Origin of the sequence: Streptomyces sp. M-16 (assembly GCF_052114405.1) — a bacterium.
Taxonomy (GTDB): domain Bacteria; phylum Actinomycetota; class Actinomycetes; order Streptomycetales; family Streptomycetaceae; genus Streptomyces.
Genome location: NZ_JBFRER010000030.1, coordinates 1 through 55,604, shown reverse-complemented (window position 1 = coordinate 55,604; position 55,604 = coordinate 1). Strand labels below are relative to the sequence as shown.

The window sequence follows — 55,604 nt, the reverse complement described above, 5'->3', positions numbered from 1 at the left end:
GCTGGTCGTCGTCCGCCTGTGACCGCACGCCGGCCGACAAGGCCGCTCCGGCCGGGGGCCGACGCGGGTCGACGCGGGTCGACGCGGGTCGGCGGGGGACCGTCGCCCGGCCGGAGACGCCCGCGGGCTCAGGCCGGAAGCTGCTCGACGACGCTGGTGCCGCTTCCCTCCCGGGACTCCCACGTCCAGGTCTCCTCCAGGCGCAGGCGGCCGTCGGCGAGGGCCCTCACGAGCGAGACGCAGTGTCCGGACGCGGTCGTGCCGTCGAGCCGGAGCTGGACGTAGCGGAAGTCGACGGTGTCACCGGTCCGGGTACCGACGAGGTGCCCCCTGACGACGTCCCCGCCGCGGTACTCGGCCCAGACGTGGCCGTCCCGCTCGTGGTACTCGAAACGGGTCTGCCGGCCGACCTGGCCGGGTGCCTGATCGGCCACCGGGACGAAGACGAGACCGTCGAGCGAGCGCGCCATGGGTGGCTCCTGGGGACAGAGGTGGAAGGGGGCCGGGTCAGGACCGCGGCTCTCCACACCGCGGCTCCCCGCTACGCGGACACGGCGCCGACGCACGCACGAGGCGGTCCTCCACGACAGTACCCCGGCCGTCGGCGCCCCCGTCCGAAGGGGGTCCCCCGCAACAGCCGGTGCCATCCAGGGCGGTTGGCCGGGCATCGTGCGGCACCCGGCCCTAGGAACCGTCCCCCGGAGCGGCCCCGGACCGCGGGCAGGCGCGGCAGACGCGGCCGCTGCGGCGCACCGCGGACGGCCGCCGGTGGCTGATGTGGCCCGCGGCGCAGCGGATGAGGTGAGGGGTGTGGACGCCGAGCCAGAGGGGTTCGAGGAGGACCGCGCCGACGGCCGTCAGACGTTCCACGAAGGCGGCCGACGCGGCGGCGGGGTCCTTGCGCGCGCAGGTCCGGCACAGGCCCTGCCCCTGCTGGACGTTCGACGGGCGCGGGGCGCACACATGGCCGGCCGCGCAGCGGACCCGGTGCGGGGTGGCGTTGCCGAGCCAGACGGGTTCGAGGAGCTGCGCGCCGGCGTCGTCGAGGCGGGTGTGGAACGCCGCCTCCGCGCGTAACGAATGAGCGGGACGGCGAGGCTGAGGCTGGTACACGGGCTCCCCCGGGATGGCGCACGACCGGCGAGTGGATACGGACACCGCCCATTTCACCTGAATCCGCACACGGAACGCCACCGCCGCCCGTCGAAACCGGCATCCATCGCGGGATCCGGACCGGCCGCCCCCTCGCGAGTGGCGTCACCGCCCGCCGTGCCGGTACCGCGCCGAACGGGAGAATCAGTCAACCGATGCCGAATGACGAGGAGTTGGCCGTGACCGGATCCCAGGAGTTCTTCGCCGCCTACGACGCACTGCTCGCTCGTTGGCCCGCGGGCACCACCGAGATCGACGTTCCCACCCCGTACGGCACCACCCGCGTCCACGCCTACGGCCCCGCCGACGCCACCCCCCTCCTCCTGCTCCACGGCGGCGGCTCCACCGGTGCGGTCTGGTTCGCCAACGCCCGTGCCCTCGGGGCGCGTCATCGGGTACTCGCCGTCGACATCCTCGGAGACGCCGGCCGCAGCACGCGCCGGGGGCGCCCGCTGCGCACCACCGCCGACCTCATGGACTGGCTGGACGCGCTGCTCAACGGCCTCGGCGCATCCCGAGTGCACCTGCTGGGCCATTCCTACGGCGGCTGGATCGCCCTGACGTACGCCCTGCACGCCGCCCGGCGGGTCGACCGGCTGGTGCTCCTCGACCCCACCCAGTGCTTCGCCGGCTACCGCCCCTCCTTCCTGCTGCGGTCCCTGCCGGTCCTGGTCCGCCCGACCGCGGCCCGCGCCCTCGCCTTCCTGGACCGCGAGACGGCGGGCACGGACACCGATCCGGAGTGGAAGCGGCTCTACGCGCTGGCGGCATCGAGGTTCCCGGACCGCGGGCTGGTCGTCGGCCGCCGCCCGGACCCCGCCGCGCTGGGCGCCCCGGTCCTGGTCCTCCTCGCGGGCCGCAGCGGCGCCCACGACGCGGCGAAGGCCGCGGCCCGTGCCCGCAGGGCCGTACCGCACGCCCGCATCGAGACCCTCGCCGACCTGACCCACTTCGCGCTGCCCACCGCCGCGCCCGCGGAGATCGACCGCCGGGTCGCCGACTTCCTGGCCGCCGGTGAGGAGGCCGTCGCCGCACCGGACGAGGCCTGAAGAAGATCTTCCAGGGCGGTCCCGGCGCGGCCGTCGGGGTTCCCAGCGGGTGCGCGGTTCGCCCGAGTGGGGGAAGCTGGGCATGGCCTCAGGGCCGACAGCAGTCCGGACGGGCGAGGGAGGCCTCGTGGACGCTTCAGGAGACGAACGGCTCATCCGCACGCCCCGGAGCGGGCTGCGGACGGTCACGGTGCTGTGGGCGGCCGCCGCCCTGGCCGTCGCGGCCGTGCCGGCCGCCGCGCGGCCGGCGGCCGCACCGGATGAGGACCCCGTCGTGGTCGTCGACTGCTTCCAGAAGGCCCAGGTGCGGCCCGACGACTTCGTGCTGGCCTGCGGTGACGGCAACAACCGCCTCGTCCGGCTGCACTGGGACAGCTGGGGCCGGCGGACCGCGACGGCCACCGGAACCGACCTGGTGAACGAATGCCGCCCCAACTGCGCGGAGGGCCGTTTCCTCGGCTACCCGGTGAGGGTGACCCTGAGCGAGCCCGACCAGTGGCCCACCGCCCCCGACCTGCGACGCTTCACCAAGATCCGGCTCATCTACCCGGACACCGCGCCGGCGCCGGTCGCGAAGGACGTGACGTACAAGCTCGTGTACTGATGCCGCTCGTGTGCTGATCCCGTGCGAACCCGGCGGCCCCCCACCACCACGGAGCCCCGGGACACCATCCCGGGGCTCCGTGCACTTCGCTGACCGCCCCGTTCAACGAGCGTCCGGGGGCGGGGTCACGCCCGGATCCGGACGAGCGGTCCTCGGCGGGTGGCGGGCCCCGCCCGCGTGGCCGGCGGGGCCGGGATCCGCTTACGGTGGCAGGGTGGCCGTTCCCCTCCGGCGCGGCCGACCACCCGCCGAGGACCGGTCCACGCGCCGCGGCTCCGGGCCGACCCGGGACCCCGCCGCCACGGCGCTCCCCGTCCCGGAGAAGGGAAGGGCGCCACCATGTCCGCTGCCACCGAGCCGGTCCCGTGCCGGCCCCCGGCCGCCGCCCGCACGCGCCCGCCGCGCCGTACGCCGGTACGGGTCGCCGTGATCGGGGCGGTCGCCGCGCTGTGCGCGACCACGATGGGCGGCGGCGCCCACGCCATCGTCAACGGCCACGACGCCGCCGGGCCCTACCCGTTCATGGTGTCCATCCCGATGACCTACGTCTACGGCGCCCAGCGGATCGAGGGGGTGTGCGGCGGCTCGCTGATCGCACGCGACTGGGTGGTCACCGCCGCCCACTGCGCCGAGGAAACGCCGACCTCCCACCCGGCCGGCACGGTCAGGGTCGGCAGCGAGCGCCGCCACTCGGGCGGCACGGTCCGCACCATCGTCGAGAAGGTCGTCCACCCCGGCTACGACGGGCGGGAAGGCCGCTCACACGACGACATCGCCCTGCTGCGGCTGGACCGTCCGGTCCCGCAGCAGCCGATCGAGATCGCCGCACGCGCGCCCCGGGTGGGCGCCGACACCCGCATCCTCGGCTTCGGAGCCCTGGCCGACGTGCAGACCGCCGAGGACTGGGTGCTGTCCGAGCGGCTGCAGGAGCTGGACACCCGCAGCGCCGCCCCGACCGTGTGCCTCGGGCTGAAAGCCGCCGGCGAGCTGTGCACGACCAGTCGGGAGCCCGGGGCGATGGCCTGCTACGGAGACTCCGGCGGACCGCAGATCCAGCGGACCGGCGGCCGTTGGAGGCTCGTCGGCGCCACCTCCGGCGACGGCGACCACGCCGTGGACCCCAAGTGCGGCGACGGTCCCGGCATATGGACCTCGGTCCCCGCCTACCGGGGCTGGCTCGACGCGACGATGGACCGCGGACCGGCGGTGCGCGAGGGAACCGGCGGGCCGCCCGGTGCGTTCTGAAGGGCGTACGGGGGCCGCAAGAGCCGTAGGGGAGAGCGCATCGTGGGTACCACAGGAGCCCGTCCGACCCGTCGTGCCGTGCTGAGCGCCACAGCGGGAGCGGTGTTGGCGGGGATCCCCCTGGGCGGGTCCGCGGCCTTCGCGGCGCCGCCGGGGAAGGGGGACGTCCTGCGGGAGCTGCGCGCCCTCGAACGGGAACACTCCGCCCGCCTGGGGGTGTACGCCAAGGACACGGCCACCGGCCGGACCGTGCTCCACCGCGCGGAGGAGCGTTTTCCGATGTGCTCGGTCTTCAAGACCCTCGCCGTCGCCGCGGTGCTGCGCGACCTCGACCGCGACGGGGAGTTCCTGGCCACGCGCCTCTTCTACACCGAACAGGAAGTGAAGGATTCCGGATTCGGTCCCGTCACCGGCCTGCCCGAGAACCTGGCGGCCGGCATGACCGTCGAGCGGCTGTGCGCCGCGGCGATCTGCCAGAGCGACAACGCCGCGGCGAACCTGCTGCTGCGGGAGCTGGGCGGCCCCGAGGCGGTCACCCGTTTCTGCCGGTCGGTGGGGGACCGGACCACCCGGCTGGACCGCTGGGAGCCCGATCTGAACTCCGCCGAGCCCGGCCGGCTGACCGACACCACCACCGCGCGCGCCATCGGGCGGACCTACGAAGCACTGGTGCTCGGCGACGCGCTCGCCGCGCGGGACCGTGAGCGGCTCACCGGATGGCTCCTGGCGAACACCACAAGCACCGAGCGCTTCCGCAAGGGCCTGCCCGCCGACTGGACCCTGGGCGACAAGACCGGCGGCGGCGCGTACGGCACGAACAACGACGCCGGCGTCGCCTGGCCCCCGAACCGCCCGCCCGTGGTGATGACCGTCCTGACGACCCACGACCGGCCGGACGCCGCGGCCGACCACCCGCTCGTGGCCAAGACGGCGGCGCTCCTGGCGGCGGCGCTCGGCTGACGGCCGCCCGCTTCGGAGGGCCGTGCGGAACCGATTCTTCGGTCGCTCGTTGAGGTGGTGGGTGCACCCACCACCTCGGGTCCTCCGTTCCCCGGGGCGGGCCACCCGCCTTCGGGCCCCCTCAGGCCGCCGCGGGCCCCCTCGCCCCTCAGGCCCGCAGGCCGGCCAGCCGGGTGCGGAAGGCCTCCGTGTCGGACAGGAACCACAGCTGGGTGCCGCGGTTGCTCTCCCGGACGAAGTCCCGCAGGGAGTCGCTGGCGTCGATGTGGTGCGCGATGTCACCGATGACCGCCAGTCCCATCCGGTAGTTCGCGAACTTCTGGACGACGGTGCCCGCCAGGCGGGTGCGCAGCCGGAAGAAGTCCTCCGGCAGGCACTCGGCCGGCAGTACGACCCACTCCGCGCCCCGGTACATCCCCTCGCCGATCAGGTCGGTCGCATCGCGTTCGTCGCGGACGGGAGTCCCGTCGCCCGAGCGGAAGAGGACGGAGGTGCCGGCGAGTTCCTCGATCGTGTCAGCCATGGGAGGCGTCCCTTTCGTCGTGGTGCGGTCCGGCGGACGCCGGATCATTCCAGGTCCTCGATCACCGAGTCGATGAGCCGCAGGAGTTCGGCCGTGGTGTCCAGGCCGCCCAAGACGATGATCTTGAGGGTGGCGCGTTCCCTGTCGTGGACGCTCTCCACGCGCAGCCGGTCGTCGCCGTGGCGGCCCGCGACGGCGGCCATCAGCAGATTGGTCAGGCGGTCGACGGAACCGGGGGCGATCGCGTCGATCTGGACGATGCCCGACACCTCGGTGTGCCGCGCGGGGCGGGCGGGCGAGGGGGCGGGAAGGCCGGTGAAGGCCTCCAGGTCCTCGTGGGTGACCCGGTACTGCCGGCCGACGAGGGCCGCCTTCAGCCGGCCGTCCCGGACGTACCCCCGGACGGTCCGTACGTGCAGCCCCAGCAGGTCCGCCACCTGTTCCACCGAGTAGTAGAGCTGCTGCCGCGCCACACCGTCCACCCCGTCGCCACACCGCTCCCCGCCCCGCGTCCATACGCGTCGAGGACCCTTAACTTCCCTCAAAGTACATGAGTGAGGGAAGTTTACGTAACTACGGGGGAGGGGCCAGCACGGTCACGCAGTCCTGCCAGGCAGGCGGGCTCAGCAGTGGCCGCAGTCGGGTGAACATGGACAGGAGGTCGGCTCCCCACCTCGCGCGGAAGTCGCCGTCGACGCGCGCGATGTCCACCTCGTTGGCGGCGGTCAGTTCCACGAAGTCCCTGCGCCGGCGCGGGGTGGGGACGAACCGGGCGCCGGTGAACCGGTCGCGGAAGGGCGAGCCGGCGTCGGCCAGGGTGGGGTAGGACGCGTCGCGGTCGCAGCTCGCGTAGAAGTAGACGATCGATTCGGCTTCGGCGCCGATCACCTCCGCCAGCCGGGAGCGCTGCCCGAGCGGCAGGGGCGCGGTGGCGAAGCCGTCGGTTCCGTAGAAGGCGTGGCACAGTCCGGCGAGCTGGAGGGCGGGGCGGGCGTCCCAGCGTTCGAGCTGCTCCCGTACCCGTCGCAGGTGTGCGCCGAGGGTGCCGCCGGGATGGTCGGCGGTGGAGGCGCCGAGTTCCTCCAGGAGGCGTAAGGCGGCGGATGCGCGGTCGGCCGATCGTGGCATCTGGATCGTTCCTTCCCGGGTCGGGGGAGGTCGGGTCGGCACCCGGCAGTGTCCTGAGCGGTGGTCCGGACCGATGCTCAGGCCCCTGCCGGGTTGCCGCCCTGGGCCCGGGAAAGATCATGGCAAGGGCCAATATCCAAGTCAATCCTAGGGTTTGGTTCCAGTCACCCAAGGGATAGCTTGGGGGCGTGACTCTTGACGATCTCCGTTTCTTCTCCGCGGTGTGCAAGGCGGGTTCGCTCAGCGCCGTGGCCCGCGACATGGACTGCACCCAATCGGCCGTCAGTCAGCACGTGAAACGACTCGAACGCGAGCTCGGCCTCAGCCTCCTGGAGCGCCACTCCCGCGGCGTGGTCCCCACCCAGGCCGGACACCTCCTGTGGATGGCGGTCGACGAAGGCCTCGGCAGCATCGACCGCGCCCTGCGCGACATCGACGACCTCGTACGCGGAGACGGCGGATCCGTGCGGATCACCACCGGTGCCACGACGGTCCGTCACTTCATGTCCGCCGCCGTCGTCGACTTCCGGCGCCGGTTCCCGCAGGTCAGCCTGGAGTTCGAGACGGAGAACTCCAGCCGGGGCTGCTGCGGTGCGGTGGCCGCGGGCCGGGTCGACCTCGCCTGGATCACGATGGGCGAGCCGGTGCGCGGCATCGAACAGCGCCCCGTCGTCGAACTGCCCTGGGTCCTGGCCGTCAGCGCCGAACACCCCCTGGCCACGAACCCGTCCATCGCCCCCGCCGACCTGGAGGGCATCCGCATCGTCGGACTGCCCGAGAACTCGACCTCCCGCTCCCACCTCGACCACTGGCTCAGGGAATCGGGCATCCACGCCGTCTTCGACACCAGCGTCGCCGACTGGGACACCGCGATCCTGCTGGCGGAGCTGGGACTGGGCTGCGCCCTGGTGCCCGCCCTCCCCGGCTGGCTCGGCCGCGGTCACGCGGGCCTGCGCCTGGTCCCGCTCCCCGCCTTCCCGCCCCTGGGCGCCGGCTGGGCCGTCCGCCGCTGGGACGCCCTCTCCCCCCTGGCCCGCACCTTCGCCGACACCGTCGCCCGCCACTGCGCGCGACGGCCCGCGGCCGCCCCGGGGAGCCAGGGGGCGGCCCGGGGGTGACGGCCGCGCCGTCAGCCGGTGTACCTGGTGCCCTCGAAGGAGTACGGCAGGTGCGACTGCGCCGCGATGGACACCTCACCGGATCCGCCCGCCGGGACCTTCAGTACGGTGAGCCCCATGATGCGCTGGGTGTACGAGGCCCAGGGGATGCCCGTCGTGCCGGCCCAGCCGCTGCTGCTGAACGTCGTCGAACGTCCCGGGCCCATCTCCGTGGACAGCTTGCTGACGGTCGTGCAGGCGACGAGCGCACCGCCGTCGGTGGTCCGCCAGACCGGGCCGTGCGGGGCACGGACGGTCTCGGCCCCGGCTTCGAGCCCGGCCGGGTTGCCGAGGCGCTTGCGCTCGGCCTTGAGACCGTCGGCGAAGGACTCGCGCAGGGAGACGACCTCCTTGCTCCACTTCACGCCGCCCGCGCCCGCGTCGGTGTGCAGGTAGTCGCCGTAGCGCCCGCAGACGTCCGACGGGTTCGCGGCGAGCCCCGTGGGGTCCCCGCCGGTGGCGGCCCGGCCGTCGGGGCCGACGGCGATCTGCGGCAGGTCCTTCGCGTCATCGGCGCGCGCGAGGAAGCTCTCGTGCCAGGGGGAGCCCGTCCGCTGCTGGTGGAACAGGGACCAGCGCAGCACCGTCTCGTTCTCGGCGGCACCCACGGTGTGGCCGGAGAGCTCCTGGGTGCCGAGGATCCAGCGGTCGCTCCCGTCGTCCCGGCCGGTGGTCCACGTGTGCACCGCCGGGTCGGTCTCCGGGGTGTTGGTGGGCCCGGGCTGCCGGTCGGTCCCGTACTTGCGGGAGGTCTCCACGACGGCGAGCTGCTGCTCCAGCAGCGGGCCCTCGGTGATCCCCTTCCAGTACTCGGCGTCGAAGCCGTCCGCCTCGACCTTCGCGCCGATGTCCTTGACGACCTGGCGCGCCTCGTCCGCGGTGAGCGGCGGGGCCTTGACCGGGGCTGCGGACGGGCTGCCCGCCGGCGACGGCGCCGCGGACACGGCCGGGCCGGCGGCCGGCCGCGCGGCGTTCGCGCCACACCCGGCCGTGGCGCCGAGGGTCAGCAGAACGGCCAGGGCCGTGGGTACGGAACGTCTCATGGAATCCCCCCGGGGAACGTGGACAGGCCCCTGATCATGCACTATGCCCCCGACAGCCCCGTCAGGGAGTGCCGCGCCGCCCCGGACGCATGCCGTGGCCGCCCGCGCTCCGTAAGCTCGGGCACGCGCGGGCCCGGACGAGGGCCCGTGGACGCACCCGACGGGGCGACGGCGCGGCCCGTCCCGCCCGGGTCCAGGAGAGGACGTGGAGCACTTCATGACCACACCACGGGACTTGCTGATCGTCACCATGGACAGGGCGTCCGGACCGCCCGCCGGACAGGGCGACCTGTCGCTCGCGCTCGCGGGCGCCGAGCTGGTCGACCTCCTCGCCGCAGGGGTCGCCGCCCTCGACGGCGACCGCATCGTGCCGGGCGGGGGAGCGGCCCCGGACGACCGCCTGCTGGCGGAGGCGGCCGCCGCTCTCGTCCGGGAGGTGCCCTACGAATCGGTGGCCGACTGGCTGTGGCGCAGGGGCCGCGAGCTGTCCGGTGCCTACCGGTCCGCGCTGGAGGCGGACGGGCTGCTCGCCCGGGAACAGCGTCGCGGCATGTCCTTCCGGGCCGGCCCGCTGGTGCCCGCCGATTCGCCCGCCCGCCGCCGGGCCGCGGACCGCTGGGCCTCGGAGGACCCCGTCCTCGTCCTGCTCGCGGAGGCCGTGGGAGTCCCGGGCCACCGGCACGCGGACGCGCCGGACGTCCCGGACGTCGCCGACGACTCGGTGGCCACGGTGCTGGCCGCCGTCAACGACGCGGTGGTCGAACTGGGCGCCGTACGGCAGCGGAGGGCCATCGAGGAGGCGGCCTTCGACAACATCTGGCGAGGGGGCGGCGGCTGACGGGAGGTTCACGCCCGCGCATTGTGACTACCATGGGATTCCAGGCAGACACACTGTGTAATGGAGGCGTAATGCTGGGTCTGGTTCCCGGCGCCAAGCCCGATCAGGGCGTGCACGCCCTGGGACTCGGCGAGATCACTTCGAATCCGTGGGTCTTCAAGTGCATGGGCCGCGTCTACAGCGCGGCCCGCTCCGGCGGCGCCGTCGTCATGTGGGACGTCACCGACATCACCCGCCCGTTCCCCGTCGGCAGGGCCGAACCCGGCTCCGAGGACCTGTGGAGCGTCCACACGCCACGGGGCCTGCTCGCGGGCCGTACCGACGGCACCCTCTACGCGATCGCGGCGCTCAGGGAGGCCTCGCTCCCGGCCGGCGGCCCCCCGCCGGGCCCGTTCGGACCCTAGTCCCACCGGACCGGCACCCGGGCCGGGCCGACCTCGCGGAGGGGGCGGCCCGGCCCGGGCGCCGATCCGGTCCGGGGTGCCGGTCCGGGCCCAGGGGCCTGCTATAATCCAGGAGTTGGCCTTCGGCGGCGCACCCAATGCGCACGCTCGGAGGCTTTTTTCATGCCTTCTGACCACTCAAACTCTGCCTCTGCCTCTGCCTCTGCGTCCGCGTCCGCCGCCTCCTTCTCCGCCGACGGCGGCCCCGCACCCGCCCCCSCCCCCACCGGATACCGGGCCCTGCTCCGGTCCCGCGAATTCGCCGGTCTCTACGCCGGATTCACCCTGACGGCCGCCGCCGCCACCCTGTCGGGCTTCGCCCTCGGCACGCTGGTCGACCGGCAGACCGGTTCGCCCTTCCTCACCGCCGTCACCATGTACGGCGCGACCTTCGCCACGGTGCTCGGAGCGGTGACCCTGATGTCGGTCGCGGACGGCCGCCGCCCCCGCCGCACCCTCGTAGCACTCCAGTGCCTCACGCTGGCCGGAGTGGCCGCGCAGGCGGTTCCGGGGCTCCCGCTGACCGTCAGGTTCGCCCTGCTCCTGCTGCTCGGGTTCTTCCAGTCCCTGGGGACCGGTACCCGCATGGGGCTGCTCGCCGAGGTCGTGCCGGCTTCCGCGTACGTACTGGCACGCTCCCTGATCAACATCACCTCGGGCGGCACGGCGATCCTCGGCTACGCCGTCGGAGCGCTGTTGCTCCGGTACATCAGCCCGCGTGGGCTCGTCGGCGTCGCCGCGGCCCTGGCCGCACTGTCCCTGGTGGTGGTCGCGACGACCGTCCGGGAACGCTCCATCCGGCTGACCCACCGCCCCGGACTGCGTCAGACCTGGACGACGAACACCGCGCTCTTCTCCCACCCGGGCCGACGGGCGCTGCTGCTGAACCTGTGGGTGCCCAACGGGCTGATCGTCGGCTGCGAGGCGCTGTTCATCTCCTACGCGCCCCGGGACGCCGGTACCCTCCTGGCCGCCGGGTCGGCCGGCATGCTCCTCGGGGACCTGGCCGTCGGGCGCCTGCTCACGGCCGAGCGGCGCCGGCGCCACGCCTTCGCACTGCGGCTGCTGCTCGCGGTCCCGTACCTGCTGTTCGCCTTCTCCCCGCCCCTCGTGGTCGTCACGGCGGCCGTGTTCGTGGCCGCAGTGGGGTTCGCCGCCACCCTGCCCCTCCAGGAGGCACTCCTCGAACTGACCCCCGAGGCGGTCCGCGGACAGGTCCAGGGCGTCGAGTCCGCCGGCCGGATGACCTGTCAGGGCCTCGGCGCCGCGATCGCCGGTGGCGCCGCCCAGTACCTCGCACCCGGCGCCACGATCGCCGTCGTCGCCCTGCTCTCCGCCACCGTCACCCTGGCCTCCCGGCCCTACGTGGCCCGGGCCCGCGCCGACGCCGACGTACGGGCCGACGGGGCGCGGGCAGGGAGCGGGAGCTGACGGTCAGTCGACCTGGAGCTCGCCCATCCGGCTCCAGCCGGTGGCGCCCTCGATGGTGGTGCTGACGATGTCGGGCGTACGGGCGACCAGCGGACGCATCGCCTCCAGGGCGGCACGGAAGTGATCGGAGGTCACGTGCGCCTCCGCCGCGTCGTCCTGGAAGGCCTCGACCAGTACGTAGGTGTCCGGCTCCTCCAGGCTGCGTGACCACTCGAACCACAGGTTGCCCGGCTCGGCCCGGGTGGCGCGGGTGAACTCCGCGACCTTCTCGGGCCACTGGTCGACGTATTCGGGCTTGACGGCGAATTTCACCACAATGAAGATCATTCCGCCATTGTAGGCACGACGCCGCCCGGCGCTCCTCTTTGGGCCCGGGGTGACGGTGTGCTACATTGATCTTGTTCTTGCGGCCGCGGAAGCGGCGGTGGGACTCGCGTTGGTGGTCCAAGGAAAGACACCCCACTTCCCGTGGGGGGATGCAGGTGCAAGGCCTGCCCAGCGCTCGATCAAGGCCCCGTCCTCCTCACGGAGGGCGGGGCCTTTCCCGTCCCGGGGAGGGCGCGGGACCGCCTGGCGTCGCGCCGGTCACCACACCGGCCGGGATCCACGGTGCGTGCGTGAACCCCCGGCCGTGTGCGGTGCCCGGAGTGGAGGTCAGGCCTCGGCGGCCACGGCCTCCGGCTCCGGAGCCGCGACGGGCTCCGCGACGGTCTCCGCGACGGTCTCCGCGGCGGGGGCCGCCGGTTCGGGAGCGGCGGGCCGGGGTGCGGTGTACATCACCGAGCCCTGCTTGTGCTCCTTCTCGATGGAGCCCTTCTTGGCGAGCGCTTCGAGGGCGTTGCGCACCACCTGGGTGGAGGTCGGCCGGCCGGGGTGGGCCTCGGCCAGCGCGGAGGCGACCTCGCTGACCAGGCGGGGCTCCGCCGCTCCGGCCAGGAGGCTCAGGACCAGCTCGCGCAGCGGCGGTTCCGTGGTCTTGCGGGCCTTCGGCTCGGAGGCCTTCGGGGCCGCCGCGGGCTTCGGGGCGGCCGACTTGCGGGCGGTGGCCTTCGCCTTCGTCGCGGCCTTCGTGTCGGCCTTCGTGTCGGCCTTCGTGTCGGTCTTGGCCTTGGCCTTCGCCTCGGCCGGCGCGGCGGCGGAGGCCTTCTTGGCCGGTGTGGCCGTCCTGGCGCGCGCGGTCGTCCCCGTGGCCTTCCTCGCCTGCCGGGGCTTGGGCACACCGCCGGAGGCCGGGCCCGCCGTGGACCCCGTCGGCGTGGCGGGCGCGACGGACGTCGCCGGTGCGTCCTGGGCGTCGGCGGCGGGGGCCGCCTGCTCCTTCTCCGCTTCGGAGGGCAGGGTGCCCTGGATGCCGAGGAGCCAGTTCTCGTCGGCCTTCAACTGCGCCAGGCGCACGTCGAGTTCCGCGATCTGGACGGAGACGTACTCCTGCTCCTTGCGGTTGGTCTCCAGATCGGCGGCGAACCGCTGCGCGTACACGTTGTGGATGGGTGTGGTGTCCGACTCGTTCGCCATTGCGGCTCACTCTCCTCATACCTCACGGTGTTGCTGCCGGATGCTACCCGCCAACACGCGGGCGCAACTGCCCTTCCGTGAAGATCCGCCGCACTCTTGCGTTCCGGAGAAAGCCGATGTCGCGCCGCCCTCCCGCCGTCGTTCCACCCGTATGCCGCCGCCACCGCGTGTGCGCGGCGCGGCGCGGAGGCACGTACGGGCAACGGGCCTAACCTTGTGGCATGGCTGACATGTTCGACCACGCCCCACAGGTGTGGACCGCAGCGCGGCTGCGCGCGGCACTCGCAGACCTGCCCGACGAGACGCCCATCCACATCGGTGTGGCCGACGGACCGGGAGACTTCGAAGGGTACGGAGAGTACGTCCTGGTTGACGCCGAACCGGTCGAGGTGGACACCGGCGACGACCCGAGCGGTGAGCAGGTGCAGTTCACCCTTTTCGCCGACGCCCGAGCCGGTGCGTACCACCTCGACGTCGACTGACCGGGCGTCCGCCGGGTCCGGATCGGTGCGGTACAGTTGATCTAGAGCTCGCCGCTGCGGAACGCGGTGGTGGGACAGGCGTTGGTGGTCCAAGGAAAGACACCCCACTTCCCGTGGGGGGATGCAGGTGCAAGGCCTGCCCAGCGCTCGATCAAGCAAGGCCCCGGCCTCCTCAGGGAGGCCGGGGTTCTGTGTTTTCCGGGATCAGTGGTGGTGGCGGAACGCTGCGGTGAGCCGGTCGACGTCCTCGTCGGTGGTGTGCATGTGCGGACTGATCCGCAGGGCGTCACCGCGTGCGGCGGTGTGGATGCCCCGCGCCTCCAGGTACTCCATGAGGCGCGGCCGTACGCCCGCGGGCAGGTGGACGCCGAGCATGTGGGGGCCGCGCGGCTCGGGTACCGTCCAGCCCGCGGCCAGGGCGGCCTCGCCGATGCGGGCGGTGTGCCGGGCGAGGACCCGGGCGACCCCGGACGGCGTCCATTCGTTCATCTGCTCCAGCGCGGCCACGGCCATGGGCGCGAGCTCGAACTCGGTGCGCTGTCCCACGTCGAAGCGGCGGGCGCCGTCCTGGTAGTCGTCGCGGTAGTCGACGAGCCGGCTGAAGTCGCGCGCGTCCCGGCGCACGATCCAGTTCTCCTCCAGCGGCCGGCCGCCGTGGTGGGCGGCGTCCACGTAGAGGTAGCCCAGTCCGAACGGCCCGAGCAGCCACTTGTAACCCACCGCGAAGAGGAAGTCGGGGCGGACCTCACGTACGTCGAGGGGCACGGCGCCGGCGGACTGGCTGGCGTCGACCACGAGTGCAGCCCCGGCCGCGCGGGCCGCGCGGGAGACCGCCACCAGGTCGAGCGAGGCGCCGTCCGTCCAGTGGACCTGCGGTACCGACACCACGGCGGTCCGCTCCCCGATCGCTTCCAGTACGGCCTCGGTCCATCCCTGCCCCGGCCCGCGGGACACGGTGCGCAGTTCCGCCCCGCGCTCGGCCGCGCAGCGGCGCCAGGTGTAGATGCCCGACGGGTACTCGCCGTCCAGAACGACCACCTGCCGGCCGGGCTCCACGGCCACGTTGGCGGCCGCGGTGGCGCATCCGTAGCTGGTGGCAGGGATGAGGGCGATGTCCCCGGGGGCGGCGCCGATGAGGGAGGCGAACAGGGTCCGGCGGCGCTCGGCGCCGTCGAACCAGTCGTCCGTCCGGATTTCCCAGGGCCTGGCGCGCCACGCCAGAGCGGCCCGGCCCGCTTCCAGGGACGCCTTCAGGGTGGGGGCGATGCTGGCGGTGTTGAAGTACGACACCTCCTGCGGGACGTCGAAGAGCTCCCGCCCGTGCGTGCCGTTCCCGTGGGTCACCACGATGTCCGCACCCTCCTCCTGCGCCCGCCCGGTACGGGCCGCCGACCGTCCGCGCCCACCTTAAGCGGGGCCGGCGCCGGGCGCGGGGTGGCGTTGGCGGGGCCGGCGCGGCGGAGGCCGCTGGGGCGGTGACCGGGCGGGCCCAACCAGGCACCCGGCCACGCCGGCCGGAGAGCGAGGGCCCGGGGAGTGATGGAGGTCCCCGGACCCTCGTGCCGCTGATGCCGCGGAGGACGCGGGTGTGTATCTGCGACGTAGAGAGAAACGATTCCCCCCGGTCCGGGTTACGGCCGCGCGCGGGTGAGCCGCGTCTCACCGGGGCGCCTGCGCTTGTCTATGCAACGAGTTGCATAGAAAGATCGGGGCATGGCGCTCGAACACGCGATACTCGTCTCCCTGCTGGAGAAGCCGGGTTCCGGCTATGAGCTGGCCCGGCGGTTCGAACGTTCCATCGGCTACTTCTGGACGGCCACCCACCAGCAGATCTACCGCGTGCTCAAGCGGATGGAGGGCGACGGCCTGCTCGCCGTCCGCGAGGTGGCCCAACAGGGCCGGCCGGACAAGAAGGAGTACTCCGTCGCCGCGCCCGGCAGCGCCGCCCTCTCCCGTTGGCTCCACGAACCGATCGAACCCGAAAGCATGCGCCACGACCTCGCCGTGAAGATCCGCGGCGCGGCCTTCGACGACCCGGCCGCGCTGATCCGCGAGGTCGAGCGGCACCACGCCGTGCACAGCGGCCGGCTCGCGCACTACCTCGCGGGAGAGCGGCGCGACTTCACCGGGCCCGACGCGCCGGCACCGCTCGACCAGGGCCGGGAGCTCCAGCACGTCGTGCTGCGCGGAGGCATCGCGTACGAACGGATGACCATCGCCTGGCTCGACGACGTCCTCGCCACCCTGCACCGGCTCGACGGCGCGCTCCCGCCCGTCTGAACCGCACCGCACGCCCCGACCCACTGCTCCGTACCGCGCGTTCCGCACGGCCCGTTCCGCACCGAACGTCGCGCACCGCTCGTTCCGCACCCCTCGTCCCGCAACCTCAGGAAGGCGAACCTCCATGGCCGACGCCCTGCTGTTCAACCCGCACACGTACGACCCGGCGCACTTCGACCCCGAGACGCGCCGGCTGCTGCGTGCCACCGTCGACTGGTTCGAGGCCCGCGGCAAGCGCCGGCTGATCGAGGACTACCGCACCCGCGCCTGGCTCGGGGACTTCCTCGCGTTCGCCGCCAAGGAGAACCTGTTCGCCACCTTCCTCACCCCGGCCTCCGAGGCCGGGCAGGAGGGCCAGCGCTGGGACACCGCCCGGATCGCCGCCCTCAACGAGGTCTTCGGCTTCTACGGTCTCGACTACTGGTACGCCTGGCAGGTCACCATCCTCGGCCTCGGCCCGGTCTGGCAGAGCGACAACGCCGCCGCCCGCACCCGCGCGGCAGAACTCCTCTCCCAGGGGGAGGTGTTCGCCTTCGGCCTGTCCGAGAAGACCCACGGCGCCGACATCTACTCCACGGACATGCTGCTGGAGCCCGACGGCGACGGCGGTTTCCGCGCCACCGGCTCCAAGTACTACATCGGCAACGGGAACGCCGCCGGACTCGTCTCCGTCTTCGGCCGTCGCACCGACGTCGAAGGTCCGGACGGGTACGTCTTCTTCGCCGCCGACAGCCGCCACCCGGCGTACCACCTGGTGAAGAACGTCGTGGACTCCTCCAAGTACGTGAGCGAGTTCCGCCTCGACGGCTACCCCGTGGCCGCCGCCGACGTCCTGCACACCGGACGTGCCGCCTTCGACGCGGCCCTGAACACCGTCAACGTCGGCAAGTTCAACCTCTGCACCGCGTCCATCGGCATCTGCGAGCACGCCATGTACGAGGCCGTCACCCACGCGCACAACCGCGTCCTCTACGGCCGCCCGGTCACCGCGTTCCCGCACGTGCGCCGGGAGCTGGCCGACGCCTACGTCCGCCTCGTCGGCATGAAGCTCTTCAGCGACCGGGCCGTCGACTACTTCCGCTCGGCCGGCCCCGAGGACCGTCGTTACCTGCTCTTCAACCCGATGACGAAGATGAAGGTGACCACGGAGGGCGAGAAGGTCATCGACCTCATGTGGGACGTCATCGCCGCCAAGGGCTTCGAGAAGGACACCTACTTCGCCCAGGCGGCCGTCGAGATCCGCGGGCTGCCCAAGCTCGAAGGCACCGTCCACGTCAACCTCGCGCTGATCCTCAAGTTCATGCGCAACCACCTCCTGGAGCCGGTCGAGTACGCCCCCGTACCGACCCGCCACGACGCGGCCGACGACGCCTTCCTCTTCCGGCAGGGCCCCGCCCGAGGCCTGGGGTCCGTGCGCTTCCACGACTGGCGCACCGCCTACGACGCGTACGCCGCCGTGCCGAACGTCGCCCGCTTCCGCGAGCAGGCCGACGCCCTGTGCGAGTTCGTCGCCACCGCCGCCCCGGACGAGGAGCAGAGCCGCGACCTCGACCTCCTGCTCGCCGTCGGCCAGCTGTTCGCGCTCGTGGTCCACGGCCAGCTCATCCTGGAGCAGGCCCGCCTGACCGGTCTCGACGAGGACGTGCTGGACGAGCTGTTCGCGGTCCTGGTGCGCGACTTCTCCGCGCACGCGGTGGAACTGCACGGCAAGGACTCCGCCACCGAGCAGCAGCAGGGCTGGGCACTCGGTGCGGTGCGGCGCCCGGTCGTCGACGAGGCCCGCTCGGCCCGGGTGTGGGAGCGCGTCGAGGCCCTGTCGGGGACGTACGAGATGGCTCCGTAAGCCGTCACCCGTCACCCGTCACCCGTCACGGGTCGAGGGCCGCTCGCAGCAGTGGGCGGCCCTTGTCGTGCGGTGCTCGTGGCCGCGGTCGCCGCCGCGGCGTCGGCGTAGCGGCCGGCCAGACGGGCGCAGGCCGACACGAGCTCGGGCGGCCCGACGACCTCGAAGTCGGCGTCGAACCTGCCGACGGCGGCGGCCAGGGCCGGCCACGACCAGGAGCCCAGGACGAGCCGGCAGCGGTCCGGGCCGAGTTCCTCGACGACGGCGTCTCCGGCGTGACGGGCGACGGCCGCTGCCGGGAGGCCGACGATCACCTCGCCGCGGCAGGGCCAGGCGCCGGAGCCGTCGGCGCCGCGGAACCGGTCGGCCACGAAGGCCGCCACGTCGCCCCCGGGTACGTCGCGCGGTGTGAAGCGCGGCCCCGTGGGGGTGCGCGGCGTGATCCTGTCGGCGCGGAAGGTACGCCAGTCCGCGCGGTCGAGGTCCCAGGCCACGAGGTACCAGCGCCCCGCCCAGGTGACGAGGTGATGGGGCTCCACCCGGCGCGTCGCGCCCGCCGCGCCGCCGTCGGGCGCGGTCGGCGCGTACGCGGGCGCGTAGTCGAAGCGCAGTGCTTCGCGGGCGTGCACGGCGGCGCCCAGCGCCACGAGGACCCCGCTGTCGACCGGCACCCGCCACCGGAGCGCGGGCGCCTCCACGGCGCTGACCGGGAGGGTGTCGATGCGGTGACGCAGCCGCGCCGGCATCGCCTGCCGTACGGTGTTCAGCGCCCGCGCCGCGGCGTCCTCGATGCCGGCACCCGTGGTCGCGGCGATCCGGAGGGCGACGGCGAGTGCGACGGCCTGCTCGTCGTCGAACAGCAGCGGGGGCAGTTCCGTACCGGCGTCGAGCCGGTACCCGCCGTCGGGCCCCTTGAAGGCCACGATGGGGTAACCGAGCTCGCGCAGCCGGTCCACGTCACGGCGCACGGTGCGCGCGCTGACGTCCAGTCGCTCGGCCAGCAGCGCCCCCGGCCAGTCCCGGCGCGCCTGGAGGAGGGAGAGCAGCGACAGCAGTCGGGCTGAGGTCTTCGGCATGCGACTCATGGTGCCCGCAGAAGAGGTCACCTCCCGTCCGCTTCCCCTGCCACGCCCGCCGCGGACGGCGTGCGCGCCCGGTGTGCGGCCTCGCCGGACGGTCAGGGCCGACACGGTCGCCATCCCGCCGACCCGCCGTCGGGTCCGCGTGCCACAACGGCCCCCCGGCGCTCCCGCCCGCCGGGCGCTGACTCCCGGTTCGGGCCGTGTCGTCGAGGGGTAGGGAGGCGGGCATGCGACGTTTCGAGGGGTACGGCGTCCTGGTCACGGGTGCGGGGCGCGGCATCGGTGCGGCCGTCGCCCGACGGCTGGCCGGCGAGGGTGCGCGGGTGCTGGTCACCGACCTGGACGGGGAACGGGCCGAAAAGGCGGCGGCCGGCATCCGGGAGTGCGGGGGCGCCGCCGAGTCGATGGGCTGCGACGTGGCCGACCGCACCGCGGTCGAGGCGGCCGTCGCCCACGCGGTCCGCCACTTCGGCACGCTCGACGTGCTGGTCAACAACGCCCACTCCTGCCACCCGGACACCCCCCTCTTCGAGGACGGGACCGACGAGACGTGGGCACGGGACCTCGACATCACCCTCACCGGCGCCTACCGCTGCGCCCGCGCCGCCCTCCCGCACCTCGCGGCGGCCCCCGGCCGCCGGGGCGCGATCGTCAGCGTCGGCTCGGTCAACGGCGAGCAGGACTTCGGCAACCACGCCTACAGCGCGGCCAAGGCGGGCCTCGCCGGACTGACCCGTACGCTCGCCGGCCACGCGGCGCCCCGGGGGGTCCGCGTGAACCTGGTCGCCCCCGGTACGGTCCACACCGACGGCTGGGCGGGGCGCGAGGCCGGGCTGGAGGCCGCCGCCGGGCACTACCCGCTGGGCAGGGTCGGCCTGCCCGACGACATCGCGGCGGCCGTGGCCTTCCTGGCGTCCCGCGACGCCGCCTGGATCACCGGTGTGACCCTCCCCGTGGACGGGGGCATCCTCATCAGCCAGTCCGGTCTGCGGAGCGCCCTGCGCGGGGAGTGACCGCCCGGGTCAGGCCGTACCCCCGAGCCGGTCGCGCTGGATGCGGTGCGCCAGCGCACGCCGTACGGAGGCCGGCCCCGGGGCGGCCGCGGGGGGCCCGGCAGGGACGTCGAGGCCGCGGCTGATCTCGTCGTACGCCTCCCGGCAGCCGTCGGGCAGCTCGGTCCGGCGCAGCCGCAGGTCCTCCTCGACCAGCCGCCGCAGCTCGTCCACCGTGCGCGGGGTGAAGCGCTTGCGGCCGCGGGCGAACGCGTCGACGTGACGGGTGCAGCGGGCGGCGGAGCCGAGGGTCTCGGAGATCTCCTCGGCCAGGCCCCACAGGCGTCCTTCGAGCCAGGGTGCGTCGTGCTGGCGGAGGGAGAGTTCCATCGGGGTCGGCGTGGGGTCCTCCGCCCTGTACTTCACCACCTGCTTGGAAACGGCCGGCTGGCTCATGTCCGTGAGCCGGGCGATCCGTTCCTGCGTCCAGCCCAGCCCCACCAGCACCTTGATCATCTCGGAGCGGAGCCTGCGCATCTCCTCGCCCGCCCGGATGACCTCGTTCATGTCGGCGAGGATCCGCCCCGCCTGTTCCTCGCTCAGTGCCCCGCAGTGGTCCGTCGCGCCCGGTGTGCCTGTCATGGCTCGGTTATACACCGGGGGAGACCGTGGCCATAACCGGGTTTTACACCTCGGTTGTACAACTGGGTTGTACAACCCGGTTGTGGATGGCAGGATCCACGTCATGCCCACTTACCCCGCACCTGACGCAACCCTGCTCGCCTACCGCACGGTCGGAGACGGCGACCCCCTGCTCTGCCTCCCCGGCGGCCCCGCGGACTCCCGCTACCTCGGCGACCTCGGCGGTCTGGCCCGGCACCGTCGGCTGATCCTGCCGGACCTGCGCGGCACCGGCCGGTCCGCGGTCCCCGAAGACACCGCCTCCTACCGGTGCGACCGGCTGGTCGACGACGTGGAGGCCCTGCGCGCCCACCTCGGGCTCGCCCGGACCGATCTGCTGGCCCACTCCGGCGGGGCGAACCTCGCGGCGCGCTACGTGGCCCGGTACCCGGAGCGGACCGGCAGGCTCGCCCTCATCGGCCCCGGCGCCCGAGCCGTCGGCATCGACGTCAGCGGTGCGGAGCGGCGCGAGCTCGCACTGCTGCGGAAGGACGAGCCGTGGTTCCCCGGGGCCTTCGCCGCGCTGGAGGCGGTCTCCAGGGGCGCCGGCGGAGCGGCCGACCGGGCGGCCCTCGCGCCCTTCTTCTGTGGCCGGTGGGACGCCGCGGCGCGCGAGCACCACGAGGCCGGGCAGCCGCGCAACCCGGACGCGGTCGCCCACTTCGCCGCCGACGGCGCGTTCGACCCCGAGGCCACCAGGGCGGCGCTCGGCACCTTCACGGCCCCGGTCCTGCTGCTCGCCGGGGAGTTCGACCTGAACAGCCCGCCCGCGATGGTCGCCGGATTCGCGGAGCTCTTCCCCGACGCCACGCTCGTCGTCCAGCCCGGAGCGGGCCATTACCCGTGGATCGACGACCCCGGCCGCTTCGTGGCGACCGTGGCGGCGTTCCTCGACGCGGGTGCGGCGGATACCGGCCATGCCGACCGGTCCGGTACCCAGGGGAATCCGCCCGGAACCAGTCGGCACCCCCTTCCCCCGGAGGCGCCGACCACCCGCACCGACGGCCGGTCCGGACCGGCTTCGTAAGGATCCGGCGAGGGTTTTCCGTAGAGCAGAGGGGGGCTTGGTTCCTGTCCGGTTGTCATGCATAGGATCAGTGGCCTGCCAACGGGGAGAATCGATATGCCAGACGAATCCGGCCAGTTGTGGAGTGGTGGGAACGCGAGCGGCGCGGACCGGCGGGTGGGCACGCGGCTCAACGGGGCGCCGGGCCCGATGGGGCCGTTCGCCCCGGGCGGCTCACCGGACTTCGCCTCGACGCCCGCGGAGAAGAAGGCCGCCGCCAACACCATCGAGACCGAGCTCCAGCCGAACACCAAGAAGGCCACCGAGCACGCCGACGACGCGACCGGCGCCGCCGGCAAGGGCTTCGACGGCTGGGAGACCGCCGTCGGCCTGAAGACGGTGGCCGACACGTGGGACCAGCAGGTGAAGACCCTCATGGGCCGGCTGGCGGGGGAGAAGACCGCGCTGCGCGGCGCCAACGGTCTCATCACCGGCAACGACACGGGAGTGGGCGACCAGCTCCGCACGGCGGCCTCGAACTCCAAGCTCAACGGCCTGTAGGGGGAGCCGCGGTGCTGAACTACTACGAGGTCATGACCACGGACCTGGGCCTGCTCACGACGGCCGCCGGCAAGTGGGACTCGATGGCGGGCGAGCTGAAGAAGGTCGAGACCCGCTACGGCGAATCCGTCCAGAAGATCACCACGGGGCCGAACTGGTCCGGCGTCAGCGCCGGGACCGCCCACTCCAGCTTCACGGCGACCCGCTACGAGTACGCCGCCGCGCAGACGCAGGCCAAGGCCATCGCCAGCCTGCTCCGCGACGCCCACGAGGGCTTCACCGACCTCAAGAAGAAGCTGGAGAGCGCCCGCGACGACGCGGTGGCCGCCGGCATGACCGTCTCCGAACAGGGACGCGTCGCCTTCRACTACGCCAGGCTCACCCCCGCCGAACGCAGCGCCTACCACCACGACCCCGACGGCCAGAAGACCATCTCCGACGCCGTCGGCACGTGGCAGAAGCACCTCGACGACCGGGTGCAGGCCGTGTCCGAGCTCGACCAGCACGTCAGGGCGGCGCTGAGCGCCGCCGTCGTCGACAGCAACCGGGACGGCTTCGGCAAGGGCGCCGACGAAACGTTCAACGGGTTCAACGCCCACCCCGAGGGCGACCTGTCCAAGGCCCCGAAGTCCCTGCCGGCGGACACCGCGCCGCCGGACGAGCACGACCCCACCACGGTCACCGGGCCCGCCGCCGGTTTCTCCATCAGCGGCACCAAGTACGGCAAGGAGGGCTCGGTCAAGGCCTACGCCGACCTCTTCCACGCCACGGCCAAGGGCTCCGTGACCGACGGACGCTGGACGCTCTCCGGCGTGGACGACATGTACGCTGGGGCCCGCGCCAGCGCCAACTGGGGCTTCACCGACCAGGGCGTCTCCGGAAAGGTCGAGGCGTCGGCGGGCATCAGGTCACTGGTCGAGGGCCGCGTCCAGTACGGACAGGTCGGCGGCTACGGGCGCGTCGAGGGATTCGCCGGCGCCGAGGCCTCGGCCACCGCGAAGGTGACCAAGACCGACGTCGGAGTCGGCGCGAAGGCCTTCGCCGGAGCGAAGGTATCCGGCGCCACCGGTGTGGAAGCGGGCGGCATAGGCGTCGGCGTGACCGGCGAGGGCTGGGCCGGCGCGGGCGCGGAAGCCTCCTGGGGCCTGCGCAAGGACAAGGAGACCGGCGCCTGGAAGCTCGGCGGCAAGGCCGGGATCGCCCCCGGCCTCGGTGGCGCCGTCGGCCTCGAAATCACCGTGGACCCGGGCAAGGTGACCAAGGCCGCCGGAGACGTGGCCGACTTCGTGGGTGACACCGCCGGCGACGTCAAGGACACCGTCACCGGCTGGTTCGACTGATGTACTCCCCCCTGGAAGGAGGGCCCGAGATGCCCACCACCCTGCCGGTACCGATCGAGTTCCACCTGCCCGACGGCTGGCTCCCGGCCCACCGGGAAGCGTTCGACCCCGGCGTGGCCTTCGCCGCGGTGCACCCGCGGCCTGACGCCGGCTTCGCCGCCAACATCACCATCGACGGCGGTTTCCCGCCCGAGGGCGCGACCCTCGTCGACCTCGCCGACGATTCGGTGCAGCGGCTGCGCGAGGTCGCCGAGTCCGTCCAGGTGGTCCAGCGCCGACAGGCCGGGTCCGCGGATTCCCCCGCCCTCACCCAGCGGCTGACCTTCTCCGCCGTCGCCGGGGACGTCCGGCGCGACCTGGTCCAGTCCCAGGTGTTCCTGGCCCTCGTCGACACCGCGGACCCCAGCCGTCGCGCCGTGCTCCGGCTCGCCCTGACCGCCACCGCGGCCCAGCACGACGCCGTCGTCGACGACTTCCGGTCGTTCGTGCGCAGCGTCCGCCCCGACACGGGCGAAGGGGCCTGACCGTGGGCCGTCTCTGGGACAGGTACCTGGGCACCATGCGGCCGGACGCCGGCGCCCCGGCGGCGCCGGCCACGGAACTGCGCGCAGCGCTGCTCGCGTTGACCGGCACGGGCGTGCCGTTCGCCGTGCGCGAGACACCCGGAGAAGGGGCGCACCTCGTGGCGGAGTGGCGGGTCATGGAGCCCCCCACCGGTTCCGGCCTGACCCGGCGGCAGGTGGAGCGGACCTTCAAGATCTGGATGCGGCTGCTCCCCAAGGAGCGCGAGGTACGGGCCATGGACGAGCAGTGGGCGGTGACCCGGGCCGGGAACCCGCCCGGACGGACCGTGCAGCGCGAACACGGCCGCGGCCCCATCCGCCTCGTGCAGAAGGAGTGGACCTTCGAGAAGGGGCCCGACGGCCGCCGGCAGAAGGTCGAGACGTTCCGCCTCGACACCCGGGACATGAAGCACCCCCTGCGCGACACCGTCCTCGCGGCCGGCTGGACCTGGCGCGGAACGCGCAAGCTCTGACGGCCGCCCCGCCAGCGACGGCCGCCCCGGTGCGGACGCCGACCGTACGGCCCCACCCGCGCGGTGGGGCCGTACGGCGTACATCGCGACGGCGGTCCCGGGCCGGCGCCGCCCGGACGTGACGATCCGGAAGGTGGACGCGGCCGCCCGTCCGGAGGGGGCGGCCAGGGCGGCCGGGGGCGACTACCATCGCGGGCATGGCGGACCCCGAGCAGAGCGGCCGAGCGCAGGACGCACCCTCCCCGCCTTCCGCACCCTTCGCACCCTCCGCGCCCTGGCGCGTCGGCGTCGTCGAGTACCGGCAGGCGACCGGCCTCCCACCGTACGAGCGCCACCGCGCGGGGAAGGCCCGGCCGCTCGCCTCGCGCGACGGCCTGCGCATCCACGGCACGGTCGGCCGGGTCACCTGCGTCGACGGCTCGGGCCTCACCCGTTGGACCCACCGCTGCGCCGGCCTGCCCAACGCCGCCCATGTCAGCGGGGACCGGGTCCTGGTCACCACGGACTCCCTTGACTACACCCCCTGGGGCCACCTCGGCCCCGCCCTCCTCCTCGACCTGGCGGACGGYACCCGGATCGCCGAACTGCGCGGCAAGCGCGGCGCCGCCCTCGGCGGCGGCCGCTTCCTGCTCGGCCTGGAGGGGTACGACGCCTTCGACACCCGGCAGTACGACCGCGACGCCGCCCTCGTCGACTCCTGGCGCAGCTACGGCCATTACGTCATCGGCACCGGCATCCGCGTCGTCGAGACCGACCGGAGCCTTCCGACCGGCAGCCGTGTCGTCCGCCTGCTGCCCGGCGGCGTCATCGAACGCGGCCCCCGCCTGACCGGACCGTCGGCCGCGCGGCCCGTGGTCCTGGAGGACGGCACCATCCTCGTCCTCGACGCGGGGGTGCTGCGCGCCGTGGACCGCCGGCTCGGTGCCACCGTGCTCGCGGAGCTCCTGCCCGCCACCGCCGACGAGGACCCCCGCCGGACGGTGTCCCTGCGCCGCGAGGGCGGGAACGTCACCGCGGTCATCGCCGAGCCGCGGCCCGGTCACTCGAACCGGTATACGGTCCACACCTGGACGATCGCCCTCCACCCGCCCCACGGCTGAGGCGGCCCGCGCGGAGACCCACGGCGGCGCGACCCGCCAACGGCGGGCCGGGAGGCCGTCGACCCCGGCGCGGCCCGGTGGGGGTGGTGGCGAACCGGTACAGGCCGTCCAGGCGCAGTTGGTCGAGGTGGACGGTCCCCGCGAACAGGCAGTCGGTGAGGTCGACGTCCGTCAGGACGAGGTGGGCCGCGTCGACGCCGCGCAGCGATGCGGCCCGCACCCGCGGATCCGTCAGTCCCGGCTCGGCGAGCGGCCGGCCGTCCTCGGTGAAGGGCGTGGCGTGGCCGCAGACGCTCACGGGGTGCTCCAGCACCGCGTCCCCCAGATCCACGGTGGCGTGCCGCAGCCGCAGCGCCGCCGTCGAGGCCCACCGGGTCCTGCGGCAGCGCACGGTGGCCGCCGCCGCCTCAAGGGTCATGGCAGACCGCCGTACTCTGCGACGCCGCCCCGCCCCGCCCGGTTGCGGCATGCCGGGCCGTCGAAGTCGGTTGACATGGAGTGCACTCCAACACCTAGCGTCCTGACCAGACGAACTCGATCTCAGGAGGCATCACCATGACCGACCTTCCCACCCGGCACCTGGGCGAACTGGCCGTCTCCGCCCAAGGGCTGGGCTGCATGGGCATGAGCCACGGCTACGGCACGTCGGACGACACCCAGTCGATCGCCACCCTGCACCGTGCCCTCGATCTCGGGGTGACCCTCCTGGACACCGCCGACTTCTACGGCGCCGGGCACAACGAGGAGTTGATCGGCCGGGCCGTGGCGGGACGCCGCGACGAGGTGGTGCTGGCCACCAAGTTCGGCTTCGCCAACCGCCTGGGCGAGCCCGTCCTCGTCCGCGGTGACGCCGCCTACGTCCGGCAGGCGTGCGAGGCGTCGCTGCGCCGCCTCGGGGTCGACCACATCGACCTCTACTACCAGCACCGGGTCGACCCGCAGGTGCCGATCGAGGAGACGGTCGGTGCGATGGCCGAGCTCGTCCGGGAGGGCAAGGTCCGCCACCTCGGACTGTCCGAGGCCGGCGTGCAGACCATCCGGCGGGCCCACGCGGTGCACCCGATCGCCGCGCTGCAGAGCGAGTGGTCGCTGTGGACCCGCGACCTGGAGGCGGAGATCGCGCCGGTCTGCCGCGAACTCGGCATCGGCCTGGTCCCGTTCTCCCCGCTCGGGCGCGGCTTCCTGACCGGGCAGTACCAGTCGGTCGAAGGGCTGTCCGAGAACGATATCCGGCGCACGCAGCCGCGCTTCGCCGACGGCAACCTCGAACGCAACCTCGCGATCGTCGCGAAGCTGAACGAGCTCGCCGCGGCCAAGGGGGTCACCACCGGCCAGCTCGCCCTGGCCTGGGTGCAGGGCCGGGGCGCCGACGTGGTGCCGATCCCGGGGACCCGGCGGCAGCGCTACCTGGAGGAGAACCTCGCCGCACTGGCCGTGGAACTGTCTCCCGAGGACCTGGAGGCCATCGAGGCCGCGGCGTCGCCGGACCGGATCGCGGGTACCCGCTACGACGCGACCAGCCTCACCTTCGTCAACCACTGAGCCCCACGCCGCCGACCGGCCCGTGCGGCCCCGGGCCGCCACGCCGGTCGGCCGTGTCCACGCGAACGTGTGAGTTCGAAGGCGTCCGGCTCCCGAGGGGCCGCCCCACAGGCCAGACTCGTCGTTGCCGACCACCCCCTTCCGGCGGATCGAACCACGGTGTCCCGGAGGGCCGTTGCTCCTGAAGGGAGCCATGCGTGAGCGAGATCCCCGCGACCGGGACAGGTACGCAGGACCTCTGGCCCGTCATCCAGCGGCTCGCCGCGTCCTTCGCGCGCCGCGACGACGAGCGGGGGGTGTCCGCGGAAGAACAATGGACCCTCCAAGTCCTGAAGATCGGCGAGGAGTTCGGGGAGGCGGCGCAGGCCGTGATCGGAGCCCGCGGCACCAACCCGAGGAAGGGGTACAGCCACGGCTGGCCGGATGTCCAGGCCGAGGTCGCGGACACCGCCATCACCGCCCTGGTCGCGCTCGCCCGGATGCGGCCGGAGGACGCGGCCGCATACCTCGCGCGTCAACTCGCCTCGAAGTCGGCCAAGTTCCTGCCCGGCCCGCAGCAGCCGCCGCTCGACGACCGGCCGGAGCCGGAAACGCACCGGTGACCGGCAGCCCGCCCGGTTCCCGCCCCGGAGGAGCCATCTCCGTGCCGAGCCTGCTCGGAGTCTTCGCCCACCCCGACGACGAGTCCCTCCTCGCGGGCGGCGTGCTCACCCGCCACGCCGCCGCGGGCGCGCGTACGGCCGTCGTCACCGCGACCTGGGCGCCGGACAGCCACCGTGCTCCCGAACTCGCCGAGGCCCTGCGCATCCTCGGCGCCCGTGGGCCGAGGATGCTGGGGTACGCCGACGCGCGCGTGCCCGGGTCGGCTCCAGGCCGGGCGCGGTTGCTCGACGCGCCGCTGGACGAGGTGGTGGCGCGGCTCGTGCGCCATGTGCGCGGGGTCCGGCCCGATGTCGTCGTCACCCATGACGGATACGGCCAGCTGACCGGCCACCCCGACCACGTCCACACCCACCGGGCGACCCTGCTGGCCGTGCACGCCGCCGGCCTGGAGCACCTCCACCCCGAGGCGGGTGAGCCCTGGCGGCCCAGCGCCGTCTACCTGGCCACGCACCCCCACTCGGGCGTCGGCGAGCTCGGCGCACTCCTGCGGAGCGCGGGGAAGACCGTACGCAGCGTCCCCGACGAGCACGTCACGGCGACGGTCGACGTACGTCCCTGGCTGGACCGGAAGTGGGCCGCCATCGCCGCGCACCGGAGCGAAGCGGAGCGTGAACGCCCGCTGCCGGGAATCCTCTCCCGCCTCCCCGCCGAAACCCGGGACCGGATCCTCGCCACGGAGTGGTACACCCGCCTCGCCGTCCGCCCCGCGCCGGGCGACGACGACGCCCTGACCGCGTGACCGCTGACGGCCGGACAGCCGTCAACCCTCCTTCGGGACAAGCGGCGGGCTACGCTGTGCGCATGCCGCCCCGCCCCCGGACGCGCCCCGCCGAGGAGCTGCTCCACACCGTCGAGGACCTTCACGTGCTGCGCTTCCCCCGGCAGGAGGAGCGGGCGGGGGAGCGATGGGGCGGACCCGGGTACCACCTGGTCGTGCTGGTGGAGAGCCAGGACTTCTGGGAGGACCGCGACACCGGGCTCGTCGAGGAGGCCGCGGCGGGGGTGGAGGCCGATCGCGCCGCCCTGGCCGAGCTCCTCACCCGACGCTGGGGCGCACCGGCCACGGTCGACCTCGGCGCCCGTCCGGGCTCCGACGGTACCGGTACCGGTACGCAGACCGATCCCGGTCCCGGCCCCGATCCCGATTTCGACGCCGAGGAACCGGAGCCGATCGGGTTCCTCTCCGGGGTGACCTCCACCCTGCAGGTGTGGCTGCCGGGCGGGTCCGACCGCTGGGTCGGCCTGGCCGTCGGCCAGGCCGATGCCGAGTGGCCGCTGCAGTTGCTCGCCGCGTTCGGAGAGTCGTCCGCACTGCCGGGATGACCCACCCCGTGACCGGCCACCGGCCGGGGCCGTTGTCAGACCCGTGGTGCAGGATCAAGGACATGAAGAGCCTTTACGCCGATGAGGCGCTGTCCAGCATGTCCGGCCGCGACGAGTACGAAGCCGCTCTCGGCCGCCTGCGCGATGCGTCGCGGGCGTACTACGGCGACGGTGACAGCCCCGTCGACGACGCCACCTACGACCGGCTCCGCCTCGCCGTGCTGTCCTGGGAGCAGGCGCACCCCGACGAGGTCGCCCCGGATTCCCCGACCGGTCTGGTCGGGGACGGCGCCGCCCCGGCCGGCGACGTCGCGCACACCACCCGGCTGCTCAGCCTCGACAACGTCTTCGACCCGGCCGGCCTCACGGCCTGGGGCGCCTCCCTCCAGCGCCGCCTCGGCCACGAGCCCGCCGGCGGGTTCACCGTCGAGCCGAAGATGGACGGCGCGGCCGTCGCCGCCCGCTACCGCGCCGGCCGGCTGGAACGGATCGTCACCCGGGGCAACGGCACCCACGGCGAGGACGTCAGCCACGTCATCGGTACCATCGACGGCCTGCCCGAGCAGCTGCCCGTACCGCTCACCTTCGAGGTGCGGGGCGAAGTCCTCTTCACCCAGCAGCAGTTCGAGACCGCGAACGAGGTCCGCGCCGCGCACGGCGCGCAGGTCTTCGCGAACCCGCGCAACGGCACGGCCGGCACCCTGCGCGCCAAGGACCGCCCGTACCGGCTCGCGATGACCTTCTGGGCGTACGGGGCGGTCGAGCTGGACGGCGTCGCCTTCGCACCCGCCGGCGCCACGCACGCCGAGGTCCTGGCCGCCGTCGCCGAGGCCGGGGTGCAGACCACCGCCGCCACGCCCGCCGGGCTGCACGTCGTCGCCACCCTCACCGAGGCGCAGCGGAAGGTCGACGAGATCGCCGCGCTGCGTCCCGTCCTCCCGTTCGGCATCGACGGGGTCGTGATCAAGGCGAACGACGCGGCCGAGCAGGCCGCGGCCGGGCTCGGCAGCCGGTTCCCGCACTGGGCGACGGCCTTCAAGCTCCCGGCCGTCGAGCGGCAGACCGTACTGAAGGACGTGGTCTGGGACGTGGGCCGCACCGGCGTGCTCGCCCCGACGGCCATCCTCGAACCGGTGGACATCGACGGATCCACCGTCACCCGCGCCACCCTGCACAACCCGGCCGACATCCGCCGCCGCGACCTCCACCTCGGGGACACCGTGACGGTCTACAAGGCCGGCGACATCATTCCCCGCGTCCAGGCCCCGGTGACCGGCCTCCGTCCCGCCGGGGCGCGCGAGGTGCCGCTGCCCTCGGCATGCCCGAACTGCGCCGGCGAGATCAACAAGGACCAGGAGCGGTGGCGCTGCGCCAAGGGCACCGCCTGCGCACTGCCCGCCCTGATCGAGTACGCCGCCGGACGCGACATGCTCGACATAGACGGCCTCGGCAAGACGTACGTCAAGGCCCTGATCGACTCCGGTGACGTCGGCGACGTCGCCGATCTCTTCACCCTCACCGAGGAGCAGCTCACCGTCGCCTCCGGCAGCGCCAAGCGCGGGGCCAGGCTCGCCGAGCAGATCGAGGCCGCCAAGTCCCGGCCGCTCAGCCGCGTCTTCTGCGCCCTGGGCGTGCTCGGCACAGGGCGGAGCATGTCCCGCCGCATCGCCGCGCACTTCGAGACCATGGACGCGATCCGGGCGGCCGACGCCGCCGCCCTCCAGGAAGTCGAGGGCATCGGCGGGGAGAAGGCCCCGGTCATCGTCGAGCAGGTCGCCCTGCTGGCGCCCGTCATCGACAAGCTGGCCGAAGCCGGCGTGAACATGAAGGAGCCGCGGGAACCGCGCCCCGTCACGGAGGGCCCCTTGGCCGGGCGCACCGTCGTCGTGACCGGCAAGATGAGCGGCCCGCTGGAGACACTGGGACGCTCGGAGATGAACGCCCTGATCGAGAGGGCCGGCGGCAAGGCCGGCAGCAGCGTCAACTCCAAGACCGCCTACCTGGTCTGCGCCCCGTCCCCGAGCGGGAAGCCGAGCTCGAAGGCGGTCAAGGCCGGGGAACTGGGCGTCACCGTCCTCACCCCGGAGGCCTTCGCCGAGCTCGTCGCGGCCCACCTGGCCTGACCCGCTGACCCGCTGACCCGCTGACCCGCTGACCCGCTGACCCGCTGACCCGCTGACCCGCTGACCCGCTGACCCGCTGACACGCGCCGTGCGGGCCGCCCCCGGCCGTGGACCCGGACGGGGGAACGGGCGCCGCCGGGCGCGTACCGCGCGGTGTCACGGCGGCGCGCCGCGACGGGTGCGGTGAGGATCGGGGCATGGGCTTCGTACTGCCGGTCCTCTTCGCGCTGTTCGCGGCGTTCAGCAACGCCCTCGCGACGGTCCTCCAGCGGAGGGCCTCGCTCACGGTGCCGCAGAGCGACGGCTTCCGCTTCGGGCTCGTCCTCGATCTGCTGCGCCGCCCCGTGTGGATCGGCGGGATCCTCGCGGTGATCGCGGCCGGCGTGGGCCAGGCCGCGGCGCTGGCGACGGGCGCGCTGTCCCTCGTACAGCCGCTGTTCGTGCTGGAGCTGCCGCTCGCCCTGCTGATCGCCTCGCTGCTGGGCGCAGCCGGCTGCCGGGGGCGCTGTGGCTCGCCGTGGCCGCGGTGGTGGCGGGCCTGGGGACCGTACGGGTGGCCGCCTCGCCGACGGGCAACCGCACGCACGTTCCGCTCGACCGGTGGGCGATGGCACTGCCGGCGTGCACCGCGGCGCGGACGTCCCGGCTCGATGGCGACACCCCCGTCCGGTTGCGGCCGGGCCTGCGCCGGCGGGTGTCCCTACCCGCGGGCACGTGGAACTGGCCTTCCACGACAAGACCCTCCGGCTGCCCCTGGCCATCGCGCGCACCATGCTCAGGAATCCGCCGCTGCTGGTCCACGCGGGCCCGCGCGCCCCGGGGCGGCGCCCCGGCGCGCAATTCCGGGAGGCCGGCGGAAGTGGCGAGTAAACGCGGGCTCCGCTGACGGGAAAGGGTCTCGCACACCACCGCGTTCGCCCTACATGCTGAATGAGGCGCCGGGTGGGCGATGGTCTGCTTTCGCCCGGTCCGCCGCGTACCGCTGCTCGTCCCCATCATTTCCGGGGCCACGCCCCGGTCATCATTTTCGAAAGGGGCTTTCATCACCATGCGCCGCATCACCGCACTGGCCGCCGCCGGATTCTCCCTCGCCGTCGTCCTGGGGTCCGCCCCCCTGGCCACGGCCAGCGAGAACGCACCCGCCGCCTACACCTGCAACTCCGGGAACTTCTGTATCTACAGTGGCTGGAACGGCGGCGGGGAGCGCTGCGAGTTCTCCGAAGCCCAGAAGGCGAACACGGCCGACAACTGCGGCTTCATCCAGCGCGGACTCAATGTTCTTTCCGTGTGGAACGGAAAGAACAACCGGGTCCAGTACTACACGCAGACGAATTACAACGCACGGGTCGGATCGACCCCCGGTGGCGCGGGCGGCAACCTGATGGGCAACTACCAGATCCGGTCCTTCAAAAAGCAGTGACCATCCGCCGGCGGAGGGGAATCCGGCCTTTCGTGCCGACGGTCCTCGACGGCTCGCCGCGCGGGCGGGATGGCGCGGCCCTACGGTGGTGATGTCGTCCCGCTCCCGGCGGCAGGAGGCCGCGCCGTGAAGCCGATCCCCGCTGGGCTGCGCCGCGCCTGTGTGGCCGTTGCCGCCGCGTGCGTGCTCATCGCCCCGGTCGCTACGGGCTCCGCGTACGGGGCGCCCGCCCCGACCCGCGCGACCCCTTCCCCGCCGGCGGACACCAGCTTTCCGAAGCTGACCCCGGCCGTCGCGGCGAAGCTCGACGCCGCCATCCTCGCTACCCTGCGCGAAACCAAGGTTCCGGGCGTGATCGTCGGCCTGTGGGCGCCGGGCAAGGGCAGCTACGTGAAGGCCTTCGGCGTGGCCGACAAGGCGACGTCCGCCCCGATGACGCCCGACCTCCTGGTCCGCATCGGCAGCGAGACCAAGACGTTCACGGTCACCGCCCTGCTGCAGCTCGTCGACCGGAAGAAGGTCGCCCTGGACGACCCCATCGGGCGGTACGTTGCAGGAGTGCCGAACGGTGACCGCATCACCCTGCGCCAGCTCGCGGGCATGCGCAGCGGGCTCTTCAACTACAGCGAGGACCCCGCCTTCGACAAGGCGTTCGCCGCGGACCCCGACCACCCCTTCACCCCGCGGGAGTTGCTCGGGTACTCCTTCAAGCACCCGGTGCAGTTCGCCCCGGACGCCAGGTTCGAGTACTCCAACACCAACCTGATCCTGCTCGGCCTGGTGGTGGAGAAGATCACAGGCCGCCCGATCGGCGACGTCATCGCCCAGGACGTTCTGAAGCCCGCGGGGCTGCACCACACCCTCTTCCCGGCCGGCGCTGAGTTCCCGAGGCCGCACGCACGCGGCTACACGAACCAGACCGCCAGCGGGAAGATCGAGGACTCCACCGACTGGAACCCCTCCTGGGCCTGGTCGGCCGGAGCGATGATCTCCGACCTCCAGGACCTGCGCAGCTGGGCGAAGACCGTCGCCACGGGCACCCTGCTGACGCCCGCCACCCAGGCCGAACGCCTCAAGACCCGGCCCGTCGGCATTCCCGGCGCCGGCTACGGCCTGGGCATCTTCGACGTCCAGGGCTGGATCGGCCACAACGGGTCGATCCCCGGGTACGAGACGCTGACCGTCTACCTGCCGCAGGAGAAGGCGACGATGGTCGTGCTGATGAACACCGACGTCACGGTCGGCGGCCAGGAACCCAGCACCCTCTTCGGCGAGGCGATCACGAGCGTCGTCACCCCCGGGCACGTCTACCCGGGTCACAAGCCGTCCGTGTCCACGGGCCGCTGACCGCCCGGTGCGCGGGGACCGGATCCGTGCATTATGCTGATCTTGTTCTCGCGGCCGTGGAAACACGGTGGTGGGACCGGCGTTGGTGGTCCAAGGAAAGACACCCCACTTCCCGTGGGGGAATGCAGGTGCAAGGCCTGCCCAGCGCTCGACCGAAAGGCCCCGGCCTCCTCAGGGAGGCCGGGGCCTTCGTTGCGTTCGCCGAGAGGGCGGCGCGGGTCAGCGGGCCGCGCCGAAGTCCTGCGTCCAGTACTGGCCCGGCTGCGAGAGGCCGACCCCGATCTCCTTGTAGGAGCAGTCGAGGATGTTCCGCTTGTGGCCCGGGCTGTTCATCCAGCCCTCCATGACCTTCGCGGCCGTGGGGTAGCCGTAGGCGACGTTCTCGCCGTACGTCCTCCACACGTATCCGGCATCGGTGATGCGCCGGCCCGGATCGGAGCCGTCGGAGCCGGTGTGGGACATGGTGGCGTGGGCGGCCATGTCGGCACTGTGGTCCTGCGCGGCCTTGGTGAGCTTGTCGTTGACGGTGACCGCCGGACACCCGACCGCCGCGCGCTCCTTGTTGACGAGCGCGACGACCTCGGCCACGGGGCCGGAGGGCGCTGCGGAGGCCTGGGGAGCCGCGGGCGCCGCCGTCGCGGCCGGCGGCTGTGCGGGCTGCGGTGCCTGCGGTGCCTGCGGCTGCTCGGCGGTCGGCGCGCTCTGGTCCGCGGGCTCCACCGGCGGCTCGGAGGCCGGCTCGGCGACGGGCTCGGCGGGGGCCGCGGGGGCGGCCGCCTCGACCGGGGCTTCCACGGGCGGCTGCGAAGCCGGGCCCCCGAAGGCGGCTGCGTCGCCCCAGGGCCGGCCGTCGTGCCTGGCGGCGCCGGCCGGCGCGGGCCCGGAGCCCTGCGGGCCCAGGCACGCCATGGCGGCAGAGGGGACACCCACGAGGGCCAGGGCCCCGAGGGTGACGATTATTTTCCGATGGTGCGTCTTCTTACGGTGCTTCCGCATGCCTGACCTCACTCGGTGATCGCGAAGCTTCCGGCGCCGGACCGCGAGGACGCCGGAGGAGCCGCCATTCTTAGAAACCCGGCAGCGGCCTGGCAAGCCGTGGCCCCCGCACCGCCGGGGGACGCAAGGGTGCGGCTTGAATCGTCCGGAAGATCGTGCATGTCCTTGCCGCAGCCGGCCGGGCACGCATCTGACGCGGCACTAGGACACCTCGCCACCAGCCGCGTTGCCCCGAACAAGACGGGAGGCTCTGATTCCGTTTCCGGCAGAGGCCGGAATGTCCACGTGAAATAGGTACAAAAGCCGAAATGTCGGCGAGGGTGCGGCCGCTGCCGGGCCACCCGGGCCGCCGAGTGGGACGTGACGCATGTCACGCGTTCGCACGGGAACCGGAACGCCCTGCGCCCGGTGGCCCGGCGCCCCCGTGCCACCGGCCACAGGGGCCACCGGTGACGCCGGGCCCGTCAGACGCTGAGCCGTTCCACCAGCCTCCGCATGGTCGCGAAGGCGGGCTTGGGGGTGTAGTCGTCGGTGGTGAGGCCGTACCGGTGGACGAGGCCCGGGCCGGCGCCGTCGGCGTCGCGGAGCGCGAAGTGCGTGTACCCGCTGGGGCCGAGTTCCCCCGCGCGCGCCGAGGCGAGCAGGAGGGGCCCGGCATGTCCGTGGCAGGCACCGAGGTCGACGTCCTGATCGTCGGGGGCGGGCCGTTCGGGCTGACCGCGCGGGCGCTGACGGAGCGCCGGGGCGTGCCCACCCTGCTGGTCGAGCAACGGCGGGCCCTGTCGCCGTTCCCCGCTCCCGGCCGGTCAACGCGCGCTCGATGGAGATCCGCCGTCAGCTCGGCCTCCCCGATGGCACCGCCCCTGACGGCCCGTACGCACCCGACCCGTCAGCCCCGGCGGAACCAGCGGCGGACACCGGACGGGCCGGGGCCGGTCGCGGGCGGGCTCTGCGCGGGGATCGGGGAGGGCACCGCCGCCGCGAAGGGCGGGAGCGTCTTGAAGCCGTCGTGCAGGGTCACCGTCTCGGTGATGCGGTGCAGCGCGGCCCGTACCAGGGTGAGCGGGTGGTCGGGGAACTCGGCGTCCCACTCCTCGTGGTCACCCACGTGGTACGGCAGTCCTCCCTCGACGCCGGGCCCGTACGGATGCGGGGCGAAGTACCGCTCCGAACCCGTACGGGCCAGGACGACGGCCTCCCGGACCCCGGTCGTCGCACCCTCCCCGGCCTGGATCTTCACCGTGGCGCTGCACGTGGCCCGCGGCACCGTCCACGAGCCGAGGAACACCTGCCCGTGGCCGTTCGGCCGCCGGACCTTGACGAGCTGACGGACGGCCGGGACGGAGTCCACCTCGCCCACCACGGCCTCGATCAGGCCCGCGCCGGCCGCGGCGACGGACCGGGCGAGACCGTGGCGGAGCCGGCCGGGGTCGTCGAGCGGGGCGGGCAGGTCCGGGACGAGGCCGAAGAAGTGGACCGACAGGACGAGGCCCCGCGCGTCGGTCCACACCCCCGGCTCCCGCTCGGTGAATCCGGTGAGGTCGAGGTGGGTGATCGGTGTCATGCCCCCCATGATCGCCGAGTGCACCCCGTGCGCTCCTCCGCCGGGGTGGTTCCCGGCGCTCCGCTGGGCGTGGTGCGGCAGGTTCCGCGGGGTGCGGGCGGCGCCCGGTACGAAGCTGTGCGCTGCTTCCCGTACGACGCGCGAGGACCGGAGGTCCGTACCCCCATGACCCACGCACACCCCAGACCGGCGCAGCCGCGCCGCAGACCCGGCGGGAGGGCCGGGTTGCCGGCCGCGCTCGGCCTGGCACTCGTACTCCTGCTGCCCGGCACCGCGCTGGCCGCCCCGGGAGACCTTGACCCCACCTTCGGCCCCGACGGCCGGGTGACGACCGTCTTCCCCGGGTTCGCGGAAGGCCACGACGTCGCACGGCAGGCCGACGGCAAGCTGGTCGTGGCGGGCCTGAGCCAGGACGGCTTCGCGCTCGCCCGCTACAACACCAACGGCACCCTCGACACCACCTTCGACGGTGACGGACGGGTGACCAGCGACTTCGGCGGTGGCGCGCACGTGGCCAACGCGGTGGCGGTGCAGCCCTCGGACGGGAAGATCGTCGTGGCGGGCACCACCGAGGTGCCCGGGGACGGAGGCGGCTGCTGCTTCTTCTCCGTGGCCCGCTACAACACCGACGGCAGCCTGGACGGCGGATTCGGCACCGGCGGCCTCGTACGGGTCGATGAGTTCGGCGGGTCCGCGGACGGCGCGGACGTGGCGGTACAGCCCGACGGCAGGATCATCGCCGCGGGCAAGGGCGGCGGTGGCGGCTTCGCGCTGGTCCGCCTGACCACCGACGGAAGCCTCGACCCGAGCCTCGGCGGGGACGGGGCGGTGGTCGCGGGCTTCACCCCGGCCTCGCCCCAGGACGCCGGGGGCACCGCCCGCGGCATGGCCCTCCAGCCGGACGGCAAGGTCCTCCTGGTCGGCTACGTGGGCAACACCGCCTTCGACATCGGCGTCGCCCGCTACAACGTCAACGGCACCCTCGACACCACCTTCAGCGGCGACGGCATGGTCACCGCGGACTTCGGCGGCACCGAGTTCGGCAACGCCGTGGCGGTCCAGCCGGACGGGAAGGTCGTCGCCGCGGGTGACGGCGGCGCGGGCATCGCCCTGCTGCGCTACAACGCCGACGGCAGCGCCGACACCGGTTTCGGGACCGGCGGACGCCGCTCCGTCGGCTTCCCCGGCGACGGCGGGGGCGCTTCCGCCCTGGCGCTCCAGCCGAACGGCAAGATCGTCATCGCGGGGCAGGCCGACGACCCCAACAGCTCCGAGGCCAACGACTTCAGCTTGGCCCGCTTCAACACCAACGGCACCGTGGACACCGGCTTCGGCGGCGACGGCTTCGTGGTCACCGGCTTCGGGGACTTCGACGCGGCGCGCGGGTTGCTCGTACAGCCGGACGGGAAGATCGTCGCAGCGGGCTACACGGGCGGCTCCGCCTTCGCCCTCGCCCGGTACGAGGGCGGCGACGGCGCATCCCCGCCGCCGCCGAGCGCCGACCTGTCGGTGACGAGGACCGGAACGACCACCGTCAGCATCGGAGACCGTGCCTCGTACACGGTGCGGGTCTCCAACTCGGTGTCCTCCACCGCCACCGCGACCGGCGTCAGCCTGTCCGACACGCTCGCCGGGGCCGGTGTGACCCTCACCTCGGCCACCACCACCCAGGGCACCTGCACGACCACGGCGACCGCGGCCACCTGCGCCCTCGGCAGCCTGGCCCCGGGCGCGAGCGCGACGGTCACGGTCACGGCCGAACCGCGGGCCACCGGCACGCTCACCGGCACGGCCAGGGTCACCGCCACCCAGCCGGACCCGGCCGCCTCCGACAACACGGCCACCTCCACCACCTCGGTGAACAACGCACACGGCTGCACGGTCATCGGCACCAGCGGGGCCGACACCCTGAACGGCGGCTACTTCAACGACGTGATCTGCGCGCTCGGCGGCAACGACACCGTGCGCGCGAGCTACGGGAACGACACCGTCTACGGCGGCTTCGGCGACGACACCCTCGACGGCGGCTTCGGCGACGACACCCTCGACGGCGGCCCCGGCAACGACACCCTGACCGGCTACTACGGCAACGACCGCCTCACCACCACCGACGGCGTCGCGGGCAACGACACCGCCAATGGCGGCAGCGGCACCGACACCTGCACCACCGACTCCGGAGACATCCGCATCAGCTGCCCCTGACCCGGGGCACCATCCCCCGTCGTGCCGTCGCCGCCCCCGCGGCGACGGCACGCGCGCGTCCCGTCCGGTCCCGTCCGGTCCCGTCCCGGTCAGCCGGCCGGGACCGTCACCGTCGGGGTGTTCCACCCGGAGACCCGCAGTCGCGGCGCGGCTCCGCGCAGGTCGCCCGTCCGGTAGGTGGCCGTCAGCGTCGCCGACTCACCCGGCCACAGGCTGATCTGGTTGTCGCTCCACCGCACGGGCAGGACGGGCGCGCCACCGGCGCCCACCAGATGGACGTCGGTGAGCAGGGCCGGTGTGTTCCCCGTGCCCGCGTGGCGCACGGTCACCGTCGTCGTGGACGTCCCGGACCCGTCGTCACGCGTCGTCGAGGCCGTCGAGGAGACGGCCGTCCGCGCCATGGTGCTCAGACCCGTCAGATCGGCGTAGGAGGTGGTGGGCGTGTGGTACCAGTCGGTTTCCGCGTAGTCGAGCACGTCCGCCTCGGTGGACAGCCAGTAGACGTTGCGGCTCACCTTCCGCCCGGCGCGGTCGGTGAGCAGCAGCCGTGCCAGGTAGGTGGTGGACAGGCCCGGGACCGAGGCGGGGACGGTGAGCGCGGTCGTGCTCGCGCCGTAGCCCGCGACGTCGAGCCCGGTCACCGTCCGGTCGTACGCCGGCTCGCCGTCCGTGCCGAACAGCGTGACCCGCGCCGTCAGCCCGGAGGCCCCGGACGTCCGGTTGTTGACGACGGTCACCGCGCGGTCGTCGTAGCCGTACTGGACGTGCAGCGGCTCGTTCGCCTTCTTCGCCCCGAAGTAGGCGCCGCCCTGGTCGAGGTAGCGGTCCACCAACTGCCAGTGCAGCGAGGTCCAGCCGCTGTCGAACATCCAGTAGACGACGCCGGTGGACGGCTCGGAGGCGTCCTTGGCGTTGCGGGCGTACGCCTCGAACTGCGCGCGCACGTTCTCGTACTGCGCCAGCTGCGCCTTGCGCACGTAGTCCTCCAGGCCGCTGGGGGGACCGTAGCGGTTCGACAGCGCCTCGTCGTACAGCCCGAGCGTCGAGAAGGTCGCCGAGGGGGAGCGGTGGTACTGGGCGGCGGACGGATCCTTCCAGAGGGTTTCCAGCTCGGCCGGCGACATCATGCGGCGCAGCGTGTCGAGGGTCGGGACGTCCGGACCGGCGCTGGTCTCGGAGTTGAAGCCGGTGGCCCCGCCCTCCCGCTTGTCGTACCAGTACGAGGGCGGGACCCAGTCGTACGGGCCGGTCATCTTCATCCCGGAGTTCCCGCTGATCGGCGCGGAGGCGTTGGAGGCCGCGGGAATCACCGGGGCCGTCCAGTCGGCGGCCTTCAGAGCGTCGAGGTACCCCTGCTCGATGGTCCGGTTCGGCGCGAAGTCGCTGCCGATCAGGAAGGAGACGACGCTGGGGTGGTGGCGCAGCCGGGCCGCTTCGGCGGCCATGGAGGCCTTGGCCACCGGGTAGTCGGTGGCCTCCCACCGCTCGCCGGCCTCGGCGCCGTTGACCTCCCCCTCCCACTTGCCGCAGCACTCCCAGCCGGGGAGCGTCAGGATCCCGTACCGGTCGGCGAGGTCGAAGAACTCGTCGGGCTCGATGTGCCCCTCCAGCCGCAGGGTGTTCAGACCGAGGTCGAGGGCGTACCGCAGCCGGTCCTCGACGTACGCCGGGTCCCAGCGCAGGAACTCGTCGGGGGACCAGCCGCCCCCCTTGATCAGCAGCGGGCGGCCGTTGACCTCGTACTGCCGGGCGCCGTCGGCGTTCAGCGGGGCCCGCACCTCACGGATCCCGAAGGACTGGTGCGCGGTGTCGGAGGGCGTGCCGTCCACGGTCGCGGTCAGGTCGAGCGCGTACATCGGCTGCCCGCCCATCGAGGCGGGCCACCACACGCGGGGTGCGCGCAGCCGCAGCGCGGGGTGGTCGGCGGGGGAGAAGACCACGGTCCTGGTCTCGTGGGGCGCGAGGGTGACGCGGCGGCTGACGGCGGCCGGACCGGCGGTGCCGGACACCGTGGTGGTGACGGTGGCCGGTGAGTCGTTGCGCACCCGGGCCTTGACGGTGAGGTCGGCGGAGGACATCGACGGCAGGGCCAGGGAGGTCACCACGTGCGCGTCGCCCAGGGCGACCGGTCCGCCGCGGCGGACCGACACGTCCCGGACCAGGCCCATGTTCCCGTCGGGCGGCGGTTGCAGCCAGTCGAGCCAGCCCATCGTGAGCCGTTTGCGCGGATCGTTGGGCTGGACCCGGAAGGCGACGGTGTTGGTGCCCGCCGTGATCAGATCGGTGACGTCGAGTTCGTGCCGGGTGTACGCGCCCGCGACCGTGGCCGCCGGGGAGACGAGGCGGCCGTTGACGAAGACGTCGGCGGCGGAGATGACCCCGCTGAAGTCCAGGTACGTACGCAGGGCCGGGTCGGTGACGACGAAGTCGGACCGGTACCACCAGGGCACGGCGAAGTCCGCGGCCGGGACCCGTTTCAGACGGGTGGAGTAGAAGGGGTCGGGGTGGACACCGGCCGCGAGCAGGGCCGCGAGGACGGTGGAGCGGGATCCGGCCGGATACCAGCCGGCCGTCGGATAGCCCGGCCGGGAGACGGCGGCCCCGGGGTCCGCGACCCCGGCGGTCGACCGGATCGCGTACCCGGACAGGACGGTCCGGGCGCCCGGTACCGAGCCGACCCGGGTCGCCGCGGGCAAGGGGGCGGGCTGCGGAGCGGGCGGCACGCGGGACGTGCCCGCGGTGAGGGTCAGGAACAGGGCGATGACGGCCAGGGCGGCGGTCCGTCCGCGCAGGGGGGCGCGACGGTGGAACAAGGGGGTCCTCCCGCAGGGGACGGGGGCGGATTCCGCGCCGTGCCGAGTCTGCCACGGCCGGGCACGCGGACGGCGGCGACAGCCCGTGGGCGGGCCCGCGAGTACGGCGGTGCGGGGAGGGCGCCTCCCGGGCCGCGCGCCGACGGTGGCATCCTGGTGTGAGGTTTCGTGGCCGCTGTCCGGCCGGGTTGGTCTCGTCGGCCGGGAGTACGCGCTGAACACCGTCATAGCCGAGTCGCTGTCGCTCGCCCTGTTGCTGGGCGTGCTGGCCTTCGCCGTCGTACGGCCGCGCGGGCTGCCCGAGGCCACCGCCGCCGTACCGGCCGCCGCGGCGCTGATCGGGCTCGGGGTGGTCTCCCCGCAGGCCGCGTGGGAGCAGACCCGCGAGCTGCTGCCGGTGGTCGGCTTCCTGGCGGTGATCCTGGCGCTCGCCCGGCTCTGCGCCGACGAAGGACTGTTCCGGGCGGCCGGTGACGCGGTGGCCCGCAGGTGCGGGAGCGGTCCGAAGACCCTGCTGGGCGGGGTGTTCGCCGTCGCCGCGGTGATCACCGCCGCACTGAGCCTGGACGCGACCGTGGTGCTGCTCACCCCGGTCGTGTTCGCGACGGCCGCCCGCATCGGCGCCCGGTCCCGGCCGCACGTGTACGCGACCGCGCACCTGGCGAACTCCGCCTCCCTGCTCCTGCCCGTCTCCAACCTGACCAACCTGCTGGCCTTCACCGCCAGCGGCCTGTCCTTCACCCGGTTCGCCGCCCTGATGACCCTGCCCTGGCTGGCCGCGATCGCCGTCGAGTACGGGGCCTTCCGCCGCTTCTTCCGGGCCGACCTGGCCGCCGCACCGGCGCAGCGGCCGAGCACCGGGGAGGACGCCGCGCCGGTGCCCCGGTTCACGCTGGTGGTGCTCGCGCTGACGCTGGCGGGATTCGCGCTGGCCTCGTTCGCGGGGGCCGGGCCCGCCTGGGCCGCCCTCGCGGGCACCCTCGTTCTGGCAGGCCGCGCGCTGGGCCGGCGCCGCACGACGCCGCGCCGGCTGGTCGCCTCCGCCGCGCCCGCGTTCTGCCTGTTCGTCCTGGCCCTGGGCATCGTCGTACGGGCCGTGGTCGACCACGGCCTCGGCGACGCCCTCGCCGCCGTTCTTCCCGAGGGCGACTCCTTCCGCGCCCTGCTGGCCACGGCCGCGGTCGCCGCGCTCCTGGCGAACCTGATCAACAACCTGCCGGCCGTCCTGGCCCTGCTCCCGCTCGCCGCCCCGGCCGGCCCCGGTCCCGTCCTCGCCGTGCTGATCGGCGTGAACATCGGCCCCAACCTGACCTACGTCGGCTCGCTCGCCACCCTGCTGTGGCGGCGCATCGTCCACGATCACGACCACCGGGTGGCCCTCGGCGAGTTCAGCCGCCTCGGGCTGCTGACCACTCCGGCGGCGCTCGCGGCCGCGGTGGCCGCGCTCTGGGCCGCCCTGAGGGTGATCGGCCCCTGAGCCCGGCCGGCCCCACGGACCTCGCTGGCCCGGCAGGCCATGGCCGGAGCGGGACGGCCTCCGGTGCCACCGGGCGCCGCGCCGGACTGCCGAGGGTCGCGGACGAACCGTCGTGGTCACACGTGTCATCCGGAGTGCCGGGAAAGGTGCCTGTTCCGAGGCCTCGCCAGAGCCTGAACGCCGTCGTCCTGGGGATCGTGAGCGCCGTGAGGGCGCGGCCCGCGGAGGGGCGGAATCGTCCGGCCCGCCTCCTCCTGACTCGTGTAACCTCGGCGTAGGCAGGTACGAACCGAGCACGAGGAACGTCGAGCGACGTCATGGCCGAAGAAACCCCCGTCCCCGCCCCGATCACCAGCGCCGACGTGGCCCGCCTCGCCGGGGTGTCGCGCGCCACCGTCTCCTTCGTCCTCAACGGCACCCGGGGCCACCGGGTCAGCGAACCCACGCGCGCCCGCGTCCTCGACGCGGCCCGTCGGCTCGGGTACGTCCCGCACGCCGCCGCCCGGTCCCTGCGCGCCGGACGCAGCAACCTCGTCCTCCTGCCGGCGTCGGTCTCCGCGCTCGGCCGCCTCGTGAGCGAATGGGTCGACGACCTGTACGGCGAACTCGACCGCCACGGCTACACGGCGGTCCTGCACGCCGGTCGGTTCACCGACCCCGTCGACGCCGCGCGGGCCTGGGCCGAACTGCGCCCGGCGGCGGTCATCGCCCTCGACGGCGACCGCCTCACCGCCCCGGCGGCCGACCTGCTGCGCCGCGCCGGGGTCCGCGGGGTGCTGGCGTTCGCCTCCGGTCCCGTGCCCGGCGTCCACACCGGCGGCTTCGACCACGCCCACATCGGCGCCACCGCCGCCGAGCACCTCATCGCCCGCGGCCGGACCCGGATCGGGGTCGTCATGCCGCGTGAGCGCGGCCTCGGGACCATCGCCGGGCCGCGCCTGGCGGGGGTCGAGGCGGTCGCCGCCCGCCACATGGCCACCGTCACCCCGGTGGAACTGGCCTACACCCGGGAGTCCGCGACCGGGCTCGCCCGGCGCTGGAGGAGCCTGGACCTGGACTCCGTCTTCGCCTACAACGACGAGTACGCCGCGCTGCTCCTGCACGCGCTGCGGGCCGAGGGCGTCATGGTGCCCGACGAGGTGGCGGTCGTGGGTTCGGACGATCTGGTCCTGTCCGGGTTCCAGCAGCCCGCGCTCACCACGATCCGCCTGGAACTGCCCACGCCCGCCCGGATCGCGGACGCCGTGCACGAGCTGATCGAGACCGGTGCGACCGGGCCCGTCCCCGCGACGGAGGCCGTCCTCGTGCACCGCCGGTCCTCCTGACCTCCTCGCCTCCGCCCGGTCGGCCTCCGCCCGCCCGGCCGCTTCCGCCCGCCCGGCCGTCCCCCGTCCGGCCTCCCGGCCCGTGCTTCCCGCCCTCCCGGCGGATACGGTCGCGTGCGCTCCGGACGGCGGGTCCGGGTCCCCGGCCGTAGGGTGGAACTGCCAGGAGGAGGCGCCGTGGCGGCATCGCCCCACGGCTGTGCGCGTCCCGCCGAGGCCGGGCGCGCGCCCGCCCCGCGGCCGTCCGAGAGCGGCCGCCACCGAGGGCCGCGTGCCGTCGGCGGCTCTCCACGACCCCCTACGAAGGGGAATTTCCATGCGCAGCAACAACAGCCGGATCCGCCGTGTCTGCGTCGTCGCCTGTACGGCCCCGCTGCTCGTGTTCGGCAGTGCCCTCACCGCGAGCGCCGCCCAGGCGGCGTCACCGGCGGTGGCGCCGGCCGCCGTCACCCGTGCCGTGCGGCAGTCCTCCGCGAGCGAGATCCTCGCCCTGGTCAACGCCGAACGGGCCAAGGCCGGTTGTGAGCCCCTCAAGGAGGACCCGCGACTCATGCAGGCCGCCCAGGCCCATGCCGACGACATGGCCGCGAACCACCTCACCGCGCACACCGGCTCCGATGGTTCCAGTGACCTGCAACGGATGGAACGGGCCGGCTACTCACCCGCCGGGCCTTCCTCCGAGAACGTCTCCGGACCGGGCCACCACTCCTCGAAGTCCCACGTCGACGGCTGGATGGCCAGCAACCGCGGGCACCGCGCCGCCATTTTGAACTGCACCTACAAGGAGACCGGGATCGGGACGAGCGGCGAGTACGCCGTCCAGTTGTTCGCCGTCCAGTCGCGGTAGCGGCGGACAGCGGCGCCGTACGCCGTACGCCGTGCCCGTCATGGCCGCCGGATCGGGGGAGCCGCCATAGCGCGGACCGGGGCGCCCGCGGCCGCCCCCGGCGGTCGCGGACGGATCCCCGGTCGGGCGCGGAGGAGCGCGGGGTGGCGGGGCCCGCCCGGTCGGGTTGAGAAGGCTCAGGTCCCCGCCGCCTCCAGGTGGCGGGCCAGGAACGCCACGCTTTCCGCGACGATCGCCGGGACCTCCGGGGAGCCGAGGAAGATGTGGTCGGCGCCCTCGACGGGGCGCAGTGCGACCTCTCCACCCGCCTCGGCCAGGGCGCGGGCGAGCGCTTCGCTCTGGCTGAACGGGACCAGGCCGTCACGAGTCCCGTGGACCAGCAGGAACGGCGGCGGCTTGGGGCCCGCCGCGTAGGTCACCGGGCTCGCGGCACGCGCCAGCGCCGGTCGCTCCGCCTCGGTGCCGCCCAGGAGGGCGGCGTACGGGTCGGGGTACCCGGCGCCGGCCGCCGGTGCGGGCACCGGGTGCCCGGCGAGGGCGACGAGGTCGGAGACCCCGTACCAGTCGACGACGGCCCGTACCCCGGTGTCTCCCGCGCCGACTCCGTGCGCGCCCTCCAGGGCCTCCGCGTCCGCGCTGCCGGGGCCGACGAGGCCCGCCAGCGCCGCCAGGTGGCCGCCCGCGGACTCGCCCCACACGGCCAGCCGGTCCGGGTCGATGCCGAGGGTCCCGGCGAAGTGGCGGACGTAGCGGATCGCGGCCTTCACGTCGTGGAGCTGCGCGGGGAAGGGGGCTTCGAGGCTGTGCCGGTAGTCGACGGAGACGAGTGCGAGCCCGGCGTCCAGGACCGAGCCGTGCAACAGGGCGGCGGGCACGGTCGGCGGCGGGTAGCGGCGGTCGCCGTCCAGCCAGCCCCCGCCGTGGATCCAGACGACCGCCGGGAACGGTCCCGCGCCGACGGGGACCCGGACGTCGAGGAGGCGGGGGCGGTAGCCGGGCGTGGTGGCGTAGGTGACCCCGTCGAAGCGGCGCACGCCGTGCTCGTCCGTCACGGCCGGCACCGGGGGCCGGTAGGGCGGGGGAGGCCAGGTCGTGTCGGCCGGGCCGGGCTCCGCCGGGTAGGGCTCGGCCGGGTGCGATCGCGTCATTGCGGCCCTTCTGCCGGCCCCGGGCGCTGCGGCGCTCCGTCCGAAATGCCGGCACGTGGAGCCTGGGGGGGAGGTGCGTGTTACACGTGTAATCACGACTCTAGCGAACGTCCGCCTCTCCTGCGACCGCGGATGGCTGCGTCTTGAGGCCGCCGACGGTGCGACCGCCCTGCCGCGGCTGCCCGGACCCGCCGCCGCGGTCACCCGGGACGCCGAGGACGGCCGCGGACTCCTTCTCGTCCAGCTGCCGGCCGCCGAGGCGGGCGGCGAACTCCGTGCCACCGTCGACGAGTTCGGCACATCGGTGTGGGTGCGCGTCCCCGCCGCCCGAACCGGGGCGCCCCGCCGATCGGTCGCCGATCAGCGCGCCCCGACGGCCTGTCCCGGTGCGCGCCGCGGGGTGCGGCCCCGGGGCCCCGGGGACAGCGCCGCGCGCAGCGCCGGGGCGAGGACGCGGCGGGCCTCCGCCGGGGTGAGCGCCGCCGGGGTGGGGAGGGGGTTGAGATAGCGGGTGTAGACGAGACCGCCGAGGATCGTCACCACGGCCGTCGCCCGCGCCGTCGCGTCCCGGCCGCCGAGGAATTCAACGAGCCGGGCCAGCAGTTCGTGTTCCAGGTACTCGCGGATCGCCTCGGCGGCCTCGTCGCCCCGGGCGGTGAGCCGGCGGAAGTCGGCGTCCTCCCACAGGCCCGTCACCGCGTCGATCAGGCGGTCGGGGAGGGTGGCCGGGTCTCCGCCGAGGACGTCGTCCACCGTCAGCGCGGTGGCGCACTGGAACTGCATCACGTCCGCGAACAGGCCCTTCTTCGAGCCGAAGTGGTACGAGATCAGGGCCGGGTCGACCCCGGCGGCCCCGGCCACCGCCCGCAGGGTGGTGCCGCGGTAGCCGTGCTCCAGGAACAGCGAACGGGCCGACGCGACGATCGACTCGCGGGTCGGCGGATTGCCCCGGGGGCGGCCCCGGGGGCGGGCGGGGGCGGCGACGTCGTTATTCATCACCGTTGAGCCTGCGTTTCGTGATCGGCACAGTCAAGGGCGTTCCACCGACCACACGAAGGGACTCCCCGACATGATGCGCATCGCAGTCTTCGGCGCGAACGGTCCGACCGGCCGCCACCTCACCGACCAGGCCCTCGCCGCCGGCCACGAGGTCGTGGCCGTGACCCGCCGCCCCGGCTCCCTCCCCACACGGCCGGGTCTCACCGTGGCCGTCGCCGACGCCACCGACCCGGTGGCGGTGAGCGCCGCGATCGACGGGACGGACGCCGTGCTCTCCGCGCTGGGCGCACGCCCCGGCGGCGGGACCGTCACCACGTACTCGGCGAGCGCCACCGCGATCACCTCGGCCATGGCCCGCCACGGCGTCCGGCGCCTGCTCGCCGTCACATCCAGCGTCGCCGACCCGAACTGGCGCCCCACCGGCGCGCACTTCTTCAACCACGTCTTCGACCCGTTGGTGAACCGCCGGCTCGCCCGCCCGGTGCACGAGGACATGCGCCGCATGGAGGCCGCCGTCCGGGAGACGGACCTCGACTGGACCCTCGTCCGTCCCTCGGGCCTCTTCGAGCACCCCGTCGTCACGGACTACCGCACGGCCGAGAGCAGCGCGGACGGCGTGTTCACCGCCCGTACCGACCTCGCCGCGAGCATGCTGCGCGAACTGGGGGAGCGGCGCTACGTCCGTACGGCCATGGGCGTCATCACCACGGCCGTGAAGTCGAACGTCGCCAAGCTGGTCTGGAACGAGGGCGTGAGGAAGAAGTGAGCCGCCCGGCCGTCCGGCTCCCTTTCACGGCAGCCGAGTTCCTCAACCGCCCCGATCCGGGCGTCCTCACCACCCTCCGCGCCGACGGCACCCCGCACGCCGCCCCCGTCCGCTTCACCTTCGACGCCGCCGACGGCCTCGTCCGGGTGACCACCCGGGCGGGGGCGCGCAAGGCCCGGAACGTGCTGGCGGGCGGCCCGGCGGCCCGGGTCGCGCTCTGCCAGGCGGACGGCTTCCGCTGGGTCACCCTGGAGGGCCGGGCCCGCGTCACGGACGACCCCGGGCGGCTGGCCGAAGCGGTGCGGCGCTACACCGACCGCTACCGCACACCGCCGCCCGCCCCGTCGGACCTGGTCGTCGTGGAGATCGCCGTCGACCGCGTCCTCAGCCTCAACCTCTGATGTCCCCCGACCAGAAAGCGGACCCACACCACGATGCCCACGCTCCCCGTCCTCGGATCCACCCTCCACTACCGGGAGTCCGGCGACCCCGACGGGCTGCCGTTCGTCTTCCTCCACGGCAACCCCACCTCCTCCCACCTGTGGCGCAACGTCCTGCCCGGTGTCGCCGCGCCCGGCCGCCGCCTGCTGGCCCCCGACCTCATCGGCATGGGCGACTCGGGCAAGCCCGACCTTGCCTACTCCTTCGACGACCACGCCCGTTACCTCGACGCCTGGTTCGACGCCCTCGGCATCGACGAGGCGGTGCTCATCGGCCACGACTGGGGTGGTGCCCTCGCCTTCGACCGCGCCGCCCGCCTTCCCGGTGCCGTCCGCGGCCTCGCCTTCACCGAGACGATCGTCAAGCCGCTGGTCGGCGACGAGTTCCCGGCCGCGGGCCGGCAGCTGTTCACCCTCCTGCGCACCCCCGGGGTGGGCGAGCGGATGATCCTGGAGGAGTCGCTGTTCATCGAGGGCCTCCCGGACACCCTCGCCACCCCGCTCGCCCCCGCCGACCTCGATGTCTACCGCCGGCCCTTCCCCACACCGCACAGCCGCCGACCGGTCCTGGCATGGACGCGGATGATGCCGCTGGACGGCGAGCCCGCCGACGTCGTGGCCCGCGTCGAGCGCTACGGGTCCTGGCTGGCCTCCAGCCCCGAGGTCCCGAAGCTGCTCGCGGCCTTCGAGCCGGGACCGGGCGCGATGACCGACCGGGGGGCGGTGGCCTGGTGCGAGCAGAACATCGCAGGTCTGGAGACGTCCCACCACGGGCCCGCCGGCCACCATTCCCCCGAGGACCGGCCCGGGGAACTGGCCGCGGCCATCAGCTCCTGGGCCGACCGCCACGGGCTGGCAGGACCCCGGCCCGCGTCCGTGGAACCGGTCGGCCACGACCGCGGTCACGGCGCCCCGGCCGCGTGACACCCCCTCCCGCCGGGTCGGCGGACCTGACGGGATGCCGTGACCACCATGCCGACCGGCGTCACGCCCGCCACCACGACCGCCCCGCCCCCCGCTCGGCCGCACTGCCCGGGCGGGGCGGGGAGGGAGCCCGAACGGCTCGAACGGCTCGCCCGACTGCCCCCGGCCGGGGTGGAGCCGGGATTCTCCGGGGAAGGCGAACTCCTGGAGGCCCTCGCCACCGACACGGCGGCCGAGGACGCCGAACTGATCTCCGTACTGCCGGCCTGGGAACCCCGAATCGATCCGGCCGACCTCGCCGAGCAGTCGGGGCTTCCCGTGGAACGCGTACGGGCCGCCCTCACCCGCCTCGGCACGGCGGGCCGGGTCGGCTATGACATCGCCGAAGCCGCCTGCTTCCACCGCGAACTGCCCTACGACGCCCGCCGCGCCGAGCGCCACAACCCCCGGCTGGCCGCCGCCCGCGCACTCCTGGAGACGGGCGCCGTCACGCTGGACCCTCCCCACGGGGCCGTCGTGGCCTCCGGTGAACGCCGCTACCGGGCACGCGAGTCCGGCGGAGCGCTCAGCTGCACCTGCCAGTGGTGGGCCGACCACCGGGGTCGCCGCGGCCCCTGCAAGCACGCCCTCGCCACCCGGATGGCCCTGCGCGCCGCCACGGCCGCGCCCGCCGCGCCCTCTGCCTCTGGCGCTTGCGCCGCATCAGCCGCCTCCGCCTGAGCGTCCACCGCCTCCACCCCTCCCTCGCACCCCTCCCTCGCACCGCCTCCACCGCCCCGACCGGAGCCGCACGATGAACACCACCCACGAAGAACTCCTCGCAACCGTCCGCGAGGGCCGCACCGCCGAACTCCCCGGGCTCATCGAGCCCCTGGACCGCGACCGGCGCAAGGCCCTGCTCGCCGGGCTGCGGGAACTGCGCGGCGAACTGCGCGCTTCGGGCTGGGACCGCTGGCAGGAACGGGACCTGATGAGCCCCGCCCTGCTCGTCGCCGGAGCCGGCTGCAACACCGGCGCGGCGGCCACCGCCGCCTGGCTCGGCGCGCGCGACCTGCGCCGCTGGCGGCAGCTCCCCACCGACCTCCTCCTCGACGTACTGGCGGGCCGGGACCCGCAATGGCTCGGCGACCTCGCCCACCGGCTGGCCGCCCGGTCCGCCACCGCCGAAGAGGACTACCCGCTGATCAGTGAACTCGTCCGGCTCGCCGGGTGCCCGATGCCCACGACCGACGGCTGCGCAGAGGGCTGGGCGGCGGCCGTGGGCGCGTCCCGCACCCCGCTCCCGACCGCCCTGCGCGGCGACCCGCACCTCACGGCGCTCGTCCCGCGCCTCTTCGAGACCGCCGAACCGGTCCGCGCCCTCGTCGGGCGCTGCGACCCGGACGATCCCCACCACTGGCCCGCCGCGCTGGCCGGCCTCGCCGCGGACGGACACCTGGACCGGGCCGCCCTCCTGGACGGATGCACCGCCCGCCTGCTGCGCGGCGGCAAACCCGCACAGCTGAAGCCCTACCAGGCCATCCTGCAGGGCCTGCGCCCGACCGACGCCGAGGAAGGGGAGCGCGCCGCCGACTGGATCGCGCTCACCGCGGACGCCCCGTCACCCGTGGCCTGGCAGGCGCAGCGGACACTGGCCCGGCTCGCGGCGGCGGGCCGCCTCACCCCCCGTCTGCTCACCGAGATGTCGGCCGCCGCCCTCTTCCGCCCCGAGAAGAAGCTCGTCCGCGCCCAACTGGTCCTCCTCGGCAAGGAACTGCGCCGGGACCCGTCCGCCGCCCCCGCACTGCTCCCGGTACTCGGCGACGCCTTCGGGCACCCGGACACCGACATCCAGGAACGGGCACTGAACCTGGCCGCCGCCCACCTCACCGACGACCCCGGACCGCGGGCCGAACTCGCCGACCAGGCCATGCTGCTGAGCCCGGCCCACCGGGGCCGGGCGGTGGACCTCTTCGGAGCGTCCGCCACCGCGGCCGAGGACACCGAGCCCTACGGGGAGATCCTGCCGCCGCCCCCGGTACCGGTCCCGATCGCCCCCACCCCGGAAACGGTCGCGGAGACCGTGGAACTCGTCGCCGCACTGGTCAACTCCCGTACCGTCGACGTCGGCGAGTTCGAACGCGCCCTGGACGGCCTGGTCCGGCACTCTCACCGGGACCGCGCCGCCCTCGCCGAGGCGCTGCGGCCCGCACTGGCCGGTCGCTGGTGGATCGATCCCGAGCAGTCCCGGTACTACACCACCTCGGTGCAGCTGCCCGGCCTGGAACACGTCGCCGCCGCCGTCCTGGACGTGAGGCCGGCACGCGAGGTGCCTCCGGCACTCGTCGGCGGGCGCAGCGACTGCCACCACACCGGGCTCCGTCTCGCCCACCACGCGCGCCTGGCCGAGGCCGCACGGCGCATCACGGACCGGCCGTTGCCCTTCCTCCTCGCCACACCCACCGCGCAGAGCGGCTCCCTGGACCCCGAGGTCCTCGTCACGCGGCTCGCCGAGTACCGCCGCCTCGGGGAGAGCCCCGCCCCGGCGGATTTCGCGCAGGCCCTGCTGCGCGTCCGCCGCGACCCGGCCGCCGGCCCCGCGGCGGCCGCCCTGGGCACGCCGGAGGGGGACCGGCTGGCCGCGTGGCTGGGCCCGGACGGCGAGGGCGCTCCCGTCACCCGCCGCCTCGCGCCGGCCATGCGGTACAGGTACTCCCAAGAGCCCGAGCGGATCGTCCTGGACACCGGGGCGCGTCCGGAGGTACTGCGGGACTTCCCGAACCCGTTCCGCGCACTGGCCCGGCCGCGCGACGCCTCCGAGCGCTGCTGGGACGCGGGGGACGACATCGCGCTGATCGCCGTCCTGCCCGAGGACCGGGAGACCCTGGCGGCGTGGTGGCTCCCGGCCGTCACGGCCTGCGCGGTCCACGGGGGACGCGGAGGGGCGGCGGTCCTGCCCCGGCTCGCCGCAGCCGGCGGGCCTGCGGGCCCGGCCCTGCACCTCGTGATCGCCGTCGGGCTCGGAGCCCGGCACCCCGAGGACCGGCTGACCGCCGTGGACGCGCTGCTCACCCTCGCCGCCCGCGGCGAACTGGACCCCGTACGCCTGGGCACCGACCTGGCCGAGCTGCTCGGCCTGGGCACGGTCAAGCCCAACCAGCTCGCGGACTCGCTGCGCACGGCCGCCGCGACGGGTGCCCACGCGACCACGTGGGCCGTACTGGGCGCCGCACTGCCCGCGTTGCTCGCCGGCGGGGGCAGCGGCACCACCACGGGCGTCGGTACCGGTGAGCTGCTCGCGTTGGCCGCCGACTGCGTGGACGGTCCGCAGCCGCCTCCCCCGAACCGGCCGGCCTCGCCGCCGCGGCGGCCGGCACCGGCCGCTCCCGGCTGGTCACCCAGTCCGCCCGCCTGCACGACGCCCTGCACCGCAACCGGCGCGCGGCCGAATCCCGGGTGGTGCCGCTGCCGTGACCGCGTGGGCGACACCGGTTCCGGGGGTACGGGTGGCCGTGGTTCGCGGGCCCGACGCCCGCGCAGGCCCCGCTGGAGACGGCCCGCAGGACGCTCAGTCGACGCAGAACTCGTTGCCCTCGACGTCCTGCATCACGATGCACGAATCGTCGCCGCCGTCGTACAGCAGTCGCACGCGCACCGCGCCGAGCGCGATCAGGCGTGTGCACTCGGCTTCGAGCGTGGCGAGGCGCTCTTCGCCCACGAGCCCGGTGCCGACCCTCACGTCGAGATGCACCCGGTTCTTGCCGGCCTTGCCTTCCGGAACGCGCTGGAAGTACAGCCGCGGGCCCACCCCCGAGGGGTCGCTGCAGGCGCACCACGAACCCCGGTCCTCAGGAGACCGGGAGCTTTCGTAATCGTCCCAGGTGGCGAACCCGCTCGGGGCAGCCATGACGTAACCCAGCACCTCGCACCAGAAGCGGGCGACGCGCTCGGGCTCCGCGCAGTCGAAAGTGACCTGGAACTGCTTGATCGATGACATCGGCGCACCATAGCAGTGGGGCTCCGCCGCCCATCTCCCGTTGGGGACCCACACGTTGGCGAGGGCGGCCGCACCGCCCGGACGGGGGTCCGTCGGCCGACCGGGCACCCCGCTCATCCGTACGCGCGTTCGCGGCCGGTCGACGCGCGCATCCGCCTACCGGGCATTTCGGCTCGGTTTTCGCCACTCTGGGCGCAGTCGACGCCACCGGAGGGCTTTCCGCCCCGCGCTTCCGGCCGACGGCTCCCGGATCGTCCCCGCCGGGTTTCCCCTTCCTTCCGCACGCCCCCGACGGAAAGCGTCACGATGGCCACGATGCGAATGTCCTCCGCCCGCCGCACCACGACCGGCAGCACCATCCCCTACGACGTCGGCCTGCCCGTACTGCGCCTCGTGCTCGGCGCGATCATGGCCGTTCACGGGACCCAGAAACTGTTCCGCTGGTTCGACGGGCCGGGCCTGGGCCCCACCGGCCGCTTCTTCGAGAAGGCCGGCTACCCGGCGGGCGAGACCATGGCGGCGATCGCCGGTCTGACCGAGACGCTGGGCGGGCTGGGCCTGATCCTCGGCCTCCTCACCCCCTTGTCCGCCGCGGCGGTCGTCGGCGTGATGATCAACGCCGTCACGGTCAAGTGGACCGGGGCCGTGATCGGTCTGGAGGGCGTCGAGTTCGAGGCCCTGATCATCGCCTCTGCCGTCACCCTCGCCCTCACGGGCCCGGGCCGCTTCGCCCTCGACCGCTTCCTTCCCGTGCTCCGCGACCACCGGCCGGTCTACGGAGTCCTGGCCCTCGCCCTGGCGGTGGTACTGGCGGCCGGCGTGCTGCTGACGCGGGACTGACCCGGACCTCGGACCCCGGACTCCGGACCCCGGGCGCATCCGGTCGGCAAGACCGGCTCAGGCGTGACCGAAAACCGGCATTCGGGGAATCCCGGATGTATATCCTCGCTCTCCACAACGCGGGCGACGTACTCCTGGAGGCAACATGAGTGAGCGGCCGGTCCTTCTGCCCTACACCGATCCGGCCTTCGTCGCGGACCCCTTCCCCCTGTACGCGAAACTGAGCGAGGACGGCCCCGTACGCCACGTCCTCATCGGGGGTGGCCTGGAGGCCTGGCTCGTCACCCGCTACGAGGACGCGCTCGCCGCACTGTCCGACCACCGCCTCAGCAGCGACGTGCGCGACGCCGCCGACACCCGCCTCCTCCAGCAGCTCCCCGAAACGGAACGCGAGTCGATGCTGAGCAACATGCTCCGCAGCGACCCGCCCGACCACACCCGGCTGCGGCGGCTGGTCTCCAAGGCGTTCACGGCCCGCCGCGTCGCCGCCATGCGGCCCCGGATCCAGGCCGTCACCGACCACCTGCTCGACGCGGTCGCCGAGACCGGCCGGGCCGACCTCATCGCGGACTTCGCGCTCCCGCTGCCCGTCACGGTGATCAGCGAACTGCTCGGCGTGCCGGTCGACGACCGCCACGACTTCCAGCGATGGACCGACCGCATGATCATGCGGGGCCCCGAGCTGCCGGATCCGGCCGTCGTGAACGAGGCCTGGCAGCACATGCGCGCCTACGTCACCGAGCTCATCCGCGCCAAACGACAGGACCCCGGAGACGACCTGCTCGGCGCCCTCGTCACCGCCCGGGACGAGGAGCAGCGGCTGTCCGAGGACGAGCTGATCGCCATGGTCTTCCTGCTCCTGGTCGCCGGGTACATCACCACCGTCAACCTGATCGGCGGCGGCATCGCCATGCTGCTCGCCCACCCCGACCAGCTCGACCTGCTGCGCTCCGATCCGGGACTGCTGCCCGGCGCCATCGAGGAGTTCCTCCGCTACGACGGCCCCGTCAACCCCGGCATCGCCCGTTTCGCGCGCGAGGCCACGGAGATCGCGGGGGTGGCCGTCCCGCGCGGCGCGACCGTGCTGATCGGCGCGGCCGTCGCCGACCGCGACCCGGCACGCTTCCCCGCCCCCGAACGACTGGACATCACCCGGCAGGACAACGCCCACCTCGCCTTCGGACACGGCATCCACTACTGCCTGGGCGCACCCCTGGCCCGCCTGGAGGGCCAGATCGCCATCGGGACCGCCCTGCGCCGGCTTCCCGGACTCGCCCTCGCCGTGGCGCCGGACGAACTCCCGTGGCGGCCGGGCGGGCTGCGCGGGCCCGAGGCACTGCCGGTGACCTTCACCCCCGGCGGCTGAGCGGGGTGCGCC

Annotated in this window: 53 protein-coding genes and 5 pseudogenes (1 of these 58 running past the window's edge); 40 read left to right on the top strand and 18 right to left on the bottom strand. The window is 73.9% G+C overall.

Annotated elements, in window-relative coordinates; all coding sequences use genetic code 11:
- On the top strand, nt 1-22 hold the end of the coding sequence (locus AB4039_RS16475) for a PP2C family protein-serine/threonine phosphatase (protein WP_442271047.1). 1,211 nt of this gene lie to the left of the window's left edge; the window shows 22 of its 1,233 coding nt (coding positions 1,212-1,233); its start codon lies off the left edge, out of view; the stop codon is at nt 20-22.
- A 106-nt stretch (nt 23-128) separates the two neighbouring features.
- On the opposite strand, the gene AB4039_RS16470 is transcribed toward AB4039_RS16475, so the two are convergent.
- Both AB4039_RS16470 and AB4039_RS16465 read right to left on the bottom strand, forming a co-directional pair.
- Nucleotides 129-470: a hypothetical protein gene (locus AB4039_RS16470; RefSeq protein ID WP_266847383.1), complete on the bottom strand. Its 342-nt coding sequence runs from the start codon at nt 468-470 to the stop codon at nt 129-131.
- Between the two features lie 214 nt (nt 471-684).
- Nucleotides 685-1,113, bottom strand: a complete 429-nt coding sequence (locus AB4039_RS16465; RefSeq protein WP_442271046.1) for a hypothetical protein — start codon at nt 1,111-1,113, stop codon at nt 685-687.
- Between the two features lie 194 nt (nt 1,114-1,307).
- Here AB4039_RS16465 and AB4039_RS16460 point away from each other — a divergent pair, with 194 nt between their 5' ends.
- The 4 genes from AB4039_RS16460 to bla all read left to right on the top strand — a co-directional run bounded on the left by AB4039_RS16460 (nt 1,308) and on the right by bla (nt 5,010).
- Complete coding sequence (locus AB4039_RS16460) at nt 1,308-2,201, top strand: alpha/beta fold hydrolase (RefSeq protein ID WP_442271045.1); 894 nt, start codon at nt 1,308-1,310, stop codon at nt 2,199-2,201.
- Between the two features lie 127 nt (nt 2,202-2,328).
- Nucleotides 2,329-2,805: a hypothetical protein gene (locus AB4039_RS16455; protein ID WP_266847378.1), complete on the top strand. Its 477-nt coding sequence runs from the start codon at nt 2,329-2,331 to the stop codon at nt 2,803-2,805.
- Nucleotides 2,806-3,144: 339 nt separating this feature from the next.
- Complete coding sequence (locus AB4039_RS16450; protein ID WP_442271044.1) at nt 3,145-4,050, top strand: S1 family peptidase; 906 nt, start codon at nt 3,145-3,147, stop codon at nt 4,048-4,050.
- Between the two features lie 42 nt (nt 4,051-4,092).
- Nucleotides 4,093-5,010, top strand: a complete 918-nt coding sequence (gene bla, locus AB4039_RS16445; RefSeq protein WP_266847374.1) for a class A beta-lactamase — start codon at nt 4,093-4,095, stop codon at nt 5,008-5,010.
- A 148-nt stretch (nt 5,011-5,158) separates the two neighbouring features.
- Here the strand turns inward: bla and AB4039_RS16440 are convergent, their stop codons facing one another.
- The 3 genes from AB4039_RS16440 to AB4039_RS16430 all read right to left on the bottom strand — a co-directional run bounded on the left by AB4039_RS16440 (nt 5,159) and on the right by AB4039_RS16430 (nt 6,661).
- A complete protein-coding gene (locus AB4039_RS16440; RefSeq protein ID WP_266847373.1) occupies nt 5,159-5,533 on the bottom strand; it encodes a DUF4180 domain-containing protein in 375 nt (124 codons plus the stop codon).
- Between the two features lie 44 nt (nt 5,534-5,577).
- Nucleotides 5,578-6,006, bottom strand: a complete 429-nt coding sequence (locus AB4039_RS16435; RefSeq protein WP_266847371.1) for a helix-turn-helix domain-containing protein — start codon at nt 6,004-6,006, stop codon at nt 5,578-5,580.
- 100 nt (nt 6,007-6,106) lie between these two features.
- On the bottom strand, nt 6,107-6,661 hold the full coding sequence (locus AB4039_RS16430; protein ID WP_266847369.1) for a DUF6817 domain-containing protein: 555 nt from the start codon (nt 6,659-6,661) through the stop codon (nt 6,107-6,109).
- A 188-nt stretch (nt 6,662-6,849) separates the two neighbouring features.
- Here AB4039_RS16430 and AB4039_RS16425 point away from each other — a divergent pair, with 188 nt between their 5' ends.
- A complete protein-coding gene (locus AB4039_RS16425; protein WP_442271043.1) occupies nt 6,850-7,779 on the top strand; it encodes a LysR family transcriptional regulator in 930 nt (309 codons plus the stop codon).
- An 11-nt stretch (nt 7,780-7,790) separates the two neighbouring features.
- On the opposite strand, the gene AB4039_RS16420 is transcribed toward AB4039_RS16425, so the two are convergent.
- Nucleotides 7,791-8,861, bottom strand: coding sequence for a hypothetical protein (locus AB4039_RS16420; RefSeq protein WP_442271042.1), 1,071 nt, complete (start codon nt 8,859-8,861; stop codon nt 7,791-7,793).
- A gap of 217 nt (nt 8,862-9,078) precedes the next feature.
- On the opposite strand from AB4039_RS16420, the gene AB4039_RS16415 reads away from it, so the two are divergent.
- From AB4039_RS16415 to AB4039_RS16405, 3 genes are all read left to right on the top strand, one after another.
- Complete coding sequence (locus tag AB4039_RS16415; RefSeq protein WP_442271041.1) at nt 9,079-9,699, top strand: GPP34 family phosphoprotein; 621 nt, start codon at nt 9,079-9,081, stop codon at nt 9,697-9,699.
- Between the two features lie 71 nt (nt 9,700-9,770).
- Nucleotides 9,771-10,103, top strand: coding sequence for a hypothetical protein (locus AB4039_RS16410; RefSeq protein WP_266847364.1), 333 nt, complete (start codon nt 9,771-9,773; stop codon nt 10,101-10,103).
- A gap of 162 nt (nt 10,104-10,265) precedes the next feature.
- The gene (locus AB4039_RS16405; protein ID WP_442271040.1) at nt 10,266-11,573 is read left to right on the top strand and encodes an MFS transporter; all 1,308 of its coding nucleotides are present in this window, start codon (nt 10,266-10,268) and stop codon (nt 11,571-11,573) included.
- A 3-nt stretch (nt 11,574-11,576) separates the two neighbouring features.
- On the opposite strand, the gene AB4039_RS16400 is transcribed toward AB4039_RS16405, so the two are convergent.
- Together AB4039_RS16400 and AB4039_RS16395 are read right to left on the bottom strand one after the other, a co-directional pair.
- On the bottom strand, nt 11,577-11,900 hold the full coding sequence (locus AB4039_RS16400) for a putative quinol monooxygenase (RefSeq protein WP_356217513.1): 324 nt from the start codon (nt 11,898-11,900) through the stop codon (nt 11,577-11,579).
- A 327-nt stretch (nt 11,901-12,227) separates the two neighbouring features.
- On the bottom strand, nt 12,228-13,088 hold the full coding sequence (locus AB4039_RS16395; protein ID WP_442271039.1) for a hypothetical protein: 861 nt from the start codon (nt 13,086-13,088) through the stop codon (nt 12,228-12,230).
- Nucleotides 13,089-13,309: 221 nt separating this feature from the next.
- On the opposite strand from AB4039_RS16395, the gene AB4039_RS16390 reads away from it, so the two are divergent.
- The gene (locus tag AB4039_RS16390) at nt 13,310-13,570 is read left to right on the top strand and encodes a DUF6225 family protein (RefSeq protein WP_266847357.1); all 261 of its coding nucleotides are present in this window, start codon (nt 13,310-13,312) and stop codon (nt 13,568-13,570) included.
- 204 nt (nt 13,571-13,774) lie between these two features.
- Here the strand turns inward: AB4039_RS16390 and AB4039_RS16385 are convergent, their stop codons facing one another.
- Nucleotides 13,775-14,917, bottom strand: coding sequence for an aminotransferase class V-fold PLP-dependent enzyme (locus AB4039_RS16385; protein ID WP_442271038.1), 1,143 nt, complete (start codon nt 14,915-14,917; stop codon nt 13,775-13,777).
- A gap of 366 nt (nt 14,918-15,283) precedes the next feature.
- On the opposite strand from AB4039_RS16385, the gene AB4039_RS16380 reads away from it, so the two are divergent.
- Nucleotides 15,284-15,850 carry a PadR family transcriptional regulator gene (locus AB4039_RS16380; RefSeq protein ID WP_442271037.1) on the top strand — a complete coding sequence of 189 codons (567 nt, stop codon included), beginning with the start codon at nt 15,284-15,286 and terminating at the stop codon, nt 15,848-15,850.
- Between the two features lie 124 nt (nt 15,851-15,974).
- Nucleotides 15,975-17,693, top strand: a complete 1,719-nt coding sequence (locus AB4039_RS16375; protein ID WP_442271036.1) for an acyl-CoA dehydrogenase family protein — start codon at nt 15,975-15,977, stop codon at nt 17,691-17,693.
- 11 nt (nt 17,694-17,704) lie between these two features.
- Here the strand turns inward: AB4039_RS16375 and AB4039_RS16370 are convergent, their stop codons facing one another.
- Nucleotides 17,705-18,769 (bottom strand): helix-turn-helix transcriptional regulator, encoded by a 1,065-nt coding sequence (locus tag AB4039_RS16370; RefSeq protein ID WP_442271035.1) that lies wholly within the window; start codon nt 18,767-18,769, stop codon nt 17,705-17,707.
- A 233-nt stretch (nt 18,770-19,002) separates the two neighbouring features.
- On the opposite strand from AB4039_RS16370, the gene AB4039_RS16365 reads away from it, so the two are divergent.
- On the top strand, nt 19,003-19,788 hold the full coding sequence (locus AB4039_RS16365) for an SDR family oxidoreductase (protein WP_266847218.1): 786 nt from the start codon (nt 19,003-19,005) through the stop codon (nt 19,786-19,788).
- A 9-nt stretch (nt 19,789-19,797) separates the two neighbouring features.
- Here AB4039_RS16365 and AB4039_RS16360 read toward each other — a convergent pair whose 3' ends face one another.
- A complete protein-coding gene (locus tag AB4039_RS16360; RefSeq protein ID WP_266847216.1) occupies nt 19,798-20,409 on the bottom strand; it encodes a sigma-70 family RNA polymerase sigma factor in 612 nt (203 codons plus the stop codon).
- A 103-nt stretch (nt 20,410-20,512) separates the two neighbouring features.
- On the opposite strand from AB4039_RS16360, the gene AB4039_RS16355 reads away from it, so the two are divergent.
- The 6 genes from AB4039_RS16355 (at nt 20,513) to AB4039_RS16330 (ending at nt 25,491) form a co-directional block, all read left to right on the top strand.
- On the top strand, nt 20,513-21,475 hold the full coding sequence (locus AB4039_RS16355) for an alpha/beta fold hydrolase (RefSeq protein ID WP_442271034.1): 963 nt from the start codon (nt 20,513-20,515) through the stop codon (nt 21,473-21,475).
- A gap of 96 nt (nt 21,476-21,571) precedes the next feature.
- Nucleotides 21,572-22,015, top strand: a complete 444-nt coding sequence (locus tag AB4039_RS16350) for a hypothetical protein (protein ID WP_266847213.1) — start codon at nt 21,572-21,574, stop codon at nt 22,013-22,015.
- 11 nt (nt 22,016-22,026) lie between these two features.
- Nucleotides 22,027-23,355, top strand: a complete 1,329-nt coding sequence (locus AB4039_RS16345) for a hypothetical protein (protein ID WP_442271033.1) — start codon at nt 22,027-22,029, stop codon at nt 23,353-23,355.
- 29 nt (nt 23,356-23,384) lie between these two features.
- A complete protein-coding gene (locus AB4039_RS16340; RefSeq protein ID WP_266847211.1) occupies nt 23,385-23,879 on the top strand; it encodes a hypothetical protein in 495 nt (164 codons plus the stop codon).
- Nucleotides 23,880-23,881: 2 nt separating this feature from the next.
- The gene (locus tag AB4039_RS16335; RefSeq protein ID WP_442271032.1) at nt 23,882-24,391 is read left to right on the top strand and encodes a hypothetical protein; all 510 of its coding nucleotides are present in this window, start codon (nt 23,882-23,884) and stop codon (nt 24,389-24,391) included.
- A gap of 197 nt (nt 24,392-24,588) precedes the next feature.
- Complete coding sequence (locus AB4039_RS16330; RefSeq protein ID WP_266847209.1) at nt 24,589-25,491, top strand: hypothetical protein; 903 nt, start codon at nt 24,589-24,591, stop codon at nt 25,489-25,491.
- On the opposite strand, the gene AB4039_RS16325 is transcribed toward AB4039_RS16330, so the two are convergent.
- A complete protein-coding gene (locus AB4039_RS16325) occupies nt 25,409-25,909 on the bottom strand; it encodes a hypothetical protein (protein WP_442271031.1) in 501 nt (166 codons plus the stop codon). The genes AB4039_RS16330 and AB4039_RS16325 overlap by 83 nt on opposite strands.
- A 137-nt stretch (nt 25,910-26,046) precedes the next feature.
- Between AB4039_RS16325 and AB4039_RS16320 the strand changes: the two genes are divergently transcribed.
- The 9 genes and pseudogenes from AB4039_RS16320 (at nt 26,047) to AB4039_RS16280 (ending at nt 33,909) form a co-directional block, all read left to right on the top strand.
- Nucleotides 26,047-27,033 carry an aldo/keto reductase gene (locus AB4039_RS16320; protein WP_266847208.1) on the top strand — a complete coding sequence of 329 codons (987 nt, stop codon included), beginning with the start codon at nt 26,047-26,049 and terminating at the stop codon, nt 27,031-27,033.
- A 197-nt stretch (nt 27,034-27,230) separates the two neighbouring features.
- Complete coding sequence (locus AB4039_RS16315; protein WP_266847207.1) at nt 27,231-27,635, top strand: MazG-like family protein; 405 nt, start codon at nt 27,231-27,233, stop codon at nt 27,633-27,635.
- Nucleotides 27,636-27,670: 35 nt separating this feature from the next.
- On the top strand, nt 27,671-28,435 hold the full coding sequence (locus AB4039_RS16310) for a PIG-L deacetylase family protein (RefSeq protein WP_442271052.1): 765 nt from the start codon (nt 27,671-27,673) through the stop codon (nt 28,433-28,435).
- 62 nt (nt 28,436-28,497) lie between these two features.
- Complete coding sequence (locus AB4039_RS16305; RefSeq protein ID WP_266847200.1) at nt 28,498-29,019, top strand: hypothetical protein; 522 nt, start codon at nt 28,498-28,500, stop codon at nt 29,017-29,019.
- Between the two features lie 62 nt (nt 29,020-29,081).
- The gene (ligA, locus tag AB4039_RS16300; RefSeq protein ID WP_266847199.1) at nt 29,082-31,142 is read left to right on the top strand and encodes an NAD-dependent DNA ligase LigA; all 2,061 of its coding nucleotides are present in this window, start codon (nt 29,082-29,084) and stop codon (nt 31,140-31,142) included.
- 197 nt (nt 31,143-31,339) lie between these two features.
- Nucleotides 31,340-31,776, top strand: a pseudogene (locus AB4039_RS16295) (DMT family transporter); the annotation flags it as partial.
- Between the two features lie 80 nt (nt 31,777-31,856).
- Nucleotides 31,857-32,012 carry a hypothetical protein gene (locus tag AB4039_RS16290; protein WP_442271053.1) on the top strand — a complete coding sequence of 52 codons (156 nt, stop codon included), beginning with the start codon at nt 31,857-31,859 and terminating at the stop codon, nt 32,010-32,012.
- Between the two features lie 178 nt (nt 32,013-32,190).
- Nucleotides 32,191-32,562 (top strand): peptidase inhibitor family I36 protein, encoded by a 372-nt coding sequence (locus AB4039_RS16285; RefSeq protein ID WP_266847198.1) that lies wholly within the window; start codon nt 32,191-32,193, stop codon nt 32,560-32,562.
- Nucleotides 32,563-32,688: 126 nt separating this feature from the next.
- Nucleotides 32,689-33,909 (top strand): serine hydrolase domain-containing protein, encoded by a 1,221-nt coding sequence (locus tag AB4039_RS16280; RefSeq protein ID WP_266847197.1) that lies wholly within the window; start codon nt 32,689-32,691, stop codon nt 33,907-33,909.
- Nucleotides 33,910-34,128: 219 nt separating this feature from the next.
- On the opposite strand, the gene AB4039_RS16275 is transcribed toward AB4039_RS16280, so the two are convergent.
- Nucleotides 34,129-34,839, bottom strand: a complete 711-nt coding sequence (locus tag AB4039_RS16275; protein WP_442271030.1) for a CAP domain-containing protein — start codon at nt 34,837-34,839, stop codon at nt 34,129-34,131.
- Between the two features lie 722 nt (nt 34,840-35,561).
- On the opposite strand from AB4039_RS16275, the pseudogene AB4039_RS16270 reads away from it, so the two are divergent.
- A pseudogene (locus AB4039_RS16270) lies at nt 35,562-35,642 on the top strand (hypothetical protein); the annotation flags it as partial.
- Nucleotides 35,643-35,794: 152 nt separating this feature from the next.
- Here AB4039_RS16270 and AB4039_RS16265 read toward each other — a convergent pair.
- Nucleotides 35,795-36,469: a hypothetical protein gene (locus AB4039_RS16265; RefSeq protein ID WP_442271029.1), complete on the bottom strand. Its 675-nt coding sequence runs from the start codon at nt 36,467-36,469 to the stop codon at nt 35,795-35,797.
- A gap of 165 nt (nt 36,470-36,634) precedes the next feature.
- Here AB4039_RS16265 and AB4039_RS16260 point away from each other — a divergent pair, with 165 nt between their 5' ends.
- Nucleotides 36,635-38,671: a calcium-binding protein gene (locus AB4039_RS16260; RefSeq protein WP_442271028.1), complete on the top strand. Its 2,037-nt coding sequence runs from the start codon at nt 36,635-36,637 to the stop codon at nt 38,669-38,671.
- 89 nt (nt 38,672-38,760) lie between these two features.
- Here the strand turns inward: AB4039_RS16260 and AB4039_RS16255 are convergent, their stop codons facing one another.
- Nucleotides 38,761-41,484, bottom strand: coding sequence for a glycoside hydrolase family 2 protein (locus AB4039_RS16255; RefSeq protein ID WP_442271027.1), 2,724 nt, complete (start codon nt 41,482-41,484; stop codon nt 38,761-38,763).
- A gap of 226 nt (nt 41,485-41,710) precedes the next feature.
- Here AB4039_RS16255 and AB4039_RS16250 point away from each other — a divergent pair, with 226 nt between their 5' ends.
- The 3 genes from AB4039_RS16250 (at nt 41,711) to AB4039_RS16240 (ending at nt 45,133) form a co-directional block, all read left to right on the top strand.
- Nucleotides 41,711-42,961: an SLC13 family permease gene (locus tag AB4039_RS16250; protein ID WP_442271051.1), complete on the top strand. Its 1,251-nt coding sequence runs from the start codon at nt 41,711-41,713 to the stop codon at nt 42,959-42,961.
- A 317-nt stretch (nt 42,962-43,278) separates the two neighbouring features.
- On the top strand, nt 43,279-44,286 hold the full coding sequence (locus tag AB4039_RS16245; protein WP_442271026.1) for a LacI family DNA-binding transcriptional regulator: 1,008 nt from the start codon (nt 43,279-43,281) through the stop codon (nt 44,284-44,286).
- Nucleotides 44,287-44,602: 316 nt separating this feature from the next.
- Nucleotides 44,603-45,133 (top strand): CAP domain-containing protein, encoded by a 531-nt coding sequence (locus AB4039_RS16240; protein WP_266847191.1) that lies wholly within the window; start codon nt 44,603-44,605, stop codon nt 45,131-45,133.
- Between the two features lie 176 nt (nt 45,134-45,309).
- Here AB4039_RS16240 and AB4039_RS16235 read toward each other — a convergent pair whose 3' ends face one another.
- Both AB4039_RS16235 and AB4039_RS16230 read right to left on the bottom strand, forming a co-directional pair.
- A complete protein-coding gene (locus AB4039_RS16235; RefSeq protein ID WP_442271025.1) occupies nt 45,310-46,281 on the bottom strand; it encodes an alpha/beta hydrolase fold domain-containing protein in 972 nt (323 codons plus the stop codon).
- 360 nt (nt 46,282-46,641) lie between these two features.
- A complete protein-coding gene (locus AB4039_RS16230; protein ID WP_442271024.1) occupies nt 46,642-47,277 on the bottom strand; it encodes a TetR family transcriptional regulator in 636 nt (211 codons plus the stop codon).
- Nucleotides 47,278-47,353: 76 nt separating this feature from the next.
- Between AB4039_RS16230 and AB4039_RS16225 the strand changes: the two genes are divergently transcribed.
- From AB4039_RS16225 to AB4039_RS16205, 5 genes and pseudogenes are all read left to right on the top strand, one after another.
- Entirely contained in the window at nt 47,354-48,046 is a 693-nt protein-coding gene (locus AB4039_RS16225) for an NAD(P)-dependent oxidoreductase (RefSeq protein WP_442271050.1), read from the top strand.
- The gene (locus AB4039_RS16220) at nt 48,043-48,447 is read left to right on the top strand and encodes a TIGR03618 family F420-dependent PPOX class oxidoreductase (RefSeq protein WP_266847188.1); all 405 of its coding nucleotides are present in this window, start codon (nt 48,043-48,045) and stop codon (nt 48,445-48,447) included. Before AB4039_RS16225 ends, AB4039_RS16220 begins: the two co-directional genes overlap by 4 nt.
- 21 nt (nt 48,448-48,468) lie before the next feature.
- Nucleotides 48,469-49,410: pseudogene (locus AB4039_RS16215) on the top strand (haloalkane dehalogenase); the annotation flags it as partial.
- Nucleotides 49,411-49,590: 180 nt separating this feature from the next.
- A pseudogene (locus tag AB4039_RS16210) lies at nt 49,591-50,130 on the top strand (SWIM zinc finger family protein); the annotation flags it as partial.
- A gap of 73 nt (nt 50,131-50,203) precedes the next feature.
- Nucleotides 50,204-51,919, top strand: a pseudogene (locus AB4039_RS16205) (DUF6493 family protein); the annotation flags it as partial.
- 1,038 nt (nt 51,920-52,957) lie between these two features.
- On the opposite strand, the gene AB4039_RS16200 reads toward AB4039_RS16205, so the two are convergent.
- Nucleotides 52,958-53,386, bottom strand: a complete 429-nt coding sequence (locus AB4039_RS16200) for a VOC family protein (protein ID WP_266847186.1) — start codon at nt 53,384-53,386, stop codon at nt 52,958-52,960.
- A 306-nt stretch (nt 53,387-53,692) separates the two neighbouring features.
- On the opposite strand from AB4039_RS16200, the gene AB4039_RS16195 reads away from it, so the two are divergent.
- Nucleotides 53,693-54,226, top strand: coding sequence for a DoxX family protein (locus AB4039_RS16195; protein WP_442271023.1), 534 nt, complete (start codon nt 53,693-53,695; stop codon nt 54,224-54,226).
- 145 nt (nt 54,227-54,371) lie between these two features.
- Complete coding sequence (locus AB4039_RS16190) at nt 54,372-55,592, top strand: cytochrome P450 family protein (protein ID WP_442271022.1); 1,221 nt, start codon at nt 54,372-54,374, stop codon at nt 55,590-55,592.
- Nucleotides 55,593-55,604: the final 12 nt, after the last annotated feature.

Excerpts from the sequence above, each read along its gene's own strand:
- AB4039_RS16470 (WP_266847383.1), bottom strand. The coding sequence starts at position 470 with ATGGCGCGCTCGCTCGACGGTCTCGTCTTCGTCCCGGTGGCCGATCAG.
- AB4039_RS16460 (WP_442271045.1), top strand. The coding sequence starts at position 1,308 with ATGCCGAATGACGAGGAGTTGGCCGTGACCGGATCCCAGGAGTTCTTC.
- AB4039_RS16450 (WP_442271044.1), top strand. The coding sequence starts at position 3,145 with ATGTCCGCTGCCACCGAGCCGGTCCCGTGCCGGCCCCCGGCCGCCGCC.
- AB4039_RS16440 (WP_266847373.1), bottom strand. The coding sequence starts at position 5,533 with ATGGCTGACACGATCGAGGAACTCGCCGGCACCTCCGTCCTCTTCCGC.
- AB4039_RS16430 (WP_266847369.1), bottom strand. The coding sequence starts at position 6,661 with ATGCCACGATCGGCCGACCGCGCATCCGCCGCCTTACGCCTCCTGGAG.
- AB4039_RS16420 (WP_442271042.1), bottom strand. The coding sequence starts at position 8,861 with ATGAGACGTTCCGTACCCACGGCCCTGGCCGTTCTGCTGACCCTCGGC.
- AB4039_RS16415 (WP_442271041.1), top strand. The coding sequence starts at position 9,079 with ATGACCACACCACGGGACTTGCTGATCGTCACCATGGACAGGGCGTCC.
- AB4039_RS16410 (WP_266847364.1), top strand. The coding sequence starts at position 9,771 with ATGCTGGGTCTGGTTCCCGGCGCCAAGCCCGATCAGGGCGTGCACGCC.
- AB4039_RS16400 (WP_356217513.1), bottom strand. The coding sequence starts at position 11,900 with ATGATCTTCATTGTGGTGAAATTCGCCGTCAAGCCCGAATACGTCGAC.
- AB4039_RS16395 (WP_442271039.1), bottom strand. The coding sequence starts at position 13,088 with ATGGCGAACGAGTCGGACACCACACCCATCCACAACGTGTACGCGCAG.
- AB4039_RS16390 (WP_266847357.1), top strand. The coding sequence starts at position 13,310 with ATGGCTGACATGTTCGACCACGCCCCACAGGTGTGGACCGCAGCGCGG.
- AB4039_RS16380 (WP_442271037.1), top strand. The coding sequence starts at position 15,284 with ATGGCGCTCGAACACGCGATACTCGTCTCCCTGCTGGAGAAGCCGGGT.
- AB4039_RS16375 (WP_442271036.1), top strand. The coding sequence starts at position 15,975 with ATGGCCGACGCCCTGCTGTTCAACCCGCACACGTACGACCCGGCGCAC.
- AB4039_RS16370 (WP_442271035.1), bottom strand. The coding sequence starts at position 18,769 with ATGCCGAAGACCTCAGCCCGACTGCTGTCGCTGCTCTCCCTCCTCCAG.
- AB4039_RS16365 (WP_266847218.1), top strand. The coding sequence starts at position 19,003 with ATGCGACGTTTCGAGGGGTACGGCGTCCTGGTCACGGGTGCGGGGCGC.
- AB4039_RS16360 (WP_266847216.1), bottom strand. The coding sequence starts at position 20,409 with ATGACAGGCACACCGGGCGCGACGGACCACTGCGGGGCACTGAGCGAG.
- AB4039_RS16355 (WP_442271034.1), top strand. The coding sequence starts at position 20,513 with ATGCCCACTTACCCCGCACCTGACGCAACCCTGCTCGCCTACCGCACG.
- AB4039_RS16350 (WP_266847213.1), top strand. The coding sequence starts at position 21,572 with ATGCCAGACGAATCCGGCCAGTTGTGGAGTGGTGGGAACGCGAGCGGC.
- AB4039_RS16340 (WP_266847211.1), top strand. The coding sequence starts at position 23,385 with ATGCCCACCACCCTGCCGGTACCGATCGAGTTCCACCTGCCCGACGGC.
- AB4039_RS16325 (WP_442271031.1), bottom strand. The coding sequence starts at position 25,909 with ATGACCCTTGAGGCGGCGGCGGCCACCGTGCGCTGCCGCAGGACCCGG.
- AB4039_RS16320 (WP_266847208.1), top strand. The coding sequence starts at position 26,047 with ATGACCGACCTTCCCACCCGGCACCTGGGCGAACTGGCCGTCTCCGCC.
- AB4039_RS16305 (WP_266847200.1), top strand. The coding sequence starts at position 28,498 with ATGCCGCCCCGCCCCCGGACGCGCCCCGCCGAGGAGCTGCTCCACACC.
- ligA (WP_266847199.1), top strand. The coding sequence starts at position 29,082 with ATGAAGAGCCTTTACGCCGATGAGGCGCTGTCCAGCATGTCCGGCCGC.
- AB4039_RS16285 (WP_266847198.1), top strand. The coding sequence starts at position 32,191 with ATGCGCCGCATCACCGCACTGGCCGCCGCCGGATTCTCCCTCGCCGTC.
- AB4039_RS16265 (WP_442271029.1), bottom strand. The coding sequence starts at position 36,469 with ATGACACCGATCACCCACCTCGACCTCACCGGATTCACCGAGCGGGAG.
- AB4039_RS16260 (WP_442271028.1), top strand. The coding sequence starts at position 36,635 with ATGACCCACGCACACCCCAGACCGGCGCAGCCGCGCCGCAGACCCGGC.
- AB4039_RS16245 (WP_442271026.1), top strand. The coding sequence starts at position 43,279 with ATGGCCGAAGAAACCCCCGTCCCCGCCCCGATCACCAGCGCCGACGTG.
- AB4039_RS16240 (WP_266847191.1), top strand. The coding sequence starts at position 44,603 with ATGCGCAGCAACAACAGCCGGATCCGCCGTGTCTGCGTCGTCGCCTGT.
- AB4039_RS16235 (WP_442271025.1), bottom strand. The coding sequence starts at position 46,281 with ATGACGCGATCGCACCCGGCCGAGCCCTACCCGGCGGAGCCCGGCCCG.
- AB4039_RS16230 (WP_442271024.1), bottom strand. The coding sequence starts at position 47,277 with ATGAATAACGACGTCGCCGCCCCCGCCCGCCCCCGGGGCCGCCCCCGG.
- AB4039_RS16225 (WP_442271050.1), top strand. The coding sequence starts at position 47,354 with ATGCGCATCGCAGTCTTCGGCGCGAACGGTCCGACCGGCCGCCACCTC.
- AB4039_RS16200 (WP_266847186.1), bottom strand. The coding sequence starts at position 53,386 with ATGTCATCGATCAAGCAGTTCCAGGTCACTTTCGACTGCGCGGAGCCC.
- AB4039_RS16195 (WP_442271023.1), top strand. The coding sequence starts at position 53,693 with ATGGCCACGATGCGAATGTCCTCCGCCCGCCGCACCACGACCGGCAGC.
- AB4039_RS16190 (WP_442271022.1), top strand. The coding sequence starts at position 54,372 with ATGAGTGAGCGGCCGGTCCTTCTGCCCTACACCGATCCGGCCTTCGTC.